Raw genomic sequence first — 57,671 nt, 5'->3', positions numbered from 1 at the left:
TGTGAACTACGTATTAAACCGTGATCAGCTCATCGAACGAATTTGGGGATTAAACACAAATACAGAAGATCGCACAGTCGATTCGCATATTCGTAATTTACGTGATAAATTGCGAAAAGCAAATTTCCCTATTGATCATCATTTAAAAACCGTGTATGGAGTAGGTTATCGATGGGTTGATACTGAACAGTAAGGGGCAAAACGATGAAACGAATTTCAATTCAATTCGGATTTTATTTTTTAATTGTTACACTTTTAATTGAAAGTGTTCTCTTTATTTTGCTCTATTATAGTCTCGTAAACACTAGAGTAAATGAAGAAATGACAGCTTTATTAAAGCGAGGAAATAGTCATCGAGATGTACTTGAAAAATATTACGATGAGCAAACCATCTCTCACGTAGCATTAATGGAATCTGAAGCTGAAACAACTGTCGTTATTACAAATACAAATAAAGAAGTGCTAGCTAAATCTAACGAAATAAACACGACTATAAAAAATCACATTAGTAGCATGCAGACTCGAACAGACCATAACGGAGCGATTATAGAAAATCATTGGAAAACATCTAATTATATATGTACAGTTAGTCCTATCATAGTAGCTGGAAAACATGAAGGGTATGTGTATATGTTTCTTGGAACAAAATCCATTGAAAAGTTGGTAAATGGATTAACGAAACAATTCATTATTGCTGGCGCCATCACGTTTCTACTCACAGTCATCACAATTTTCCTATTATCACGTTTATTAACAAAACCATTGTTACACATGAAACATGCAACTGAAAAAATGAGTAAAGGCGATTTGTCCGTTTCATTAACGACTACTCGAAATGATGAAATTGGTGAACTAGCATCATCTATTCAAACGCTCGCAAATGATTTACATTATATGAGAACAGAGCGAAGTGAATTTCTAGCAAGTGTTGCTCACGAATTACGAACACCATTAACATACGTAAGAGGTTACGCTGACATTGCTTTAAAAGAGACCACATCTCCTGAGCAACGTTTGCGATATTTATCTATTATAAAAGATGAGTCTGATTACATTACAAACTTAGTTCAAGATTTATTTTCACTTGCACAAATGGAACAACATAACTTTTCTATTCAAGTAAAGGAAGTACATTTACACACCTTCCTTACTCGCATAGCCGAAAAAGTTAACGCTATGTATAAAGAAAGGTACATTAAAGTTTCTTTCTCTTGTCCTCCTACACTGGTAGTAAACTTAGATGAACAGCGATTTGAACAAGTTATAATAAACATTTTAAATAACGCTTATAGGCATTCAAAAGAACATTCTCATATAAACATTTCTGTTACAGAAGAACATTCTCATATAAACATTTCTGTTACAGAAGAACATAGACGTATTTTCATTACAATTGAAGATGAAGGCGAAGGTATTCCGCCTGAAGACCTCCCTCACATTTTCGATCGTTTTTATCGAGTTGATAAAGCGAGAACACGAGCTACAGGCGGAACTGGTTTAGGACTATCTATCGTAAAAGAAATTGTAGAACTACACGGCGGAAATATTACTGTAACGAGCGAAGTCGATTATGGGTCTTGCTTTATAATTTCATTACCATCCATAAAGAAACACGACTATCATCAATAGTCGTGTTTTTTATCACTTTACTTTATAATATAAATTTACAAATTGCCCAAAACGTTTCGTATCCGTTAAAGTTAAATTAATTTCCGGGTTCTTGTCTTGAAATAACGGAACTCCAGAACCTAATATGTGAGGTGTAATCGTAACAACATATTCATCAATTAGATTATTCTTAAAGAACTCTCTTAAGAGACTCCCTCCACCGACCATCCATATTTTAGATCCTTCTTGTGCTTTTAACCTTTTTGTAAACTCCACTACATCTTCATTTACAAACTCCACGTGTTCGTTTGAACCTTTTTCTGAGTTAGAAAAAACATAACATTTTTTATCTAAATACGGGAATGGTTCTATATGCTCTACTACATAATCATACGTTCTTTTTCCCATAATTATTGTATCAATAGTTTCGTACATTTCTGTATAACCGTTATCTCCCTCTCCTTCGGTTTCCATTAACCACTGTAAATCATCATCTTCTTTCGCAATATATCCATCTAAGCTCGCCGCAATAAATAAAACTATTTCACGTGACATATTTTTTCCTCCTTATACCTCATCTTGATAACATTATGATGTAAACAATATACTAACAATAAAACACGACAATTTATGTCATGTTTAAAAAGAAAAAAGGTGATACATTTGTCAAAAGCTAAACGCTTATTAGATATTCTTATATTTGCTTCTGCGAAAAAAGCATTTACAGCTCAAGAAATAGCCGATGAATTTAATATTTCTGTTCGTACTGTCCATAGATACATTTTAGATTTAAGTGATATGGGATTACCCATTTACGCTGAACAAGGTCGCAACGGAGGATATAAAGTATTAACGAATAGAGTAATTCCACCTATTTTATTTACCGAAGAAGAAGCAGTCTCTATCTTTTTTGCCTTTCAATCTTTAAGCTACTACAGAGACTTGCCTTTTAACACAGAAATAAATTCCGTTACACATAAACTATATAGCTCCCTACAACATGATGCGAAAGCTAAAGTTGACAAAATACGTTCTTATATCGCCTTTTGGAATCCGAAAAGAACAATTGAGACACCACTTTTAAACGAAGTGTTAACAGCGGCTATTGAAAATAAAAATTTACACTTTCAATACGAATCTAAATCAAGGATCAAAACAAAACACGTTCATCCTATCGGTGTATATGCGCATGATGGTTTATGGTATTTACCTGCTTATGATTTTAATGTAGAAAAAACATTACTGTATCGCGTCGATCGTATTCTTTCTATATTATCAACGGAAGAAAATGAAGATACATTCATGAATTTAGAAGAGTGGTTTGCCTCTAACTCTCACGTAGTACATAATCCTACTCAGTTACATGTTTTACTGTCAACAGAAGGCGTACGCCAATGTAAAAGCGTGCCTTACCTTGAAGAATTCGTTGTAACAAACGAAAACGGGACAGGATATATACATTCAACAATTGATAAAGGAGAAATCAATTTTATTACCCCTTTATTTTATAGACTCGGAAAAGATGCAAAAGTTTTAGAACCGATAGAATTGATAGATGGTTTACGTATGCGTGCGAAAGAAGTTTTACATATGTATGAAGACGAAAAAAGCTGCTAAATATAAGCAGCTTTTTGTGTATTTGTTCCTATCGTTTTGACTGTTGACGAATATCAATCCACCAACGATATGACGCATTCATATTTTCAGTACTTCCATTCCCTCTGTAATGGAAAGCATCCAAAAAGATTGAATCTAGTTTATCTTCATCTACAAAGTAACCTAAGTTAACTTTTACCGTTTCTCCTGGTGTGATACTGCCAATATTGTAGAAGCTTTTCCCATCTCCGTGAGGCTCTAAATAATCAACTTCTCCCGTCATAATACGCGTTGCATCCATTCCCTCTTCTTTAGCGTATTTCCATGCATTCCCTTCAAATTTAAGCTGCTTTATGGATGGATGCATATAGATTTCTTCTGTCTCCTGTTTACCAATATTTCTCACTGTTGTTGTCAAGTAGACAAATTTAACATTAACTAATTGCGAATCTACTAATGTATCAATTGAATCTTTACCATTCCCTAATTTATATACATCCCGTCTGTACGATAGCAGTTTTCCCGTCTGATCTAAAGCCTTCTTCTTGCTTAATATCCCTAGGCCAAGTTCATTAAAGTTCTCTTGTTTAAAATCTTTAATCGAATCAAAAACTTCAACTTTTTCTATCACATATTCAATTTGGCTGTTATCCATAGATATCGTTACTGGAACCTTTTGCCCTATATGAAATAGTCGTTTGCTATCTTTTTTCAAAGGAATCACTTTAGATTTTTTAGGTTCATCTGCTTGGCTAAAATACTTTTTATCATAATTTGATATATGTGATGCCTTTTCTTTTGACGTGGGCTCAAGTGAAATATTCCCTAAGACATCTATCATTTGTTCTTCATTTATATCTGATCCAATAAAACTTTCTAACATAATCCCTTCTTTCTCAAAAAAGAGAAAGACCTTCCTATCAAACATTACATTGTTGTTTCCAGTTTCTTTATGAACAATTACTGCTTTCTTGCCACCTATCTCTTTTTCTTCGTAGCTTTTTGAATATAAAGTTTGAAAGTCCGCATTTTCCCCTACTCTCCAAAGACTAAATGAAAAGCCTCCATTTGCGTCGTTATCTTTAAATGAATATTTCATAGCAGAGTCATCAATTGCTTCCATATTTTCTGGTAATTTATCAATTTTCAGCTTATACCACTTATCAGCCTTTTTCGTGTCCTTATTTGTTACCGACACATTTACTTCATAATTTTGTTTTTGAACAATCATATTATAGACTTTTACTGCACCAAAAACGGTTGTCGGCATACCAATCAATAAGCAGGCAGCAGCGATTAACATACGATGTCTTTTACTCTTTTTCTGTGGTCGCTCGCCCTTCAGCTTTATTTCCTCCATAAACAGTTTCTTTTTGCGCGTATATGTATGTGAAAATTCATGTTGTTCTTCGGATTTATCAAAATCATCTAAAGCAATTTTTTCAGCAAGTTCATATATTTCTTTGGAGTTCTTTGAATTCGTCATGTTGTATACCTCCTATCATATTTTGGACTCGTTTTCGAGCGCGTTCAAACTGCTTGCGGACATTAGCCTCCTTAATCCCCATTACACTTGAAATTTCTTGATACGTTAAGTTATAGAAGACTTTGTACTTAAACACCTGTCTGTTAGATTCATTTAACTCTTTTAGCAATGTATCAATTTGAACCTCAGACATTTTACGTTTTTCCCACTCTTCAATATTTTCATCTACTGCTTCTATTGATTCTCTTTCATATTCTTCTAAAAATGTTTCATGTCGTTTATTTTTCCGGTAACTATCAATCGCCTTGTTTTTCGCGATCCTCAAAATATAGCGTTTAAGCTCTTGAGTAGCCAAGCTATGGAGCTTTTCCAAGTTCTTATAAAGAGTAATAAACGTCTCTTGAACCGCATCTTCAGCCTGTTGAATATTATTTAAAATAGAATAAGCTACATAATAAATTTTTTGTTCATACAACTCATATAGCTCTTCCATCTTTTCATAATCGTTGTTTGTAACTTTCATATAATTCCTCCTCTCACTCTATATAACGAATGAGCACTGTACTTTGTGACACTGCAAAATCTTTTTATAGATAAAATTTAATAATAGAATAAACAAAAGCCCAATTTCTCTATTGTAACTGAGAAATTGGGCTTTTTAATATTAGAATTTTCCTGACTGTATCTCTAAGAAAAATTCTTTTACACCTTTTCAATATGCAGTATTTGCTCTATCGCTTCTTTTAACAAATTCTTTGTCTCTTCCAAGTTATGATTCTGCTTTTCTGCTGGTTGTACCATATAAAACTCAGCAAACGAACGCTCTTTATATCTTGGTACGACATGCATATGATAATGTGTTAACTCGTTAAATACTCCACCATTTTGACAAACTGTAACTCCGTCAGGTTTATATACTATCTTAATCGCTTTTGCAATAAGCTTAGAAGCATCCATAACGGATTTTGCTACAACATCATTTAATTCATCTACTTCTACAACATGTTGCTTTGGCACAATTAAAGTATGTCCTGGGTAGAAAGGCGCATGATCTAAAAAGCAAGTTACATAATCATCTTCATATATTTTATATATAATTTCCTCTCCGCCTGCTAATTTACACCCTAAACATTCCATCATATTTCCCCCTTTATTAAAAACATAAAAACGTGAGAGCCGTATTCTCACGTTTTTATGTTTCATTTTATTAGTTCAATTGTTTCCGTAACCTTTATACTATCTTTTACAGATTGAACAATCGTACAATTTTTCACTGCAAGTTGCAGCGCCTTGTCCAGCTGCTCTTCTGTAATATTTTGCGCTTTAATTTTATAGTGCAAATGAACACTTTCAACTGGCTTCGATAACGCTTCACTTCTACCAATTTCAGTTTCGATTGTAAACGTATCGTATGGAATACGTTTCTTTTTTAAAATCGTTCGAAAGACAATTGCACTACACCCTGCGATAGAAGAAACGAGTAATTGTAACGGTGAATAACCGTTTTCTTTTCCAATCGCTAATTGACCATACGATAAATCTGCTTCTATATCATCGTGTTTGATTGTTAGTTTCATTTGTTTTTTCCATCTCCACTTTCATCGGTTTCTGCCGTTTCTTACTAATATAATAATAATATATATAGCAGAAAATGATAAATGGAATACCACAGTATAACGCCATTCTTTGTTCTGGAATAAACGCTAAACTAATAACAACGATACTATTTGTAATTAAAGCTAAAATTGGAACGATTGGGTATAGTGGTGTTCTATACTTTAAGTCCTCTAACTTTCCTCCGCCTTTTATATACTGACTTCTAAAGCGAAGTTGCGATAAAGCAATAATGATCCAACTTGAAACAGCTGATAAACCAGCTATAGATAATAAGTACATGTATACTGTATCTTCTGCAAGGAAGCTTGTTAATAAAGATAAAGCAGCTACAGCAATTGTTACAACTAACGCTGTAATTGGAATACCACGTTTATTTACTTTTTGGAAAGACTTTGGTGCCATTCCTTCATTTGCAAGTGACCATAGTATACGAGTTGCCGCATATAATCCTGAATTCGCTACAGATAGTAACGCTGTAATAATAACGAAATTCATAATATCAGCTGCATACGGAATACCGATTTTATCAAATACGACTACGAATGGACTTTCAATTACGCCAGCTTCTTTCCAAGAAATTAACCCTACTAAAATCGTCATTGTTAAAATGAAGAATAACATAATGCGCCATACTGTATTACGGATCGCGCGTGGAATTGTTTTTTCTGGATTTTCACTTTCTCCCGCTGCAATCCCGATTAACTCTGTTCCTTGGAACGAGAAGTTAACTGTAATCATCGTAAGTAATACGGCAGCTAGTCCATTCGGGAATAATCCACCATCGCTTACAAAGTTAGAGAAAAGAGGTGCTGCTTCTTTTCCGTCATATGATATAAACCCTAATAATGCACTACCACCAAGAACGACAAAGGCAAGAATGGTAACTACTTTAATACTAGAAAACCAAAATTCTAATTCAGCATAACTTTTTGCCGAAATTGCGTTTGAAGCATATAAAATAACACCGAATACAAGGCACCATACCCAAACATCAACATTTGGAAACCATCTTTTCATCATTAAACCTATTGACGTTAATTCTAGACCCACTGTTACTGCCCAGCCAAGCCAGTATAACCAGCCAATCATAAAGCCCGTTCCTGGTCCAATAAACTTCGTTGCATACTTTTGGAAAGATCCTGAAACCGGCATCGCTACCGTTAACTCTCCAAGACAAAGCATTGTTAAATACATAATAAATCCGCCTACTAAATATGAAAGGATGGCTCCCCCTGGTCCAGCCTGATTAATAGTGTAACCTGAACCTAAGAAAAAACCAGTTCCGATTACACCACCAAGTGCGATCATAAATAAATGTCTACTCTTCATCGTGCGATGTAATTTCTCATTCGTTGGTTGCTGCATCTAAATCCTCCCCCTACCAATACCCCTATATCTTGTTAAAATTTTCTGATAATAAAAATATACACGAAAGCGATTACATTTTCTATATAAAATTAAAACTTTTCTGATAAAATAATATAAAAATCGAATTATTGCAAGATTTAGATTCTATTTAGAGGAAAATAAGGAGAAACAAGGAAAAAACTCTTACATATATTGTAAGAGTCAACGAAGTTCTAATCTTCTCGATAAAATTGATAAACTATAATTTACGATAAAGTACATACAAGCTACTAATATAAATGTTGGAATCATGTAATTCACATTTTGCCCGCTAATAATTTGAGCATTATGCATAAGCTCAGGGAGTGATATAACAACCGCTAGCGACGTATCCTTCAGCAATGAAATAAATTGACTGACAAGCGGCGGAACCATTCTCCTTAATGCTTGTGGCAAAATAATATGCCAAAGCGCTTGCACATAAGTTAATCCCGAAGATCTTGCGGCTTCAACCTGCCCTTTTTCAATAGACAATAAACCACTTCTAACAATTTCAGATATCATTGCTGCCTCAAATATTGTTAAAGCAACAATTGCAGCTGTTATAATTTCTAATTTCAAGCCTGCTTCTGGAAGTGCAAAATACGTGAAAAATATAATTAACAGTAGTGGTAAGTTTCGAATCACTTCAACTATAACTCCTAATATTTGTGAGACGACAGGTATTTTCGTGTAGCGCAATATACCGATTACACTTCCAATAATAAAACTAAGTACAATTGCTATGAGCGCTACCTCTAATGTTATAAGTAATCCTTTTAATAAAAATAGAATATGATCTCCTGTAATTGCTCCCTTGAAATCCATTTACACCGCCTCCTTTGCTAAGCGTTTTTCTAAATAACGCACTAGCATACTGAGCGGAATTGTTAATATTAAATAAAACATCCCGACAAATATATAAACATCAAACGTAACAAACGTCTTCGTTGAAATTAAATCTCCTTGATACATTAAATCAGCACCAGCAATGATTCCAAGTATTGAGGAGTTTTTAACTAAATTGAGAAACTGGTTTCCTAAAGGGGGAATTACAATTTTCACAGCTTGTGGTAAGACAACATAATACATCGCCTGCACATACGTTAGCCCTGAAGAGCGAGCAGCTTCCATCTGCCCTTTCGCAACTGATAAAATACCAGCGCGAATTACTTCTGCAATAAAAGCTGCCGTATATACCGTAAGCGTAACTGTTCCTGCTACAAAACCATTTAAAGTAATTCCTATTACAGGTAAAGCAAAATAGAATATAAATGCAATTAATACGAGTGGAATATTTCTTACAAACTCCACAAAAGCTGATCCTATCCAATTTAAAATACGAATAGGTGCAATACGCATTACTGCCAAAATTACTCCTAAAATAAAACTACCTATCAATGCAATTACACTAGACATAACTGTATATTTAAATCCTTCTAAATACATATCAATGTTATTCGTTAATATAGAAAAATCAGGCACATATTCTCCCCTCTTTCTTTACAAGAAGAGGATGAGTACTCTCATCCTCTCACTTTTACTATCTACTTTTCTGGTTTTTGTCCAATCCATTTCTCATATAATTTGTCATACTCTCCGCTTGCTTTCATGTCTTTAATTAAAGTATTAATCTCTTTCGTTAAATCATCTGCCCCTTTTTGCACTGCAATTCCATACGGTTCATCTGTGAAAATTTTTCCTACTACTTCATAATTAGAATCTTGTTTTGCCATTCCGTAAAGGATCGCATTATCTGTCGTTAACACATCACCTTTACCTGCCTTTAACGCTGTAAATGCCTCACTATAATTTTCAAACTCTAATACAGTCGCTTCTGGTGACTTTTGACGAATGTTATTTGTAGATGTTGACCCTTTTACAGCTAATACTTTAACGCCTTGTTTTATATCATCGACACTCTTAATATTGCTTCCTTTTTTCACAAGTAACGATTGTCCTGCTTTAAAATATACATCTGAAAAATCCACTTCTTTTTTGCGTTCTTCCGTAATTGTCATTGTTGCAATAATTGCATCAATATCACCATTTTTCAGCATTGGAATACGTGTTTTAGACGTTACTTCTTTCAGCTCTAGCTTCTTTTCATCTCCAAGAATCTTTTTCGCAAGTGCCTTCGCGACATCAACATCGAATCCTTCTACCTGCCCTGTTGAAGGATTTTTTAATCCAAATAAATTCGTATCATTCTTCACCCCAACTACTAATTTCCCTCGTTTCTTAATTTGCTCAACAGCCCCGCCTTGCTTCGTATTTGTTTCCTTTGCCTCATCTTTCTTACTTCCGCAACCAGCAACAACAAGCACAAATAAACATGAAAATACGATTAAAGTAAATAATTTTTTCATTTTAAGCATGAAATTCCTCCTCTAATGATTTAGCACCCGACTTAAAAATAAACGAGCTCTTTCTTGGTCAGGGTTTGCAAAAAAGTGCGCCGGTGTTGTATCTTCAATAATTTGACCATCATCCATAAATAAGATCCTATCTGCTACCTCTCTAGCAAATCCCATTTCATGCGTGACAACGACCATTGTCATCCCTTCTTTAGCCAGTGCTTTCATAACATCAAGTACCTCTCCAATCATCTCTGGATCAAGAGCAGACGTAGGCTCATCGAATAGCATAATTTCCGGCTGCATTGCAAGTCCTCTAGCAATTGCCACCCGTTGCTGTTGTCCTCCGGATAATTGATGTGGATATACGTTAGCCTTCTCCGGGATTCCTACTTTCTCTAAATAAAACATTGCTGTTTTCTCTGCTTCTTCTTTGGAAACTTTATTTACTTTAATCGGTGCTAATGTAATATTTTGAAGAACCGTTTTATGTGGATATAAATAAAAATGTTGAAAGACCATCCCAATATTTCGCCGCAATTCATTCATGTCCGTTTTTTTATTGTGTACCTCTGTATTTTGTACAATTAATTCTCCATCTGTAATTGCCTCTAATTGATTTATACATCGAAGCAATGTACTTTTTCCTGATCCTGAAGGCCCGACAACTACTACCACTTCCCCTTTTTTCACTTGCACATTAATATTTTTCAAAACTTGAAAGTTACCATAATATTTATTTACATTACGAAATTCTATCAACATACTCCCCCTTCCCCTAACAATGCATGTACATTCTTTTTATATTCAAAAATAGTCCCAAAAATAACTTTTAGCTTCAATTTGTCCATAAAAAAAAGCAAAGAGTTTCCCCTTTGCTTCTTCATTTCTATTCTGTTAAGATACTTCTTCTTTCTTATCTTTCCCGTATTCATGCTCCCAAAAATCAGCATTTTTAATTCCTAATGGCCCTGGATCGAATACTGGATCTTTTCCTTCTTTTTTCTGTTTTTCATAATCCTTTAATGCGACTAATGCAGGTTTTTGTAATAGTAAAATCGCAATGATATTTACCCATGCCATAATTCCTACCCCAATGTCGCCTAAAGCCCAAGCCGTTGCTGCTGTTTTTATACATCCATAGAATACAGCTCCTAAAAATACAAACTTTAGTACCATAGACATCCAAGGACGGTCTTTATCACGATTTAAGTACGCAATATTCGTTTCTGCAATGTAGTAATACGCCATAATTGTTGTAAACGCGAAGAATAATAACGAGATTGCAACGAAACCGTTTCCAAATCCAGGGAAAACAGATTCTACCGCCGCCTGTGTATATCCTGGTCCTGGCTGAGCACCATTTAGTTTATTAACGATAAAGTTTTTTCCGCTTGCATCAAATACGTTATACATGCCTGTAATAATCATCATAAATGCTGTTGCTGAACAAACAAATAATGTATCAATGTAAACGGAAAATGCTTGCACTAAACCTTGCTTAGCTGGATGTGATACTTCGGCTGCTGCTGCTGCGTGTGGTCCAGTCCCTTGTCCTGCTTCATTGGAATAAATACCACGTTTTACCCCCCAAGAGATTGCTAAACCGATAATACCACCGAAAGCAGCTTCTAATGCAAATGCACTTCTTATAATTAACATAAATGCTTCTGGCAATTTTTCAATATTCATAGCAACAATGACGCAAGCTACTAAAATATAGCCTATTGCCATAAAAGGTACGACAACTTGCGCTACGTTAACAATTCGCTTTACTCCACCGAAAATGATAAGAGCTAATACGACAACTAATATAGCCCCTGATGCGGTAGTATTAATACCAAAAGCCGTTTCTAAACTTACAGCAATACTATTTGCTTGTACGCCTGGTAGTAAAAGTCCTGTTGCAAGAATTGTCGCTGCAACGAATACTAAAGCATACCATTTAACTCCTAGACCTTTTTCGATGTAATAAGCAGGTCCACCACGAAACTGCCCTTGATGTTTCGTCTTATATATTTGCGCGAGTGTTGATTCTACATAAGCTGATCCTGCCCCTAAAAAGGCTACTGCCCACATCCAAAATACAGCTCCTGGTCCACCGAATGCAACCGCTGTTGCTACCCCAGCGATATTCCCTGTCCCAACACGTCCTGATAACGAAAGTGCTAACGCTTGGAATGAAGAAACACCAGCCTCTGATTTTTCTCCTTGAAATGTCAGCTTCACCATTTCTCCTACGTGCCTTACTTGTAAAAACTTCGTTCGAATAGAAAAATATAAACCTACTCCTAAACATAAATAAACAAGTGCTGGACTCCAAACAATATTATTTAACCAATTTACGAAAGTTTCCAACATTCCCCCTCCTTCTTTATAAAGAATATTCAGAATATATATAAAATTATAAGTGCATACCGAATCTAGGACAATATTATTTTAATAAAGTAAACATATTTTTGTATAAAAAAACAAAGTATATATTTGTTTTATATACTTTGTTTTAAACTAAATGTATTATATATTCACAATTGCTTCTCTTTTAATAATTCTTTCGTATAGCTCTTCTGATAATTTCAAGAAGTTATCAGGCATATCTTTCCCTTTAAACTTCTTCTGAAGCGTTCCATATAAACCTATATCACGTAAACGTAAAAATAGTGGCAACGATTCATACCAACTATCCGCCAGCCTGTGCTCATACTCATATCCTTTTCGTAACACTTGTAACTGTTTACGAGCAAAATCTGTCTTCTCTTCTGCTGTCCACGGTGTAAATAGAACAGAGTAATAAAGAACCATCGCTAAATCATGTATAAAGTAATTATAAGCTGCATCATCAAAATCAAAGATTGTTAACTCTTTACCATCATAATGAAAATTACCTGGATGAATATCCCCGTGCATAAGGCCGAACGTTTCTCTTTCAATTGAAAGAGCCTTTATCTCATCCATTAATACCGCAGCGATTTTTTTCACTTGATCATCTTCTAGTTCATTAACAATCCCACTCTCGTCTTCTTCCCACGTATCACGATAGTCTGTTTTAGGATATTCCATTGTAAGGCGATGCAGTTGCCCAATCGCTTTTCCCCATGCTTCAAAGAGAGGCTCGCCCCAATAAGGCGATTCCTCTCCTTTTACTTGCTCACCTTTTGCATATGTAAATAAGGAAGCGAAAAAGAAAGTTTCATCCTCTGCTACGATTTTTTCTACGAGATTTCGAGACGTTGAATAAAGAGGTCCTGCTACCTTTGCCCCATTCTCCGCAACATATCGTAAAAAATCTAGTTCGGCCTCTACCTCTTGTTTAGAACGATGAGAAGAATGTGTTAAACGTAATACGTAATCTTCATCATTATCACCCTTCGCCTTAAAAATATAATTCTCAAAATCTCCAAGTGGCTTTTCTTCCACTGTTACATGAAACAAATTCGCTGCTCTTTTTAAAATCTCTTTCGTAAAAACACGTTCTACAGCTATTTCCATATATATCCCTCCTATATATCTTCTTAATTCGACACAAATGTTAGAAGTACTGCTATGAAATTGAATAATGCACAAAAGACAATGTAACGTAACCTTCAATCCTCTTTTTTTAAAATAATTCAAGCATAAATTTCTCACAAACGACAAAAATTAACAGAAACAATTGCACTTTAAGAGAGGTGGAAATTATGACAGAGCAAAAAGAACAACAAGAGAGTAAAAACCAAAAGCATATGTTTCCATCACTTCCGGAGAACATTAATTACATTGAAAATAAACTTTCTCATTCTGATGATATAAAAAAATTAGATCTCCCTTTTCAAAACGGAAAAGGAGCAATCTTATATATCGAATCTTTAGCAGATCCAAATCTAATTCATCAGTTAGTCCTTGAGCCATTATTAACGCGATCAGATTTATCTTTAGATAAAGCTTTTTCTACGTTAAATATGAAAAAAGAAACGAATTTAAATTATGGGATACAACTTTTATTACAAGGTAAATCCTTATATTTTCATGAACACGTCGACAGTTTTTGTATTTTCGAAACAACCTTATCTTTAAAGAGAGATATAGCAGAGCCTGATAATGAAGGAGTTGTGCGCGGTCCACATACTGGTTTTGTAGAGGATCTAGCAACTAATTTAACCTCTATTCGTAAACTCATTAAGAGTCCAAATTTAGTTGTTAAGTATTTTACACTCGGTGAAGAAATGCACACGAAAGTGGCAATTACTTATATGCAAAATATAGCGAATGACGATTTAGTTATAGAAGTGAAAAGAAGATTGGAAACCATTAAAACGGATGCACTTATGCCACCAGGATACATACAAGAATTTATAGAGGACACGTCTTTCTCCCCATTTCCGCAGCAATTAAATACAGAGCGTCCAGATAGAACTGTTGCTAATCTAATGGAAGGGCGTGTTGCTATTTTATCTGATGGAGATCCAACAGCGCTCATCGTTCCTGTTACATTATTTGCTTTCTATCAATCACCAGATGATTATAATAACCGTTGGATTGTCGGTTCTTTCGTCCGAATGATTCGCTTAGTAAGTTTTTTAATTGCCTTTCTCTTACCAGCTTTATATATTGCAACTGTTGCTTTTCATCCTGATGTGTTACCGCTCGAACTTGTGTATACGATTAAAGCTTCATTAGAGAAAGTACCGCTTCCTCCTATTTTTGAAGCTCTCTTAATGGAGTTAATTTTCGAGTTATTACGAGAAGCTGGTATTCGCTTGCCGAGCCGCGTTGGACAAACAATCGGTATTGTAGGTGGTTTAGTAATTGGGGATGCAATTGTAAAAGCTGGACTCGTTTCTTACACAATGATCATCGTTGTAGCTTTAACTGCAATCTCATCTTTTCTCGTTCCATCAAACGATATGAGTTCAGCAGTTCGGATTCTTCGTTTTCCATTAATGCTCCTTGCTGCCATATTCGGATATGTAGGAATATCATTCGGTCTCATTATAACTTTCGTTCACTTATGTCAGCTTCATTCATTTCATACACCATATCTTTCTCCTGTTGCCCCGATGCGGATTAAAGATATGAAAGATTCTTTCATAAGACTACCAATTTGGTCATTTTGGGAAAGACCACATGATCCAAAACCGAAAAAAATGCAGCGCCAACATGTAACGAGAGAGGATGAGGACGGTGACAAACACGCAAAGTAAAATTTCACTTGTTCAATTTACCTTTTTCGTTATTCAATGCCAAATTGGGGTCGGTATACTATCTCTACCTAACCGGCTTCATCCGATAGCAAAAGGTGGTGGTTGGATTTCTGCGCTCATCGCGGGGCTTGCCATTCAACTTATTATTTTACTTATGTGGCTTTTCTTAAAACGATTTCCTGATGCAGATATGTATAAAAGTGTTTGTATGCTATTTGGTAATAAGTTAGGAAAACTATTGGGCTTTTCTTATGTTTTTTATTTTACCCTTATCGGTATGACGGTTATGTTGAATGCTTGTAACGTCATTAAAGTATGGGTTTTACACGCAACTCCGTGGTCTGCAATTCTCATATTATGTACAGTAGCTTGTTGTTATGTAGCTTATAACACATTTAAAGTCATCGTACGATTTTATGTCATGGCCTCTATTCTCATTATTCCAATGGCTCTTTTAATTGCCCTAGGGCTTTCACGAGCTGATTTCTCTTATATTTTTCCTATTACAGAAGCCGGATGGTGGAATATAATTCAAGCATCCAAGGAAACAATTACAGCCATGTATGGTTTTGAAATTATTCTTATCGCTTTCCCAAAAGTAAATGGGAGTTCTATTGCAAAACTGAAGGCCATTTCTATCGCCAATGGATTTGTAACTCTTTTTTATACTTTTACCGTTTGGATTTGCTTTATCGTATTTAGTCCAAAGCAAATTGAGCTTATTCCAGAGCCAGTTGCTTACTTATTACGCTCCTTGCATATTGGAATTATAGATCGAACGGACCTAATCTTCATCCCAATTTGGATGATAACAGTTGTCGCTTCTATTGCTAGTTATTACTGCGCTGCTTCAATCGGAATTGGACATATATTCAACCTTGCTAATCATAAAAAGGCTGTTCCAATCGTTGGTATTATTGCTTTTAGTGTAGCCTTATTTATAGATACACCTGAAGAATTAAAAGTAATTTCAACTTTCACTGATAAGTTCACCTATATTTTCATCGTTGTTCTCCCTCTTTTATTTCTACTTTATTCAATAATAAGAAAGAAGAAAGGAGAACAGTATGTTCCCAAAAAGAGTTAAATTACTTTTAATATTATGTGCTAGTTCCCTCCTTTCTGGCTGTTGGGATCAAGAACCATTAAGGGAGGCAAGTTTAGCTTATAGCGTTGGAGCTGATATTACGGAAGAGAATAAACTCCAGCAAACAATCGAGCTCGTAAAAAGTTCAAGCGGAGAGCAATCTTCATTTGAGAATGAAATATATTCAGCAACCGGGCATAACATAATGGATACAGGCGATGCCCTAAAAAAAAATGTGACTGGGAATATTCGCTATTTTAAATATGGTGTTCAATTACTCGGAACCAAAATTCTAAAAAAGGGTATACTCCCCTATTTAGATGTCAGCTTTCGAGATCCAACAAACCCAACTGCTTTAGTAAAACTTATTGCAGTAGATGGTGAAACATCGGAGATACTCGAAAAAAAGAAAATAGGAAATTTACTAATTGGAGATTTTCTAAAGAAAAAAGTGAAAAGCTTAGAAGATATGAGTGTATTTCCAAAAGAAACTTTAGAAACAGCTGCTACAAAAATGTTAGATCCCGGTAAAGACTTTACCCTTCCTTCTATAAAAATAAAAGGAAAAGAAGTAGTTACAAACGGGTTAGCTTTATTTAACAATGATAAATTAACTGGGCATTTACCTTTGCAACAATCTGTTTTATTCGTGTTATTAACCGGAAAAATGGGAACAAGTGCCCGTATAACCCAAAAACTGACTAGTGATGAATCTGAGAAGACATCTGATTATTTAACAATGGAAATTAGTAATCGAAAATTAAAACGCGACTTAAAAATAACAACAGATAAAAAAGGAAATGTTTATGCTCACATTAAGCTCCAATTAAAAGTTATAGCACTTGAATCTCCAAGAGATAATATGTATACAATGGACGATAGAGAAAAACTAAATAAAGAACTTTCTAAGCAACTCACGAAAGAAGCGAAAAAAATAACACAAAAACTACAAAAAGCAAATTGTGATGCTTTCGGTATTGGAAGACATCTTATCGCTTATCATCCTAACTTATGGAAGAAAAAAAATTGGAATAAAGATTATGCAAAAGTAAAATTCAAACCTGAAGTAGAAGTAAGCATTTTGTATAGTGGTGTCTTAAAATAAAAAGGTTGTATGCCGCTCGGGCATACAACCTTTTTATTTCGTATATCGATACACAATTGATTCATATGGTCTTAAGTTAAGTTTTGCAATATCCTTGCTGGCATCTTTATAATTCGACAGTAGTACTTCTTGTTTCATTCCATCTAACTGAACGTGCGCTGGTACTGAATACGTTATTTCTTCTCCATAGAAGTTATTTATAACAAGTAGTACTTCACTTTCTGTAGTACGAGTATATGCCCAAATTTTAGGATCATTTTTATCCAAAATAGCATATTCTCCTTCTGTAATTACATCATACGTTTTTCTAAGCTCTATTAACTTTTTATAATGATAAAATACGGACTCTTTATCTTCTAATGCCTTCTCTACGTTTATTTCTTTAAAATTTTCAGCCGCTGAAATCCAAGGTGTACTTGTTGTAAAACCACTGTTCATCTCTTCATTCCACTGCATCGGAGTGCGAGAGTTGTCACGAGATTTTTGCTTTAAAATCCCTATAATCTCTTCTTTTGATAGCCCTTCTTTTAGCTTTATATCGTATATATTTAACGATTCTACATCACGATATTGCTCGATGGACTCAAATTTAGGATTCGTCATACCGATTTCTTCCCCTTGATAAATATAAGGCGTTCCTTGCAGCATGTGCATGGCTGTCGCTAACATTTTTGCAGATTCGTTTCGGTACTTTCCATCATCACCAAAGCGTGACACGATGCGAGGCTGGTCATGATTACACCAAAATAACGCATTCCATCCTCCGCCCTTTTGCATTTCAATTTGCCAGTTAGACATAATCTCTTTTAATTTAATAAAATCAAACTCTGCTTTCGTCCACTTATCACCATTCGGATAATCTACTTTTAAATGATGGAAACTAAACGTCATGCTTAATTCATTACGCTCAGGATTAGAATATTTAATACAATTATCAATTGTCGTAGATGACATTTCTCCAACTGTAATGACATCTTTTCCTGCAAAAACATTTCGGTTCATCTCTTGTAAATATTCATGAACACGCGGACCATCTGTATAATACTTGCGTCCATCACTTGTCGCAGTACTACCTTCATCGTTTAAGAAGCATTGGTCTTTTGAAATTAAGTTAATGACATCTAATCGAAATCCTGTTACCCCTTTATCCAGCCAAAAACGCATCATATCATATACTTCTTCACGAAGTTTTTCATTTTCCCAATTTAAATCAGCTTGTGTTTCATCAAATAAATGTAAATAATATTGCTCCGTCTTCTCATCATATTTCCAAGCAGATCCACCAAACTTAGACTGCCAATTATTTTTTTCATCACGCCAAATATAGTAATTACGATATGGACTATTTTTATCTTCCTTCGCTTCTTTAAACCACTTATGTTCAGTCGAACTATGATTTACAACAATATCCAGCATAATCTCAATGTTACGTACTTTCGCTTCTGCTAAAAGTTCTTCAAACTCTTCCATCGTTCCGTAAGATGGATCAATGCTGTAATAATCACTTACATCATATCCATTATCATTTTGTGGTGATTGGTATATCGGTGTTAACCAAATATAATCCACTCCGAGTTCTTTTAAATAATCTAGTTTCTCTGTAACCCCTTTTATATCACCGGTTTCTCTATTGTAATAACTATTAAAGCTCTTCGGATAAATTTGATAGACTACACTTTTATGCCAATCCTTCATGTTTAACTTCCTCCTACTTCTGTTTCACTCTTTTTGCAAATAACCATGTTAAAGTAAATGGGATTACAACTGCAATAATCATTCCGACAATAAACATTGGAATCGATTTCGGAATGATAGAAATAAATGCTGGCAATCCCCCAATTCCGATAGCAGGTGCTAATACACCATTTAATGTAATGAATATCGCTGCCACAGCAGACCCTATAATCGCTGCATAAAACGGGAACTTATTTCGTAAATTCACACCAAACATCGCTGGTTCTGTAATACCGAAGTATGCTGAAATGGCTGATGTTGATGCCATACTTTTATCATTTTGATTTTTAGAAATCCAGAACATCGCAAGTGCCGCACTACCTTGCGCAATATTAGAAAGAGCAATCATCGGCCAAATAAATGTACCGCCATGTTGTGCAATCAATTGTAAATCAATTGCAATAAACATATGATGCATACCTGTAATTACAAGTGGTGCATATAACGCTCCAAATAATACTGCTCCAACTACTGGTACTGTTTCATATACACCTACTAATCCTACTGTTAATAAATCTCCAATATGACGTGTAACCGGACCAATAATTCCTAATGCTAACACACCTGTCACAACGATTGTTGTAATTGGTACAACTAATAATTGAATTGCATTTGGTACATGTTTCTTTAAGAAAATTTCTACTTTACTTAACACAAATGCAGCTACTAAAACCGGCAAGATTTGACCTTGATACCCTACCTTTTCAATTTGGAACAGTCCTAAAATATCGAAGTACTCAATCTTTTGTCCGTCTAAACCAGTCGCTGCTTTTCCATAGTCCCAAGCGTTTAATAAGGCCGGGTGCACAAGCATTAATCCCATAACAATCCCTAGTATTGGACTACCACCAAAACGCTTCGTTGCTGACCACCCGACAAGTGCTGGTAAGAATACGAATGCTGTATTGGCCATCATATTAATTAAATCCCAAAGCCCGCCTAAGTTCGGATAAACATCTAATAAATTTTTCCCATCAAAAAATAAGTCCTTTGCGCCTAATAGATTGTTAATACCCATTAGTAAACCGGCCGTTACGATCGCTGGTAATATCGGCATAAATACATCTGAAAATATTTTTACAAACTTTTGAGCTGGATTTAACTTCTGATTTCCAGAGTCTTTTACGTCAGCTACAGTCGATTCTTTCATACCCGCAAGCGTTATCAATTCAGCGTAAACACGATCTACATCTCCTGGACCAATTACAACTTGAAATATACCAGCGTTATGAAACGCTCCTTTCACTAATGAAACAGACTGTAATTTATCATTATCTATTTTACTTTCATCTTTTAAAGCGATACGGAGCCTCGTCACACAATGTGCAGCTTGTTCAATATTGTCTTTCCCACCAATATACTGCAACACTTCCTCTGCTGTTTTACGATAGTCTTTCCCCATATTCCCGTCCCTCTTTTCTTTTTTTGATACCGTTTACAATTACATATTAACTCGTATATATAAGTTAGTCAACACTCGTATATACGAGTTTGTGTTTTTTTTATAAAAAAAAGAGATGAAACAATATTTTGTTCCACCTCTTTACTTCCTGCGTGCCACATCCGAAAAGTGAAAAATATCTAAACGGTGGCGTGATTCTGTATATTCAAACTGACTTCCATCATACAAATGTGTAAAGTTTTTCACAACGACAACATAGTCTGTTCCATTTAAATCTAAATACTTTCTGTCATCCTCTGTACATGGCTGTACTTCAATTACCCTCTGCGAATAACTAATATGTAGCCCAAGCTCTTTCTCGATGTATTTATAAATCGATGCAGTTGCAATTTCTTTCGTTAATCCTGGAACAAACTCAGATACAAAATGATTTATATCTAAAATTACTTTTTCTCCATCAATATTTCGTACACGTTTAATATGGTCAATCTCTGTTTTTTCTTTTACATTTAATAATTTTGCAATTTCTTTTGTGGCTTTTTCTTTGTCCATTTCCACAACTTCTGTAATACAATGACGTCCTAAACGTTCATTTTCTTCTTGAAAACTTACAATACCGCCAAAATTAAATTCAATATTTTTTCGCTTTAAAACAAAAACACCTTTTCCATGAATTTTTTGCACATATCCACGCTCTTGCAGTAAATCTACAGCTTTTCTCACCGTGCCTCGGCTTGCCTCATACTGCTTCATTAATTCTGTTTCTGATGGGATTTTGCATCCCTCTTTTAATTGTTTATTATCAATAGATTTACTGATTTCTGTATAAATTTGTTCATACTTACTCATCATCTACAATAGCCCCTTGTCACCTTCTAATTCTATATGTATTATAACATGCTTCACTCTTCTGCCAATCTCTCACTTATTTTCCAGTACAAGAAAAATATAGGTAAATATTTAATCTTTAAAACGTATTTTTATAAAAATTTTTATATTTTTCTTTTCATTCAAAAAAACATGTAGTATACTAACTTCAAAATCAGAGGAGAAAGGGAGCAAAGAACTATGCTTACTTATACAACAACTGTAGTTACATTTGCACAAAAACATCATCATCATACGTAACCCTTGAAACCTAGCGGAAAAATTACGCGTAGGTACAAGGGTTATTCCCGTTGTACCTACGCTTTGGCAAAAGAGCCATGTAGGTATTTTTTTATCTACATGGCTCTTTTTTTATTGTCAAAAAGCTAGTAAAAAATGATGTTTAAGCAAAACTTACTACAAAGGAGTTAACAAAAATGGAAACGAAAAAATGGGGATTATGGGTTTTAACAGCATTTGTTATCGGGAATATGGTTGGCGGTGGCGTATTTATGCTTCCAGCAAATTTAGCACAAGTATCAGGTCCAATGGGTTCTACACTCGCATGGAGTATTACAGGCCTTGGCGTATTTATGATTGCACTTGTATTTGGAAATTTAGCGATTCGTAAACCAGAATTAAAAGCTGGACCACAAAGCTATGCTCAAGCGATGTTTCCTTCAAAAAAAGCTGGTAAAGTTGCAGGATATAGTATGGCATGGGGATATTGGGCTGCTAACTGGGCTGCAACAGCATCTGTTATTATTTCCTTTGCTGGATATTTATCAACATTCTTTCCAGTTTTACAAAGTAAGCAAATTCTTTTTTCAATAAACGGATTTTCACTAGAACTCGGAAAAGGGTTAACTTTCCTTGTATGTAGCCTTATGCTATGGGGAATTCAATATATTCTTTCTCAAAATATTGATCGAGCTGGAAATATGAATCTACTTGCTACTATTGCAAAAATTATCGGATTTACAATGTTTATTGTAATTACATTATTCATTTTCAATGCTTCTAATTTCGGAGACGGTCAAACCTTTATGAATGAAGCAGGACAATCTATCTCGTTAGGTGGCCAAATCAATTCAGCTGCTATTGCAACACTTTGGGCGTTTATCGGTATTGAATCAGCGGTTATGCTTTCTAACCGTGCAAAATCACAGCGCGATGTAAAAAAAGCTACGATTTTCGGATTAATTATCGCTCTTCTTATTTACATGTCAATTACTTTACTTACAATGGGAGCTCTTCCGCAAGATGCTTTAAAGGAGTCTCAAAAACCGTTAGTAGATGCATTAAATTTAGCAATTGGAAATAAAGGTGCATATATAATGGCCTTACTCGCTCTTATATCTTTATTTGGATCTACAGTTGGCTGGATTGTTGTTAGTTCAGAAGTACCTTACCAGGCAGCAAAAAATGGACTTTTCCCTAAGTTTTTCGGGAAAACAAATAAAAAAGGTAGTCCTTCAAAATCACTATTGATTACAAATATAATGACGCAAATTTTCTTATTTTCAACGATTTCTGGTACTGTTTCAGAAGCGTATAGTTTCGCTATCGTCGTAGCAACATTAGCCTATTTAATTCCATACCTTGTTTCTACCTTGTACCAATTAAAATTAGTTATTACAGGAGAAACGTATGATATACTGCCCGGATCTCGAGTAAAAGATGGAATCATTACGACATTAGCGTTGGTATACTCTATTTGGGTTATCAAAACGGGAACTGCTGATTTAAAAACATTCTTCTTAGGAATTGGATTGTTCGTATTAGGTCTTATTCTTTATCCAGTACTAATGAAAGACTCACAAAAAACGGATTAAATAAAGAGAAGCTGCTGGCTTCTCTTTTTTATTAAAAATCTGTAATTAACTTTTCTTTTAGCTCTCCTACAGATAAAGGTTTCGCATAATAAAATCCCTGTACATAATCACAGCTCATTGATTGTAACAAACTCTCTTGCTCTACTGTTTCTACTCCTTCAGCAACTACTGCTAAATTTAAACTATGAGCAATTTCAATAACGGATTTTACAATCGTTCGTTCTGGTTGTGCGTGATCATAATGAAATTCACGAATAAAATTACGATCAATTTTTACAATATCCAGTGGTAGTTGTTTTAAATAATATAAGGAAGAATAGCCAGTTCCGAAATCATCCAAAGCAATTAAAACACCCATATTTCTTAATTCTTGTAATGTAGCAATAATATAATCAAAATGGCGGACTGCTATGCTTTCCGTTATTTCTAATATTAAACGGTTCGGAGGAAAACCAGTTCTCTTTAAAATGCTACGTACAGAGAAAATAAAACGTTTCTGCATTAATTGTTGTATAGATAAATTCACTGATAACTTTAGTCCTTCTTGATAATTGGGCAATGTTTTAAACAATCGGCACGATTTTTCTAATACCCAGTCTCCTAGCTTTATAATAAGTCCAGACTCTTCAGCTACCGGGATAAATTCGTTTGGTGAAATAGGTCCGTCTTCTGTCATACAGCGTACTAGAGCTTCTATACCAGAATATCTCTTCGTTTTCAAATCAATAATAGGCTGCAATACTACATCTAACTCTTCATCACGAATTGCCTTTTGCAAAGCAAACTCAACTTTCATTCTACGATTTATTTTCGCGCGTAGCTCATCTGTAAAGAAACATGCAGCATTTCTCCCCTGTTCTTTTGCACTATACATAGCTAAGTCGGAGTTTTTCAATAATGTTTCCACGTCTTGTCCGTCTTGTGGATAAGAACAAAGTCCTAGACTAGCTGAAATATATACTTCATGGCCTTCAAGAATAAATGGTGCCTGGAAACATGACAACACAGATGTCGCTAACTGCCTCATATCATCTTGTCTATGATTTTTTGTTAACAGCACAAATTCGTCGCCACCTAGCCTAGCCAGAACATCTTTCTCTCCTAGTACATAATGCAACCTTGAAGCGACTTCGCTTAAAAGTAAGTCCCCTATCATATGACCTAACGTATCATTTACTAATTTAAAACGGTCCAAATCAAAGTAAATCATACCAAATTCTTTTTTATCTGCAATCAATTTATTAACGGTCGTTATTAATTGCAAACGGTTCGGCAAACTCGTTAAAGCATCATGATAGGCAAGTTCCCTATAACGACTTTCACTTAGCCGCAACCTCTGTTCCGCTTCTTTTCTACTACTAATATCATTTCGTATTGCGATAAACTGGTAAGGCTCTCCTTTTTCATTTAAAAATGGAACAATTGTTGTTTTGACCCAATAATATGTACCATCTTTTGCTCGATTCCGAATCTCACCTGTCCATACTTTCCCATTCAAAATACGTTTCCATAAGTTTTGAAAAAAGGTTTTCGGATGATGACCTGAATTTAAAATACGGTGATCTTTTCCAATTAATTCTTCTCTTTTGTATTTAGAGATTTCACAAAATTTATCATTTACATATGTAATAAGACCTTTTCGATCTGTAATTGCAACAATTGAAGACTCATCTAATGCTAACTTTAAATCTCGCAACGAAGAGTCATATAATGCATGACCTCTCTGTTCTAGCATGCGCATCTCTCCTTGCTTCTATCTGACTAAAACACAACCTGTTTCTCTTCATAGAAATAGAGATATTTCATTTTCTAATACTAGCCCTTTACATAAATTATCTTTTTAAATAAACCGATTAAAATAACATAATATTATTTGTAATAAAAAGCAATATTATACCGTTTCAATTATAACTGGTAGCTTCCCATATCTCTAATTACTTCGCGCCTTATTATACCGCAATCCTTTTAAGTAGCTCTATGCAAGCCTTGTTTCCAACTAATACCACTCATATCTGATCTCTTTGCTTTTAATAACGAAATAGAAATTAGATCATACTACATAACTATTCACAAATAATAATATGAAAATCTACATTAATGTGCATGTTTTTGAATTACAATAACAAAATATTAACATATTTCCACCTTAACTTTGGAATTATTTTATAAATAAATACTGTATTAAACTAAAAAAGAGGATAGCCTCTTTTTTAGTTTAATACGAATATGGTATTTGCTGATAACCTGGGTATGGCATTGGATACGTTACAGGGTATGGTGATGGATAAGCTACTGGATATGGAGCCGGATAATATCCTCCACTTGTTGCACCTGTTAATGCACCAGCTGTCAGTCCGCCTAACACTCCTCCTGCAAAGCTTCCAGGGAAAAATCCGCCTCCCCATGAACTACCACCACCCCAGCCCCATCCGCCTCCGTGATGATGATGGTGATCATAGTGATTGTGTCCTCCATGGTGATGATGTCCACCATGATTGTGTCCTCCATGATGATGATTTCGATAGTACAATCCATTATTTTCTATATAATTCATGTTTCTCCGCTCCTTTTCGATTTTTTCATTTTCATATGCGTTAAGAGTGGGATAAAAAATGGGATAGTACACTGTATGTAGGACAAATGCGGAAAGTATAGGTGAAATGTCTATATTTTGTAAAAAAAGCAAAACACCTTATAATAAAGATGTCATATTACATCTTCTATTTAAGAAGTCTATATTGAAAAAAGATTAGGGGAATTATATAGAAATGAAGAAGCCTATCGTTCAATTACTATTAATATTTACAATTGTATCTATCGTTCTGTTCCTATTAAATACATCGTATATTTCGTTATATACATTTGTCGGTGCTCTATGGTCCATCACAATTGTCGGAATTTCATTCGTTATTTTTATAGAAAATAGATCTCCACAAAGTACGTTAGCATGGTTTTTAGTATTAGCACTTCTTCCTATTATAGGTGTGCTTTTATACGCTATTTTCGGACGCAGCCGCTGGAGAAGAAAAAAACATCTCCATCGTTCAGAAGAACAAAGAAAATTATTCCGTGAAATATTAGAAGGAAGAAGACTAGAGTTATTACTCACAGTCCCACTAAATGAACGTTCCATACATTTAACAGAAGTCATACAAAAATTTGGAGGTGGTCCTGCCGCAGATAAAACAACTACAAAACTTTTAACAAACGGAGATCAAACATTTTCAGAAATTTTGCGAGCTATAGAGCAGGCAAAGCATCATATACATATTCAATACTACATTTATAAATCTGATGAAATTGGTACAAAAGTTCGAGATGCTTTAATACAAAAAGCAAAAGATGGTGTTATTGTACGCTTCCTTTATGATGGCCTTGGAAGTAATACGTTACGACGACGATTTTTGCAACCTATGAAAGAAGCTGGGATTGAAATTGTAGAATTTGACCCTATTTTTTCAGCTTGGTTACTTGAAACTGTCAATTATCGTAACCATCGAAAAATTGTTATTGTAGATGGAAAAATTGGTTTTACCGGAGGACTCAATGTCGGTGATGAATATCTTGGCCGTTCCAAGAAATTTCCTGTTTGGCGTGATAGTCATTTAAAAATAGAAGGAAAAGCATTATATAAATTACAAGCAATCTTTCTAGAAGACTGGCTCTATGCCTCTAGTGGTTTAAATACTTATTCCTGGGATCAATTCATGAATAGACAATACTTCCCAGGTAAAGAGATTTCAAATGCAGAAGGTGCTGTTCAAATCGTAGCAAGCGGACCAAGCTCCGATGATAAAAGTATTCGTAATACATTATTAGCTGTTATGGGCTCTGCAAAAAAATCCATTTGGATCGCTACACCCTACTTTATTCCAGATCAAGAAACTTTAACATTATTACGCTTAAGTGCAATTGCCGGAATAGATGTACGGATTTTATATCCAGGTAAAAGTGATAGCATCATTAGTGATCAAGCATCTCAATCCTATTTCACTCCACTTTTAAAAGCTGGTGCTTCTATTTACAGTTATAAAGATGGTTTTATGCATGCAAAAATTGTACTCGTTGATGATACAATTGCAACTATTGGAACAGCGAACATGGATGTACGTAGCTTTGAATTGAATTACGAAATTATTAGCGTGCTTTATGAATCAAAAACAGTTCACGACATTAAACGTGATTTTGAAGAAGATTTTAAACATTCAACTGAAATTAAATGGAACTCTTTCCAAAAAAGAAGTATAAAAAAACGCATATTGGAGTCTTTCATGAGGCTCATTTCTCCTTTACTGTAGGCAATCAACTTCATCTTGATTGCTTTTTCTTTTCCCTTTATCCTCCTTCCTTTTCTTTGCATACCATATTAAAACAAGTTATCATAAGATGTATTACTTTATGAAAATAATGTTAGGTGGGAAATACATGTTAGAACAATTTCATATACATGCTGATTTAAAACAACAGCTTTCTACGATTCATGAAAAGAATAAACAAGAAGCTGGTGAAAATGCACATTTAATCGGAACGAAAATATATAAAGCGTCTGATAATAGCATTATTGAAGATGCGATTACAGCACTTCTTCTTGGCAAGAATATTCTATTAAAAGGACCGACTGGTAGTGGTAAAACAGTACTAGCGGAAACTCTTTCTTCTTTATTCCAAAAACCAATGCATAGCATTAACTGCTCTGTCGACTTAGATGTAGAGGGTATTTTAGGATACAACACACTACAAACGAAAGATGGTGCATCTGAAGTTTCATTCGTTAACGGTCCTCTTATGAAAGCAATGAAGAACGGTCACTTCCTATATATTGACGAAATCAATATGGCAAAACCTGAAACGTTACCACTTCTTCACGGCGCATTAGATTACCGTAAAATGATTACAAACCCATTTACACAAGAGGTTGTATACGGTGATGACGAATACCGTGTAATTGCTGCGATTAACGAAGGTTACGTTGGAACAAGTGAACTAAATGAAGCGTTAAAAAACCGTTTCGTTATTATTGAAGTTCCTTACATTCAAGGTGATACATTAAAAGAACTATTATTAGCAGAATCAAAATTAAATGATGTTGCAACAATTGAAAAGTTTGTTGCATTTGCAAGCGACCTTATGCCTTTAGCTCGCGATGGACGTGTAAGTGAAGAAGCAGCAAGTATTCGTGGTATTATCGACGCATGTGATTTAGGTGTATATATTCCTGTTATGCGAGCGATTGAACGAAGCATAATTGCAAAACTTAATGATGAAACAGAACAAATGACTGTCCGTGAATTAGCAGAAAGTTATTTCTTTGAGGGATAATTTATGAGACAAATTTTTAGTGACAAAAAAATTGATGCGTCGCTGTTTCTACAAATGGAAAACTTAATGTATGCCCTTCTAAAAGAAGACGATGCCTATCTTGAATATGGCTATAAAGCATACTACGACGAAATTGAAAAGAAAGTTGTCATTAGTCACTTTTGGGATGATCGAAAAGAAGAAGATACAGTAATCGGATTAAAAAGCGAAGTGTTCTTAAAAGCACTTGGTAATAAACATTACTCGGACATGACTTTAATTCGTTCTTATGCGATTGAATTGCAAGAATCGCCCCTAAAAAAGTTTTTAACACAATTATTTGTTCTATTAGAAGATTTACGCGTTGAGGAAATCGTAAAGAACTTACGTCCTGGCACGAAGCATGTTTTTAAACGTCGAAAAGAAATGTACCGCAATTATTTCGGCTCTCAAAATGAAATAAACCGTGTTCGTAATTATCACGGTGATCGTCTATTTTGCCTATGCTATCTTTCATTAACTAGCGATAAATACGAAATGTTTAATAATGAATATTTTGAGCAAATTGAAGCGATTTTACATGAAACATTCCAAGCACGTAATACAGAAGATATTATGTATATCGTTGAGAAAATTCGCTATCGCTTAGAGGCGCTTCTTGAAAGCGATATGCTTAACAACTATTTCGGACATGCTCCACTTTACTTATCTGTCCTTGCAGACGAAAAGAACTGTCGCGTCGAAGATTTAGCAAATGATGATACGCAGCTTATAGATGACGATGAAAATAAAAACAAAATGGATGAAAGTTTCTCCACATGGCATCGTGAAAATAAAAATAACGAAAACGAGAACTTTTTACGCTTTGAATTAGAAAGCGGAACAAAAACTAATATGATGGGTGATACTGCCCGTGAATCAGAAGATGGCGACCAAGCACTTGGTTCTGTACAAGGTACTTCACAAAAAAGTACACAATCCAACTTTGATGGCGCTGATACAGAAGAAGCAAGGGCTTCACACGCTTCTAGCCAGCACGACGGTGCATACGGTAAGTATAATGTAGGTGCTTCTCATACATTTAAAGAAGCTCGCAAACCAAACTCAGATGAGAAAAAAGATTACCAAGCTATCAAATCAGTCGTCAATAAAGATGTAAAAGAATTAAAGAAAATTATCGAAAAAACAATTGAAAATAAAACGAATGCGAATAGTGATAAATATTACGGAAGACTTCGTAAGAAATTCCTTCGTATTTATACCGAAAAACAACCGCGTATGTTTTATAAAAAAGGACAAGAGTCACAAGAACTCGATGTTGCATTCCAACTATTAGTTGACTGTTCTGGTTCTATGTATAACAAAATGGAAGAAACGAAGAAGAGTGTTGTACTATTCCATGAAGCTTTAAAGTCTTTAAAAATCCCGCACGCTATTAGCGGATTTTGGGAAGATGCCTCTAGCGCTAAACCTGAAGATAAGCCGAACGTTATCCATGAAGTTGTAAATTATAAAAACTCAACGTTGCCAAACGTTGGTCCAGAAATTATGCAACTTCGTGAAGAAGAAGATAACCGCGACGGATATATTATTCGTATCGTTTCTGAAAAACTTGCCAAAAGACCTGAGAAACATAAATTCTTACTAGTCTTCACAGACGGTGAGCCTTCTGCGCTAGACTATCAACAAGACGGAATTTTAGATACGCATGAAGCTGTTAAACTCGCGCGTAAAAGTGGTATGGAAGTAATCGGTATCTTCATCGAAGAAGGCGAAGCGAAAGAAGCAACTTATCAATTGATGAAAAACATTTATAACCATCACTTCTTAGTTGCAAATCATGCTGAAGATTTACGATTGAAGATTAAACCATTGCTGAAAAAACTATTACTGAAGACGATTGAATAGAAAATAGGAGCCTTGTGGCTCCTGTTTTTTCGTTCAATTACTTTGTTTCTGGTTGAAACTTGTATGGAATGGCTACTTCTAATAAAGATTCAAATCCTCCGTCATAGTATGGGAAACGCTCATTCGCAATTGTTCGATCTACCCACTCTATTGCAGAAATTTCACCTTCATCTTCCGCAATAAGTTCCCCTTTTACTACATTCGCTCGGAATGTAAAAAATAGTGCATGATTACCTGATTCTTCAAAGAATTTTTCATTGATCGCAACAAGCCCCCCAGCCAAGGCGGTTAAACCTGTCTCTTCTTTCACTTCTCTTATTAGTGCTTCCTCTAATATTTCACCTTTTTCCACAGCCCCACCTGGCAATGACCAAACGTTTTGTTCTACATTATGTACCATTAATATTTTATCTGTTTCTTCGTCATGTATTAGTGCGTATACGACATCAACTCTTTGCATAAGACTTCTCTCCTCCCAAAAATAATGAAGAGCCGATTCCTAAGAATCGACTCTTCCTATTAATTCATCACTAACTCAGCTGTGAGCTTTTTTTTTAACTTAGCCAGCATGTCAGTTGTCATTTTGTCTAAATCGTATTCTGCTTTAAAGCCCCACTCTTTCATTGCTGCAGTTGCGTCAATAGAGTTTGGCCAGCTATCAGCGATTGTTTGACGAGCTGAATCTACTGCATAATCCATTGTAAACGTCGGAATGTGTTTACGAATTGACGCTGCAATTTGCTCTGGCTCGAAGCTCATTGCTGTAATGTTAAATGCATTTCTATGCACTAGCTTACTTGGATCAGCTTCCATTAATGAAATGATCGCTTGTAAAGCATCAGGCATATACATCATGTCCATGTACGTTCCTTCAGCAATGTATGAGGTGTATGCACCTTTTTTAATCGCCTCATAATAAATTTCAACTGCATAATCAGTCGTTCCGCCTCCTGGAGGAGCTACGTAAGAAATTAAACCTGGGAAACGGACACCGCGCGTATCTACGCCAAATTTTTGATGATAATAATCACATAGTAATTCTCCTGCCACTTTGTTTACCCCATACATCGTAGTAGGACGCTGAATTGTATCTTGCGGTGTATTATCTTTTGGCGTCGATGGACCGAATGCACCGATAGAACTTGGCGTGAAGAACTTACAGTTTAATTCACGAGCTGCTTCTAATGCATTTACAAGTCCGCCCATATTTAAGTTCCATGCGAATAACGGATTTTTTTCTGCTGTTGCTGAAAGTAAAGCTGCTAAATGAATAATTGTATCTACTTCATTACGCTTTGCGATATCATGTAGTTTTTGTCCATCTGTTACATCTAACGTTTCAAATGGACCAGACGTTACTACTTCACTATCTGTTTCACGAATATCTGTTGCAATAACATTTGATGCGCCGTATACATCACGAAGTTTCATTACTAGTTCAGAACCAATTTGCCCTAAAGAACCGGTTACTAGAATTTTTTTCATTTTCCCCACTCCTCATTTGCAAGCTATTCAAAAGATGTCGTTACTTAAATGATGCCCATTTCTTTTCCTACTTTTTCATACTTAAGAATTGCTTCATCTAACATTTCTTTCGTATGAGCTGCTGTAGGCATATTACGAACGCGCCCTGTTCCTTTTGCTACAGTTGGGAACACGATAGATTTTGCGTATACCCCTTCTTCATTTAGACGTTTACTAAATTCTTGTGTTAATACTTCGTCCCCAATGATACAAGGTGTAATTGGCGTTTCACTTTCTCCAATGTTAAAGCCAAGTTCTTTTAATCCTTGTTTCAAGTAGCGGCCATTTTCCCATAAGCGATCGTGTAACTCTGTGCTTTCCATTAAGATTTCAATTGATCTCATGCAAGCTGCTGCATCAGCTGGTGTTAATGCTGTAGAGAATAAGAATGGACGTGAACGAACTTTTAACCAGTCAATTAAGTTTTGTTTCCCTGCTACATATCCACCAATTACCCCAATTGCTTTTGATAATGTACCAATTTGGAAATCAACTTTATCAGAAAGACCGAAGTGCTTTACAGTTCCTGCACCTTTTCCAAGTACACCTGAACCGTGTGCATCATCTACGTATGTCATTAAATCTAACTCTTCTGCAATCTCAACAATTTCTGGTAGTTTTGCAACATCTCCATCCATTGAAAAGACACCGTCTGTAATTACCATTAATTTATTGTAAAGACCTGATTCTTTCGCCGCAATTGCTTTTTGGCGTAAATCTTCCATATCCGAATGTTTATAAACAATAATTTTTGCTTTTGATAGACGACTACCATCAATAATAGAAGCATGGTTTAATTCGTCTGAAAGAATTGCATCATTTTTATCCATAACAGCTGAAATCGCTGCCATATTACAGTTAAATCCTGATTGATAAGCAATTGCTGCTTCTGTATGTTTAAACTTTGCAATTGTTTCTTCTAACTTAATATGCAAATCTAAAGTACCGTTAATTGTACGAACAGCCCCTGCTCCAACACCGTACTTATGAATAGCACCAATTGCTGCTTCTTGCAAACGGCTATCTGTTGCTAATCCAAGATAGTTGTTTGAAGATAAGTTAATATATTCTTTTCCGCCAATTGTAATGATCGGTCCATTTGAACTCTCAAGCGGATCAATTACGTTATAAAGCCCCTTTGATTTTAAATCCTCTAAATTTTCTTCTAAAAATTTCGCAAGTGTTTTACTAGACATCGTGAAGCCTCCCATCGTTCATGTAAGCGGATTATTGTCTTAATAGTTCTAATAATCCCTCTACTAGCTTAACACGTTTTCAGAATTTATTATAGAAAAATAGTTTAAAGTAACCGCTTACAATTTTAGATTATATATGATTCATTACAATAAATCTATTATTTACTTTTCATATTTGATAGAATTAAAAAAATATTTCGGGAGGTTTCAAACATGGCATTTACAGAATCTGATGTATACAATAACACAGCATTTTTCGAACAATATATGAAACGAAGATACCGAGAAAATAGCCCAAATGAATCCATTGAAAAACCAGTATTCTTTCAGCTCATTGGTCATGTACGAGGAAAACAAATTCTCGATTTAGGCTGTGGTGATGCTAAGTTTGGCGCGGAATTATTAGAAAAGGGATGCTACTCTTACACCGGCATTGAAGGCTCCGAACTTATGTATGAAAAAGCTAAAAAACAACTAGAAAATAAAAATGGATCTGTTCATTTTTTAAACCTCAAAGATTATACCTACCCCTCTTCCACTTTTGATTTAGTAACATCTAGACTCGCCTTACATTATATTGAACATCTTGATGCCATTTTTCAAAATGTGTTTCAAACTTTAAAAACAAATGGCACCTTTACCTTTAGCGTTCAACATCCCGTTATTACTTCTTCGTTTGAAAGCTTACAAACAAGTGGTAAAAGAACGAGTTGGCTCGTCGATGATTACTTTAAACTAGGCAAACGGGTTGAACCATGGATTGACCAAGAAGTTATTAAATATCATCGTACAACGGAAGATTATTTCACATTATTACAGCAAGCTGGATTTACCATTACATCATTAAAAGAAGCTACACCAAATCCAACCTATTTTCAAAATGAAGAAGAGTATAAACGTCGCTTACGTATTCCTCTCTTCCTCTTATTTTCTTGTACCAAATAAAAAAACGATGAATCACTCATCGTTTTTTTATCTCATTACCTGAGCAACTTCTTTAACTACACGTCTTCCTCTTCCGTGAGGTATACAAAGCGGTGTTCCAAACAACGGATCCGTACTAATTTGACACTCCATTCGGAATACATCACGTACTAGTTTCTCATCTACCACTTCTTCAGGTTTACCTTGTGCATATATTTGTTTATCTTGAATGGCTACAATGTTATCTGCATAGCGACATGCTAAATTTAAATCGTGTAATACCATGACAATTGTTCTTTGTTCTGTTTCATTTAATTCGAATAATAAATCTAGCACCTCAATTTGGTGAGTCATATCTAAATATGTAGTAGGCTCATCCAGTAAAATAATATCTGTATCTTGTGCAAGCGTCATTGCAATCCAAGCACGTTGTCGTTGTCCACCTGAAAGAGCATGCACATCACGCTCAGCAAATTCTGTCATACCTGTTGCTGCAAGTGCCTTCTGTACCATTTCCTCATCTTTTTCTGACCACTGTTTCAGCCATGTTTGATATGGATAGCGTCCTTGTTTTACAAGTTGCAATACTGTAAGCCCTTCAGGTGCTTGCGGTCCTTGCGGTAAAATTGCCATTTGACGAGCAATTTGCTTAGTTTGCATACTTTGAATAGCTTGATTATCTAACAAAATGTCACCAGTTGTTGGCTTTAATAATCTAGCTAGTGAACGTAATAAAGTTGATTTCCCGCAACCGTTGGAACCGATAAAGATTGTAATTTCACCTTTTGGAATTTCTAAATTCAACTCATCAATAATAATTGTTTCACCATAAGACAACGTCAAACGTTTCGTCTCCAATGCTTTTTGCATATTCATCTCCCTTTATGAATTCCGACTTTTATAAAGTAAATAAATAAAATAAGGTGCACCAATTGCTGATGTAAATACCCCTGCTGGAATTTCAAGTGGTGTGAAAACTGTACGCCCAATTAAATCTGCAGCAAGTACTAGAATTGCACCAACAATAGCTGCAACTGGGAGTAATGCACCGTATAAAGAACCAACTAGCCTTCGTGAAATATGAGGTGCCATTAAACCGACAAATCCAATTCCTCCGGCGAAGGCAACTGCTCCCCCAATTAAAGCCGTACTAAGTAATAACATGAATACGCGTGACTTCGTTAAAGGAACACCAAGTCCTACCGCAATATCATCCCCTAGCTCTTGCGCATTTAAATGTCTAGCAGCTATAAATGATATTACCGTTAAAATGAGAACCCACGGTGCAAGCACCATAACGTTTTGCCATGAAGAACCATAAACAGTACCTGTAATCCATACATTCGCTTGACTCGCTTGATAAATTGGTGCTAACAACATAAACAAAGTCGTTGCCGCTTTCGTTAATGCCCAAAACCCCACACCAATTAAAACAAGACTAATCGGCGATAACCCGTCATTTCTCCATGCAAATAAATATACAAAAAGCGCCACAATCGTTGCCCCAACAAAGGCTGCTAACGGCATATAATGAATGCTTACAGTTAGCGCATTATTTTTATCACTAAATATAGCTAAAAACAATACAACTGCAACACTTGCCCCGCCCGTAATCCCGATGATATCCGGAGAAGCAAGTGGATTTCGAACGAGACCTTGTAAAATACATCCTGCTACAGCAAGCGCAATTCCTACGAGGATGGCAATTAAAATACGCGGCATACGAAACTTATTTACAACCATATTTGACATCGCATCGCCATTTCCAGTGATCGCTTGCCATACATCATAAGGAGCAATTTTCATGTCTCCCATACCTGCGCTCGCAAAGAATAATCCTATTAAAACAACTAGTAAACTTAACAAGACGAGACAAGCTCGTTTATACATTAAAAACGAGAGCTCACCTTTTCCTATACGAAACGGAATATATCTCTTCATTTGCTAAGCCCTCTCTTACGTGCAATATAAATAAAGAATGGAGCTCCAATAAATGCTGTCATAACTCCTACTGGTACTTCTTGTGGCATAATGACATATCTTGCTGCTATATCAGCCAATATTAGTAGTATTGCACCTAACAATCCGCTATAAGGCACTCTCCATCTGTGGTCAACTCCAACAAGAAATCTCGCAAAATGCGGAGTAATAATTCCAATAAATCCAATTGGGCCAGCAACCGCAACCGAACCACCAGACAACAGTACAATAATAAGTAACACGAATGATTTCATTAAAATTGTTCGTTGTCCAAGTCCTTTCGCGACGTCTTCTCCCATCATCAATGTATTTACTTTCCCTGCCATCATAAGAGATGCAATCCATCCTATTAATAAATATGGGAATACAGATTGTAAAATTTCTAACTTTCTCCCTTGCACAGATCCAGCAAGCCAAAATAATACCTCTTCAAGTGCTTTTTCATTTAACACAAGTAATCCTTGTGTTAATGATGAAAATAACGCACTAATTGCGACCCCTGCTAACGTTAACTTAAGAGGAGTAGTTCCTTCTTTTCCTAAAGAACTAGAAGCAAATACAAGTACAGCTGCAACCGCCGCTCCTAAAAAGGCAATCCATGTGAAAGCTGATAATGATGTTACTGAAAAGATTACAATTGCTACAACTATGAAGAACGCAGCACCTGAATTTAATCCAATAAAATCTGGAGAAGCAAGTGGATTCTTAGTTAAAGTTTGCATAAGACAACCAGCAATGGCTAAACTAGCACCAACACTAGCTGCAATTAACGCCCTAGGCAGACGTACATTTTGAATAATAATATGTTCATTGGAACCGTTAAAATGGAAAAAAGCATCCAATGCTAGTTTCCAACTCGTATTTGTATACCCGAAAATAATACTTCCCCAAATACAAATAACGACTGCAATGATTCCAACAAATAATCCAATCCATTTTGCTCGATTTGTTTTTAATAACATGCAGCGTTTCCCCTTCAATGTATAATGATACGTTGTTAGTGTATTTCAACTTAATTCTCATTGTCAACGGAAATGAGAATTATTTTCACCCATATGTATTGACAATCAAAAGATAAAGGCTTAATATCATGCTTGCTATTGAAAAATATTCTCAACATGTAGGGGGTACATAATGAATTTCATGCGGAAGAAATCGTTTACAGTATTTGTATTTTTACTAGCATTTTCAATGCTTTTAAGCGCTTGTGGAAAATCAAATAACAAAGAAGAATCTACAAAAGAAGATAATAAAAAAGAAGTGGTTACTGTAGAACATGCAATGGGTAAAACAGAAGTTCCTGCTAATCCAAAACGTGTAGTTATCTTAACAAATGAAGGAACTGAAGCTTTACTTGAATTAGGTGTGAAACCAGTTGGTGCTGTAAAGTCTTGGACTGGTGACCCATGGTATCCACATATTAAGGATAAAATGAAAGATGTAAAAGTTGTTGGTGATGAAGGACAAGTTAACGTTGAAACAATTGCTTCTTTAAAACCAGACTTAATTATCGGTAATAAAATGCGCCACGAAAAAGTGTACGAACAACTAAAAGCAATTGCACCTACCGTGTTCTCAGAAACATTACGTGGTGAATGGAAAGATAACTTCAAATTTTATGCAAAAGCATTAAATAAAGAAAAAGAAGGTCAAAAAGTTGTAGCTGATTACGAATCACGTATAAAAGATTTAAAAGGCAAACTTGGCGATAAAGTAAACCAAGAAATCTCTATGGTTCGTTTCATGCCTGGTGATGTTCGTATTTATCATGGCGATACATTCTCTGGTGTTATTTTAAAAGAACTTGGATTTAAACGTCCTGGAGATCAAAATAAAGATGATTTTGCAGAGCGTAACGTATCTAAAGAGCGTATTTCTGCTATGGATGGTGACGTATTATTCTACTTCACATTCGATAAAGGAAATGAGAAAAAAGGATCTGAACTAGAAAAAGAGTATATAAACGATCCTCTATTTAAAAATTTAAATGCAGTAAAAAATGGTAAAGCATACAAAGTTGATGACGTTATTTGGAATACAGCTGGTGGCGTAATGGCCGCTAACCTACTATTAGATGACATCGAAAAACGCTTTGTTAAATAATATTTCCTTAACCAGCTCCCTTCTGTGGAGCTGGTTATTTTTCAATTCACTTAAATGTCACATTATTTCGTTTTGTATTTTTATTCCCAATATGTTATATTGAGAAAGTAAATAGAATATATTTTCTTTATATCAGAATAAATGTTTTAATCTAAATTTTCTGATTAATCACTATTTTATTTTCTTTTAGAATTCAATTATTACATTTGAAAACGCTTATCATCTCGTTTTCAGGGCAAAATACAGTAACGGTCGAAGAAAAATAGAACTTTTTCAGAAATTTTCTTTCTATTTCCATATAATTCTATTGACTTCTAAATATTTTGTAAATTAAAATGATTACATAAATATCCGTTATACAGGATTAGGGGGAAACAAAAATGGATGCAGCTTTAAAATTAGACAAAGCTGGAGAGCAACAATCACCAAAAAAACATCCACCAGGGTTATACTTGTTGTTCTTTACAGAGGCGTGGGAAAGATTTAGTTATTACGGAATGCGTGGCTTATTAGTTCTTTATTTAACAACGAGCTTAGTAAGCGGCGGTTTAGGATTTGATAAAGCAGTTGCAGTTCAAATTTACGGTATTTTCACAATGTTAGTATACTTCACACCTATTATTGGTGGTTGGTTAACTGACCATTTCATTACGAAGCGACATGCCATTACTATTGGTGGTATCATCATGGCAATTGGTAACTTTGTATTATTCTCAATGAACACAAAAACTGGACTTTTCTTAGGATTAGGATTATTAGTTATTGGTAACGGATTCTTCAAACCAAATATTTCGACTTTATTAGGTCAATTATATAGCGAAAACGATTCTCGTCGTGATAGTGCCTTCACTATCTTCTACATGGGGATTAACTTAGGAGCTCTTATCGCTCCATTCATTTGCGGTTACTTCGCAGATTATAGATACGGTTTCTTAACAGCTTGTATCGGTATGATTATTGGGCAGCTTGCCTTTAATTTCTTAGCACCTCGTTACTTAGGGTCTATCGGAACAACTGTTGTAGGAAAAAAATCTAAAGAAAAAAATGCAAAAGCAATTGAGAAAAAACCTTTAACAACACAAGAGAAAAAACGTACTGCTGCAATTTTAATTTTAACTTGTTTCGTTGTATTCTTCTGGGCAGGATTTGAGCAAGCTGGTAGTTCTTTAACACTTTACACAGATAAGTTCGTAGATCGTACAATTGGTGGATTTACAATTCCAACACCTTGGTTCCAATCTGTAAACCCACTATTCATTATCTTACTAGCATTACCTGTTTCTGCGTTATGGATTAAGCTTTCAAAAACAAAAAATGGCGATTTGAAAATCCCAACAAAAATGGCATTAGGTATGATTTTACTAGGGATTGGATATTTAGTTCTAACTTTAGCTGTTTTAAAAACTGGTAGCGATGAAGGTAACATTACAATGAAAGCAAACTTACTATTCATTGTATTCACTTACATGTTCCACACAATCGGTGAGTTATTCTTATCACCAATCGGATTATCTATGGTAAGTGCAATCGCTCCTGTTAAATTAGCATCATTATTAATGGGTGTATGGTTAGCTGGTACTGGCTTCGCAAACTTATTAGCAGGACAATTAGCCGCTTTCACTCAATCTTTAGGATATTTAGAAGTATTCGCAAGCATCGGTATTATCGTAATTGTACTGGGATTAGTACTTCTTATGTTCTCTAAGAAAATTGCACATATGATGGAATAACAAAAAGACGCTTCTAAAATTAGAAGCGTCTTTTTTATTACTTCTCCTCTAAAGCTGTCACGTCCACATGAACGCTCTCACCAGGATTAGATACATCATACACTTGAGCACTCCCCTTCTGCTCATCACAGCTCTCAATCCATACTGGTACGCCCTCATATGTAACGTCAATTCTACTTGAAGAAGATAAGATTTGTTTCACACGTTTCACATCCATACTACTATCCCTCCTTTTGCTTACTACACTCCTTTTTATTTTTTCTTTTCCTTTTAGAATATATTCCGTAAGGCAGCATGTTGATTGATAGTCATTTCTTCCTAACATGCTAATATTTACTCTCTCGCTACCTTTCTGACAAATAAAAAAAGACGTATATTCTACACGTCTTTTTCCATAATATTCAAATTTTAAGAAAATAATGTTTTTACTACCGCACTTACTTTATCATTATGGATTTGATAATACACTTCTAATCCTCGTCTTTCAAAGCGTACTACTTTATTTTGCTTTAACTTCGTTAAATGTTGTGAAACAGTTGATTGTGGAATTTCTAATACTTCCTGTAGCTGTGTTACATTACATGTTCCTCTTTGCATAAGTTCCATTACTAGACGTAGACGAAGTGGGTGAGCTAACGCTCTTAACATTTGTACATCTTCTTCTGAAATACGACATTCGAATTGATTTTGGCTCATAAAGTTCCCCTCATTTTCGTTTTTATTTGCGTTTTTATGTTCTTTTTATTTATTTATATATCTGTTCTTATATTTCCTGTTACGACATAACTTTATCAACCTATAAAGCCGAAAAATTTTTCCATCTTCATCAGCAAAAATTCAGGAAAAAATCCTTGCTGATTTTGAATATTATACTATATGATATAACGAAAAAGCAAAATAATGGCCTACGAATACTTTGCTTGCAAACGTTGTTTTATCAGGCTTTTTGTTATATTTTCACCTCATTGAAATGCACAGTAACGGTATTGTAAAATACCGTCTATAATTGATAACCTATCGTAATGTAGTTGAACTATAATTAACCTCTTTGTTACGCTAAAAGGAATTTTCAGTAAAAAGAGATGATGTGATATTAAAAATTTGTTTCTTATTTTTTATTCGTATTGCAAGCGGTTGGATTGTTGTGCAAAACTTCCTATTAAATCCACTCACCGTTCCCCCCACTAGATCAAATAGGACAGATAATTGCATATATCAAACTTTATACTTAATATAAAAGACTTCATCTAATATACGCCTATAAGGAACATGCCATCTGAATAAGCAAAATAATATGCACATAGTTTATACAGCACACTTAAATTCATTTGAGTGTGTTTTTTGTCTACTTTATGAACAAAGCTTTTCTTTTAACACTATTATGGAATAATTATACTTTTTTACGTTGACAATAGTGTTGAAGGAGAATATACTAAGCATGTAAGTTGATTGTGAATAGTTTCACAAATAATGTGAATTTCTTCACATATAATAGATAGGAGTTGTCATTATTATGAGTACTTGGACACAAATTTATGACCCGTTAAACAATATTTGGTTATCTGCACTAATCGCAGCACTTCCAATCTTTTGTTTCATCATTTGTTTAATGGGATTCAAAATGAAAAGTTACATGGCTGGTCTTTATAGTGTGATTGTCGCTATTATCCTTGCAATATTTGTTTATAAAATGCCAGCAACAGTAGCTGTAGCATCTGCCGGATTCGGTGTTTTATCTGGATTTTATCCAATTTGTACTATCGTTATCGCTGCAATTTTCCTTTACAAATTAACTGTTAAAACAGAGCAATTCAATATTATTCGCGATAGTATTTCAAGCATTACAAATGATCAACGTTTACAAGTATTATTAATCGCTTATTCTTTCGGTGCTTTCTTAGAAGGCGCAGCTGGTCTAGGGGTTCCAGTTGCTATTACAGCCGCACTACTTGTAGGTATGGGCTTTAATCCATTAAAAGCAGCAGGTATTTGTTTAGTAGCTAATATTGCTGGTGGTGCTATGGGTGCTATGGGTATTCCAGTTACAGTACCAGCACAATTAACTCAACTTGACGCATTAACTATTGGTCGTCAAACTGTTCTTATTTTACCTTTCATTAGTGTTATCTTACCTTTCTTACTTGTTTCAATGGTCGATGGAATTAAAGGTATTAAAGAAACTTGGCAAGGTATTCTTGTAAGTGGTGTTTCTTTCGCTATTACTCAATTCGCTGTAACTTACTTCTTAGGCGCAGAACTTACTAATATTTTCGCAGCCGTTGTAAGTATGATCTCTCTTGCATTATTCTTACGTGTTTGGCAACCAAAATCTTCTACTAAAGAAGAAAAACAAGAAACTAAAGTATCACATACATTCAATCAAATTTTATATGCTTGGTCTCCATTCGTATTCTTAACTGCATTTGTAACAATCTTTAACTTAAAACCGATTAAAGCTTTATTTGCTCCAGATGGTGCGTTAGCAAACTTAGTATTTAACATTCAGTTCCCTGGTCTTCATAATGCTGTTATGAAAACTACACCAATTACAAAAGCTGATACACCTTTCGCAGCTGTTTTCAAATTTGATGTATTCTCTTCTACAACTACTGCGATTGTACTAGCAATTATCGTTTCACTTATCGTTTACCGCGTAAAAGGTAAAATGGTTAAAGAATTAATGATTGAAACAATGAAAGAATTAAAAGCTCCAGTATATACAATTTGTAGCGTTATCGCATTAGCTTACGTAGAGAACTACTCTGGTATGTCATCTACACTTGGACTTGCATTCTCTTCTACTGGTAATGCATTCCCAATTCTTTCTCCAATCTTAGGATGGATTGGCGTATTCATTACAGGTTCAGTAGTTTCAAGTGGTTCTTTATTCGCACCACTTCAAGCAGTAACAGCAGACCAGTTAAACATCGTTCCTTCTACACTCGTTGCCTTAAACGTAGTAGGTGGTACAATGGCAAAAATGGTTTCACCACAATCTGTAGCAGTTGCTTGTGCCGCAGTTGGACTAGTTGGTAAAGAATCTGCTCTATTTAAAACAGCAATGAAATACAGTTTAATCTTCTTAGCTGTTATTAGCTTACTTCAATTAAACGCTGTATTTAATATCTTTTAAAAATAAAACACCGATCCAAATGGATCGGTGTTTTTCACATTACATTTCTTTATTTTTTAATAAAGAAGCTCCAGCAATTTCAGGGTGAGTCATTTCGAATGGATCTAAAATAATATCCAATTCCTCTTCTGTCAGTACACCATGCTCTAAACATAACTCCCTAACAGATTTTCCTGTTTCAATCGCTTCACGTGCAATACGAGATGCTGCTTCATAACCAATATGAGGATTAACTGCTGTAATAATTCCAACACTTTTCTCAACATATTGCTTCAGCAATTCTTCATTTGCTGTAATTCCTTCAATACAATATTCACGGAATACACGGAATCCATTATTCATAATACTAATAGATTGAATTAAATTAAATACAAGCACAGGCTCCATTACGTTTAACTCTAATTGTCCCGCTTCTGATGCTAGGCAAATTGTATGATCATTTCCAATTACTTGGAATGCGACTTGGTTAATCACTTCTGCCATAACTGGATTTACTTTACCTGGCATAATCGATGAACCTGGCTGACGTGCTGGCAATTGAATTTCAGCCAACCCAACACGTGGCCCAGACGCCATAATACGAAGATCGTTTGCAATTTTAGACATGTTCATCATACATACTTTAAGTGCTGCAGATACTTCTGTGTATGCATCTGTATTTTGCGTTGCATCAACTAAATGCTCTGCACCAACAAGTGGGAACCCACTAAACGTTCTTAAATGTTTTACCACCTGTTCAATATACGTAGGATTTGCATTTAATCCTGTACCAACAGCTGTCGCCCCCATATTCACTTCATATAAATGTTGACGAGACTGTTTAATTCTTTTTATATCGCGCGCAAGCACTCGGCTATACGCTTCAAATTCTTGTCCAAGGCGAATTGGAACTGCATCTTGTAAATGTGTGCGTCCCATTTTAATAACGTGATCAAACTCTTTTGCTTTTTTACGAAAAGCAGAATGAAGTTCTTCCATTGTAATAAGAAGCTTTTCTAACATCATAAGAGTTGCAATATGAATCCCTGTTGGAAACGCATCGTTCGTTGATTGGGCCATGTTCACATGAGTGTTTGGGCTAATTTTCGCATACGCACCTTTTTCATATCCCATACGTTCTAACGCTCTATTCGCAATTACTTCATTTGTATTCATATTAATAGAAGTTCCGGCTCCGCCTTGAATAGGGTCCACGATAAATTGATCATGAAACTTTCCATCAACAATTTCTTGCGCTGCTTCTGCAATTTCATGTCCAATGTCTTTAGCTAAGTAACCAGTATCTATATTCGCAAGTGCCGCCGCTTTTTTCACAATTGCCATTGCTGTAATGAGTGATGGATGAATGCGATATCCTGTAATTGGGAAGTTTTCTACAGCACGTAATGTTTGTACACCATAATAAGCTGCACTTGGTACTTCTTTTTCACCTAAAAAATCTTTTTCTATACGTATATCCTTCGTTGCTATCATTTTTATCACCTATACTTTTTCATTCTAAATCCTTATCCAAAAAATCCGCCCTCTAAAAACACGAGTATCATTCAGAAGAATTTTTCAGTATCCACCTTCACTATATAGTACCTTTTTTGAAAGCGCAAACATTTATTTTTCTGTATATCCTTTTTATTAAAGTTTATAGAAAATCATTCTCCTACTTTCCTTATTTCCACTCGTTTAATTTGATGCATATCCTTTTCAAGGACTTTAAAATAAAAACCGTGTTTCTCAATAATATCTCCTTCAGCAACGATTTGTTTTTGTACCATAATCCAGCCACCAATTGTATCTACATCATCAGCAATTAAATGTATGCCAAGCAAATCATTTACTTCACTAATAAGCACTTTTCCCTCTACGATTTTATAGCCTTCACTTACATGCTCTATAGGTGGATTCTCATCTTCATCGTATTCATCTCGAATTTCTCCAACAATTTCTTCTAAAATATCTTCTAGTGTAACAATCCCTGCTGTACCACCATATTCATCATACAATACAGCTAATGGAATGTGTTTTCTTTGCATTTGTAATAGTAAATCATGAATTGGAATATTTTCTAGCACTTCAATAACTGGCCTTGTATATGGCATAATCGAGCACTCCTCGTCCCGATTACCATCCATATAACGAATAAATAAATCTTTTACATTAACCATCCCAATAATTTCATCTTTATCTTCACCAAATACAGGATATCTCGTGTACTTTTCTTGCGCGATTACTTTAATATGTGTTTCAAATGGTTCGTCCTCATATAAGCCTACAACTTCCGTACGAGGTACCATAATTTCTTTTGCTACTCTATTATCAAATTCAAAAATATTATTTACATATTTAAATTCCCTTTGGTTAATCTCTCCGCTCTCATAGCTCTCAGATAAGATTAACCTTAATTCTTCTTCTGAATGAGCTACTTCATGTTCAGAAGCTGGATGTAATCCGAATAAACCAGTTACAACCCTCGCTGAACCATTCAAAGCCCAAATAAACGGATACATAACTCGGTAAAAATAAATAAGTGGTTTCGATAACAATAAGCTAACTTGTTCTGCTTTTTGTATAGCAAATGTCTTTGGAGCAAGTTCCCCAATGACAACATGTAAAAATGTAATTACTGCAAAGGCAATAATAAATGAAACTGTACTGGAAATTGTAGGTGAGAATTGCAATTTTAAAAACAACGGCTCGAGTAAATGTTTAATGGTTGGTTCCCCTAACCACCCGAGCCCTAAAGCAGTAATTGTAATACCTAGCTGACAGGCCGATAAATATTCATCTAAATTTGTAGTTACCTTTTTAGCGGCCAGTGCACCTCGTCTTTTTTCGCTAACGAGTTGATCAATACGACTGCTACGTACCTTAATAATTGCAAATTCAACAGCCACAAAAAATGCTGTTAACCCAATAAGAATGACTACCATCAATAATTTTAAAATATCCACATATGCTCTTTAGCTTTCTTAGCTAAAGTTACACCTCCTTTTAAAAAGAAGTTTCACTTTAGTTTCTTCAATTATTGGAAAGCAACTCTATATAAAATCCACCAATTTTCAAACCTCATACAATTCTAAAGGTAAACCATCAGGGTCTTGGAAAAAGACGAATTTCTTCCCCGTTATTTCATCAATACGGATCGGTTCGGTCTCAACACCACATTGATTTAAATGCTTCACAGCTTCTTCTATATTTGTAACAGCAAATGCTAAATGTCTAAGACCGGCTGCTTCTGGAAAACTTTTGCGCTCAGGCGGATTTGGAAATGAAAATAATTCGATTTGATACTCTTCTCCTACACATAAATCTAATTTATAAGAATCTCGTTCCTTTCTATATACTTCATTCATTTCTTTAAACCCTAATATTCTAGTATAAAAATCCTTTGACGTCTCATAATTCGAACAAATAATTGCAACGTGATGCACTCTACATATATTCATACTCTCTCTATTCCTTTCTTTACCAAAGATGCATATTCTCCCTTGAAATGAAAAACATATATAGCAGAATATCTCTTTTAGGGGGCTTACCATGAAATTCATTACTTTTTTCGTCGGATTAATTGTTGTTTTCTTGCTCGCTTATATTGCTAGCAATAATAAGAAGCATATTAAATTTAAACCAATTTTTATCATGCTTATTATACAGTTAATTTTAACCTATTTACTATTAAATACAGAAATCGGCCTCATACTTATTAGAATCATTTCCAGTTTGTTTACAAAGCTACTCGAGTATGCTGCTAATGGAATAAATTTCGTATTTGGTGGTCTTGCAAATAAAGGTGAAATGCCATTTTTCCTTACTGTATTATTACCAATCGTCTTTATTTCTGTTTTAATTGGTATATTACAACATTTCAAAATACTACCATTTTTCATTCGTTGGATCGGGTACTTTCTTAGTAAAATAAATGGTCTTGGGAAATTAGAATCTTACAACGCTATCGCTTCTGCCATTGTCGGCCAATCAGAAGTTTTTATTACAGTGAAAAAGCAATTAGCTCAAATTCCAAAACACCGTCTTTATACACTTTGTGCCTCCGCTATGTCAACCGTATCTATGTCTATCGTAGGTGCCTATATGACAATGATTGAACCTAAGTATGTAGTAACTGCACTCGTTCTCAATTTATTTAGCGGTTTTATTATCGTACTCATCATTAACCCTTACGACGTTAAAGATGACGAAGATATTTTAGAAATCAAAGGTGAAAAACAAAGCTTTTTTGAAATGCTTGGAGAATATATTCTTGATGGTTTTCGTGTAGCCATTGTTGTCGGCGCTATGCTCATCGGATTTGTCGCATTAATTAGTTGTATTAATGACTTGTTCCTCATTATATTCGGTATTACGTTCCAACAATTAATTGGCTACGTATTTGCACCTATCGCATTCCTTATCGGTGTACCAAGCTCTGAAATTGTAGCAGCTGGTAGCATTATGGCAACGAAGCTTGTAACGAATGAATTTGTCGCAATGATGGACCTTAGTAAAATTTCTAATAGCCTTTCTCCCCGTACAGTTGGTATTATTTCTGTTTTCCTTGTATCTTTTGCCAATTTTTCTTCCATTGGTATTATTTCAGGTGCGGTAAAAGGACTAAACGAAGAACAAGGAAACGTTGTTGCGAGGTTTGGCCTTAAATTACTATATGGAGCTACTCTCGTTAGTATTTTATCTGCAATTATCGTAAGCATTATGTTGTAATTAGGTAAAATTTTATCATTTTCTTATCCCTATCTTTTGTATACAATAACGAATAGGTGTCTTATAAAGTGAAACTTTAATCAGAGTGGGGCTATCCCCACTCTGATTATTAGCCTTCATCAATCGGGTATTTACGGGCAGTTATCTCCCACCTAACTTCATTGTATTCACTGGACTTTGAGGTGGGCGTTTTACTGCTCGTTAATACGGGATAAATAATCAAGACATCTATTTTTTATACATGTACAATCGCTTTTATTTAGCGTAAAATATTTTTTATGTGTTTGAATACACTTCTAAATGTATACACTTTGATAGTTTTAAAGGAGAAAAAATGATGAAATCCGACACGAACAACGATACGCGAGCCAAAAAAGGACGCTCAAAGAAAAAACGCCTACTTTGGTTCCTTCTTATTCCATTACTAATTGTAGCACTTGGAGCAGGAGGCTACTCCTTCCATATATACAGTAAAGCAAAGTCCGTCTTAAATAATGCTTATGCTGAACTAGGTCGAGGAGAAAAGTCCAGTAAACGTGAAAAAGCTGTTAAACCTATGACCGACAACATTTCCGTACTAATTATGGGTGTTGATGAAAGTGATATTAGGGAAAAAGATTATGGAAAAGCAACTCGAACAGATGCGTTATTACTTGCAACAATTAATAAAAACGATAAATCCGTTAAACTTGTAAGCATTCCACGTGACTCACGCGTCTACATTAAATCACGTGATAAATACGATAAAATCACACATGCGCACGTATTCGGTGGTGTAGACAGCACAATTGATACGGTAGAGAACTTTTTAGATGTTCCAGTTGATTATTATGTAAAATTCAATTTTAAATCCTTTATTAAAATTGTTGATTCTCTTGGTGGCATTACTGTGGACGTTCCAGTTGAATTCACAGAGCAAAATAGTAAAGATGAAGCAGATGCAATTCATCTAAAAAAAGGACGTCAACATTTAAATGGAGAAGAGGCACTGGCACTAGCTAGAACTCGTCACATCGATAGTGATTATATGCGTGGCCAACGACAACAGCTTGTATTAGAGGCCATTGCTGAAAAGGCACTATCTCTTAATTCCATTAATAAAATCGGTGGCCTACTAGACGCTGTCGATAAAGACTTAAAAACCAATTTAACTTTTGATGATATGATGACAATTACAAAAAATTCAATGGATTCAAATTTAAAGATGGAAAAAATGCAAGTAGAAGGTACAGATAAATATATAGGTGGTATTTATTATTACGTGCCAAATGAAAAAAGCGTCGATACTATTTCAACTACCCTTCAAAAACATCTCGGTGTTACGAATAAAAATGAACATAAAAAATTATAATAAAAAGGCTGCTAGATCATTCTAGACAGCCTTTTTATTATATTTTTCAACATATTTTTCATACACATTGTGACAAGAAGTGACAATTATTACAGTTATGTAACATTTTTTATGAAAACATTACACACACAGTGAAAATAATAGTATACTAGTACGTACATAATGTTATTTTCATCATTTTTATACAAAAAATGTAATACATATATTTATACATAAATTTCTGGGGGGAAATAAATGAAGCTAAGTAAAATACTGATTGGTTCTGCAATTGCTGGGGGCATATTACTTTGTGTAGGCGGTGTTGGGGGATATCAATATGTATCCAAATTAAATAATCAATTAGATACTACTGCATTACCAAATACTACATTTGAAGGTATTTCTCTCGATGGAAAAAATAAGAAAGATATTCAAGCAATTATTAATCAAAGGGTAACTGAATTAGATCAAAAATCCCTTACCTACATATTCCAAAACGATAAACAAACTTACACATGGAAAGATTTAGGGGTAAATTATAAAGAGAAAGATATTATTGACAAAATCTTCAAAGAACAAAAAGGAAACGTAATGAATCGTTACAAAATGCGCAAGCAAGCTGAAAACGGTGAATTAAAACGTGACTATAAATTAACACCACAATTAAATGCAACAGCTTATGAAACCTTTATAAAAGATAAATATAATGAAACATTAAAAAATCCTGTTAATGCAGAATTAAGCATTGAAGGCTCAACAGTAAATGTTAGTCAAAGCCAAAACGGAGAAAAAATTGATAAAGGAAAACTAAACAGTTTAACAAACGAAGCTATTACTACTGGTAAATCAGATGTTACATTACCAGTTACATTCATAAAACCAGAACGTTCTACAGAAGATATACAGAAAATGGGTATTAAAGAAGTCATTGCTGAATATTCTACTCCAATGGCTGGCCGTAACGGAAATCAATCATTTAACGTAAATAAGTCAGCTAATACTTTAAGTGGGGTTATTGTGGCACCTGATGAAACATTTAGTTTTAACGGCCGCGTTGGCGTAACTGATGCTGCACATGGTTACAAATCTGCAGCAGTATATTCACAAGGTAAAGTAATACAAAGTGCAGGCGGAGGAGTTTGCCAAGTCAGTAGTACTTTATACAGCGCAGCTTTAAGGGCTGATTTAGGAATTGTTTCTCGAAGCAATCATTCTATGCCAGTAAATTATTTACCACTTGGGCAAGATGCAGCAGTAGCAGATTATGGTCCAGATTTAAAATTTAAAAATAATACAGGCAATCATATTTATATTCAAGCATTTTCAAATGGAGGTAGTATTACTACACGCATTTTCGGTACAAATACTGGTAAAAATGTTGAAGTTTCTTCTCAAGTAATTAGTAGGACTAGTGATAAAATCACAGCGGTTACGTATAAAAAAGTAACACAAAACGGGGAAGTAATATCAAATGGACAAATTTCAAAAAGTGTATATAAAAGCGCCCCAAAAGAATAGATAATATCAACCGAATAACATAAAGAAAAAGGCGTGATTAAATCACGCCTTTTTCTTTTGCAGTAATAGTAAAAAAGTTTCAAGATGGTCTTTCGTTTCTTCTAAAGACCACATACGATTTCCTTGCTTCGCAGCTAATACACACGCCTCTTCCCACGCGTTCTTTTTCTTCATATTTATTAATTCATCACGTAATTTCAAAACAATTTCTTCGTCTTCTTGTTCAATAAACTCTTCCATCACGCTTACTATTTCATCCTCATGAATACTTAACGTACAGTACGATTTAAGAAAGTATTGTAATGTCATATACATAATGTACTCCCCCTTCTTATTTATCAGATGGATAAGAAGTAATAATCTTAAACCCTAATTCCCCTGACTTATCTCTTGCTAAAACAGTAACAGTTTTTACCAACTTGTCTTTTACACTCATATTTTTCTTTATTACCGTTTTTCCAACAGGGAATGAATGAGTTGTATTTACTACGAGACGAGCCTCTTTAGAATTTTTTAACCAATCTTGAATTTCCTTGTCATGTTGCTTCAAGCTATCTTTTACAGCTTTCGTCGCTGTTTCTTTATCATAGTATGTACTTGCGGCTGACACTTTATCTGTCTTCAAGCGATTCTTCAAATCCTCTTCTGACTTGCCTACATGTCTTTCAATCGTATGACCATTTTTAGGTGGTCCTTCCATTTCATCTAAAATATTATCACTAATTTTTTCTACCGATGTAGCTTGATTACCTGTCTGTTTCTCTGTTTTTTGTTCTTTTCCTGCACATCCACTTAAGATCAGCATTAATGCCAATAAGCTACTGAAGAAAAGACTACTTATTCGTTTCATCATATCACCTCTTCCATGATTATTATCGCAACTTCACTAAAAGTCAATTTCACAACGAAAAAATCTATCAGTTTTCATTTTTTTCATCTATTTTTCCATATTTACCCGCGCAATTTCATCAACCCTCTATTTTTCGCCTTTTATAATATATACCCCCTATATTTTATAATTATTTCCCGAATAAAATCACCAATAATATAATTATAAAACCCTTTTATAAAAAGGGTTTTATACTGTTTTTCAAAACGATTTAAAATACCCCTATTTTTATATACCTAATACCTATATAAGGTATCAAGACCCCTTCTTATCAACGTTTTTCTACATTATGTAAATTTTCCCTTGCCTATACAATCGAAATATGGTGTAATGCAAAAAAAGATAAAGGATTTTAAACAATGGCTGAAACGATTCAAAATTTCTTAACAGAATACTATTCAATCGCAATTCCACTTAGTATCTTAATTAACATCATCATTAGTCTTTTAGGTGTTATTCCTAGCATCTTTTTAACCGCCATTAATATACAGCTCTTCGGTGTAACAAATGGCACAATCATTTCGATCACAGGTGAGGCCTTAGGGGCTATTATCTCGTTTTATATTTACCGCCTGGGCCTTCAAAAGTTCACTCACGATAAAGTAAATAAGTACCCAAAGGTAGAGCGTCTTCTTTATGTAGAAGGTAGAGAGGCCTTTCTACTCGTTCTATCGTTTCGATTGATACCTTTCATCCCATCAAGTATCGTGACTTTATTTGCAGCTCTAGGGAAAATGTCATTACTCTCCTTCAGTATTGCCAGTACAATAGGTAAAATACCGGCCTTATTGATTGAAGTATATTCGGCATACCAAGTCATGAACGGAACAAATGAAGCGAAGTGGGTTGTAACAATCGCAGGCGTTATTGGATTGTTTTATTTGTGGAAAAAATGGAGAAAAAAATAAAGAAGGAGCCTATGCTCCTTCTTTATTTTTGAGGTATTTTATTACTAGCTCTTCCTTAAAGCCTTAGTTTACACCAACAGCACTAAATGATTGCTTAACTGCTGCTACTTCAGCAGAATTTGCACCATATAAGTCTGCAGCAGCTTGTACTGCACCAGCACGAGCTTGACTAAATGTAGTAGATTGCGTGAAATACTGTGTATTTGCACGGTAGTAAATCGCACCTAATTTATCTTTACCGATACCAGTTACAGTTACACCATAATGCGTACCACCATTTGCTAATAAATAAGCTTGTTTATTAATAATGCCGCTGTTTGTATGAACACCACCGTTATCACTTGAACCAGTGTAACGCTTAGAATAATGGTCTGGATCACCATACTTCGTAGGATCACTCATAGAGCGAAGTGCGTCTCCTGCTTTACCAGGTGTGTAAATATCTTCACCAATCTCCCAATCCGGGTTACGGTTATCATAGAATTCTACTAAAGTACCAAAGATATCAGAAATCGCTTCATTTAAAGCCCCAGATTCATTTTGATAAATTAGATTTGAACTATTTTCCGTAACAGCATGCGTTAACTCGTGACCAATTACATCAATTCCACCAGATAATGAAGTAAACGTTACACCATCACCATCTCCGTATACCATCTGTGATCCGTTCCAGAATGCATTGTTATAATTACTTCCGTAATGAACTGTCGATTTTAACGGTGCTCCTGCATCATTAATAGAATTTCTATTAAACGTAGCTTTATAGTAATCATATGTTTTACCTGCATAGTAATGAGCATCTACTGCTGCTGCATCATACGCTGCATTGAAAACATTATCTGCATCTGCCCATAATGTTCCTGGTAATGTTGAACGGTTTTTCGCATCATATGTGAAAATCGTTGCCCCGCGTGTATTATCTTGTAAGTAGTAAGATGATCCAGATAACGTTGTATTAAGCGACTTCGTATCTCCTAATACACCTTTACCAGTTCCTACTTTATTCGTTCCTGTTACAGGCTTTACAACAGCTTTCGCATCCTGTTTAGGAGCCTCTTGCTTAACTGGTGACTTATCATCATTCGTCACATGATCAATTGTATTAAACTTATTTAATACTTTACCGCTGTCTGCCTCAATGAAATAGTAGTAGTTTCCTGGGCTTGGATCTAAGAAGTTTAGATTTACAACATATGCATATGTTGTTTCCTCACCGTTTTGATATACATATAAGTCCGCTTTTGGTTCTACTTCATATTTCGGTGTTACCCCTAAATCTTGCTGCGCGATTTCAATTGCTTTTGCGCCTTCAATCTTATTTTTATTTTTCAACTTTTCCTTTTTGTCTAAATCAGGTGCAACTGTTCCAGACAATACTTTTAAAGAACCGTCTTTACTTACGTGAGCTACTTGAGTAGAACCCCATACAGGCACTCCTTCGTAAACTTGTTGCATACGTACTACTGTTGAATCAGTTACAGCATCTTTCTTCACTTGTTTCACTTTGAAAGAATCTTGTGCACTCTTTTCCCCTAGCTTGTAATCACCTTTTGCTGCGTTTAAGTAATCAAACACAACAGATTCTGCTTTCTTGCCAGTTGCTTCAGTTAGATCACCAGAAATAAACTCAGGTGACTGCACCGTCTCATTGTACTTCTTCGTAGAGAGCACATTTTTAGAATCCGCAAATGCAGAGCCTGTCCCTCCAAACGTTGTAACTGCCATTCCTGTCGCTAACACTAACGCTAAACTTTTCTTTTTCATGAACCTTCCCCCTAATAAAAATTTTTTTTGAAAAAGAGTAGTTTCATATTAGCATTATGTTTCCACTATTAATATACTAAAAATTCAAATAATTTTTTTCTCAAGTTTTGTAGAATTTTGAGGAACAAATATTGAAAAACCCCTTTCCTGTTGGAAAGGGGTTTCTGTTAAGAATTTATTAATTCTACTACTTTTTCTCCTTGACCATAAATATCCGATGTCCAAGCATATTGCGGTTCCAATACCACTAATACAGCTACCAAAGCCAAAGCACCAATAATTATTTTTTTCATATTATTTTCCTCCCTTTTCTTCTAATAAATTAATTGCTAATTTATAGTAGTTATTACTTTCCTTAAATTCTAGTAATTCCTCGTGATATCCTGCTAGTTCTAAATACACCATTTTTAATTCCTTTTTATTTTCTTCGCCTCTAAAAAATGGGATTGCCTCAACTTCTAAAAATCTTTTATAAACATCTTTCGTTTCAAAGTATTTATTCTTAAGCATTGAAAGTATATATAGCATACTTTTATACTTTTCATCCCTCTTGGCAACATCTATCCCTTTATTAATCCAATCTTTCGCTTCTTCAAATTCTTTTAATTCAATACACTGCAAAGCGATCTCATACACTGCATCAATATAATTTAAATCCTCTTCCTTTTTGTACTTTAGGCATTGTAAATAATAATCTTTTGCTTTTGCATAATCTTTTAAGTTATAGTACAAGAAGCCTAAATTATTTAAAGCAATAGCTGTTATACTTTCTTTATCAGCAAAAGAATTTGCTTCCCTCAAAATATTATTATAAATAGATAGTGCTTCATTATATTGCTTTTTTTGTATATAACTCAACGCAATAAGTAACTGGCAATTTATCACATAACGGAATTTATATTCATTCTTAAATCCTTCCATTGCTACATTAGCAAAATGTAAAGTCATATGTTCAACTTCTAATTCATTATAAACAAGAGCCAAATTGAAATATATTCCATTCTCATGATAACCTTGTTCCTTTGCCATTACTTCTGTTCGAGTCAAATACTCCAATGCCTTCTTATATCTATGTTGTAAAAAATAATATAACCCTTTGCTATACGTATATAATAATTTTTGGAATGGTGAATACTTTTTGTACATCTTCTTTAAGCTCTCTAACTCTTTTTCGACAGCAGGAAAATCCCTTTTCATAATTAAATAACGTGTATACAGCAGTTTATAATAATTTATAATTTCAAAATCCAACACATGCTTCATTTCACCTTGCAACTCTTCATATATACGTTCTACTTGTTGCTTGTCTAAATGAACTAGTGCATTCAACCATTCATCCAGCTTCCCCTTCACATCTTCTTCTACATCCCTCAAATCCGTCACGGCAATTTCTAATCTTGCGCAGAGCAATTGTAGAATTTCTTCTGATGCTTCAATCTTTCCATTTTCAATCTTACTTAAGTATGAGACAGAACAAATGCCCTGACATAATTCTTCTTGTGTCATTTTTTGCTGTAGCCGTTTATAAAAGACTTGTTTGCCTATTTTTTCTAATGTTTGTTGCATTGTCCTCCTCCATTCTCATTACCCCCATTACTCTAATAATACATAAAATCTGGAGAAATATAAATTGATAAATATAAATTTTCTAAAAAATATGCATAATTTCATTTTTTTCTCTCTTGACTTCACATCAATATCTCTTCTTTGCTACGAATGGTGAAAAATTGGTATACTATAACCAAATTATGGAGGTGTTCTCGCGATGACTCATTATAAAGACGATAGTTATGCCTTACATACAGACCTATATCAAATCAACATGGCTTATACATATTGGAAAGATGGTATTCATAATCGCCGTTCTGTTTTTGATTTATATTTTCGAAAGCTTCCATTTGAGAACGGCTACGCTGTTTTTGCTGGCCTTGAGAAAATTGTAGAGTACATAGAAAATTTCAGTTTTACTGAAAGCGATATCGCTTATTTAGCAGAATTACAATTTGAAGAAGAATTCCTTCATTATTTACAAAATATGAAATTCACTGGGACGATTCGCAGTATGCAAGAAGGCGAAGTTGTATTTAATAACGAACCTTTATTACGTGTTGATGCACCACTTGGTGAAGCACAAATTATTGAGACTGCCCTCTTAAATATTGTGAATTACCAAACATTAATTGCCACAAAAGCAGCACGTATGAAACATGCTGCAAGTAATGATGAGCTTTTAGAGTTCGGCACAAGACGTGCCCATGAGTTCGATGCTGCCCTTTGGGGGACGCGTGCTGCCTTTATTGGTGGTTTCTCCTCTACAAGCAACGTTCGTGCTGGGAAACGCTTTGGGATTCCTGTAGCTGGCACACACGCTCACTCTTTCGTTCAAGCATATCGCGATGAATACGTCGCGTTTAAAAAATACGCTGAAACTCATAAAAAGTGCGTCTTTCTCGTTGATACATATGACACATTGAAATCTGGTGTTCCAAATGCGATTCGTGTTGCAAAAGAATTTGGGGATCGTATTGATTTCTATGGCATACGTCTTGATAGTGGTGATATGGCTTATTTATCGAAAAAGGCACGAAAACTATTAGATGAAGCAGGGTTTACAAATACAAAAATTATCGCTTCTAGCGATTTAGATGAATACACAATTATGCACCTTAAATCTCAAGGAGCAAAAATTGACGTATGGGGCGTTGGGACAAAATTAATTACGTCCTTTGAGCAACCTGCATTGGGGGCTGTTTACAAACTAGTTGCGATTGAAGATACTGACGGAAAATTAAATGATACGATTAAAATTTCATCTAACCCTGAAAAAATTACCACTCCAGGACTGAAACGAATTTATCGTATTATCAATCGGGTAAACGATCATGCAGAAGGCGATTATATTGCATTAGATTCTGAAGAACCTGGAAAAGAAGAGCGCTTAAAAATGTTCCATCCAGTTCACACATATATAAGTAAATTCGTAACAAACTTTGAAGCCCGTGAACTGCATAAAGATATTTTCGTTAACGGTGAAAGAACATATGAACTACCAAGTATATTAGATATTCAAAAATATAATGAACAGAGTCTCTCTCTATTTTGGGAAGAATATATGCGAACTTTAAATCCTGAAGAATACCCTGTCGATTTAAGCCAAGAGTGCTGGGATCATAAAATGAATTACATTCAAACAGTTCGAGAACAAGTCGAAAAAAACATACAAAAGTAAACAGAGAAGTTTCCCCTTCTCTGTTTTTTCAATACTATATGGATATTTGTAAAAAATATATTAAAAGAATAAGACGAATGTATTTTATTTGTAAATTTCAATATAACGCTATTTAAAAGTAAAATAATATTTGGTATTATTTTATTGAGTCAATTTCAACAAAATCACCAATAAAAAAGAGGACGCGGGTTGGTATTATCCCCTATAGGTAGACAGTAAAAAAAGAGTCCATCTGATATGATGGACTCAATACTGTTTTATCTGGAG

General features: G+C 34.8%; 52 protein-coding genes (1 of these 52 running past the window's edge). 19 read left to right on the top strand and 33 right to left on the bottom strand.

Features of this window, described 5'->3' with window-relative positions; translation table 11 throughout:
* Positions 1-193, top strand: the end of a protein-coding gene (locus AB6801_RS25995; RefSeq protein WP_000565484.1) for a response regulator transcription factor. It extends 485 nt beyond the left edge of the window; only the last 193 of its 678 coding nucleotides appear in the window; the start codon falls outside the window, past its left edge; it ends in the stop codon at positions 191-193.
* Between the two features lie 11 nt (positions 194-204).
* The gene (locus AB6801_RS25990; RefSeq protein WP_097999563.1) at positions 205-1,629 is read left to right on the top strand and encodes a sensor histidine kinase; all 1,425 of its coding nucleotides are present in this window, start codon (positions 205-207) and stop codon (positions 1,627-1,629) included.
* Positions 1,630-1,641: 12 nt separating this feature from the next.
* On the opposite strand, the gene AB6801_RS25985 is transcribed toward AB6801_RS25990, so the two are convergent.
* A complete protein-coding gene (locus tag AB6801_RS25985) occupies positions 1,642-2,163 on the bottom strand; it encodes a dihydrofolate reductase family protein (RefSeq protein ID WP_000085764.1) in 522 nt (173 codons plus the stop codon).
* Positions 2,164-2,238: 75 nt separating this feature from the next.
* On the opposite strand from AB6801_RS25985, the gene AB6801_RS25980 reads away from it, so the two are divergent.
* On the top strand, positions 2,239-3,225 hold the full coding sequence (locus AB6801_RS25980) for a helix-turn-helix transcriptional regulator (protein ID WP_119781844.1): 987 nt from the start codon (positions 2,239-2,241) through the stop codon (positions 3,223-3,225).
* A 28-nt stretch (positions 3,226-3,253) separates the two neighbouring features.
* On the opposite strand, the gene AB6801_RS25975 is transcribed toward AB6801_RS25980, so the two are convergent.
* The 11 genes from AB6801_RS25975 to AB6801_RS25925 all read right to left on the bottom strand — a co-directional run bounded on the left by AB6801_RS25975 (position 3,254) and on the right by AB6801_RS25925 (position 13,539).
* Positions 3,254-4,690, bottom strand: a complete 1,437-nt coding sequence (locus AB6801_RS25975; protein WP_097999562.1) for a DUF4367 domain-containing protein — start codon at positions 4,688-4,690, stop codon at positions 3,254-3,256.
* Positions 4,656-5,213 carry an RNA polymerase sigma factor gene (locus tag AB6801_RS25970; RefSeq protein WP_000869267.1) on the bottom strand — a complete coding sequence of 186 codons (558 nt, stop codon included), beginning with the start codon at positions 5,211-5,213 and terminating at the stop codon, positions 4,656-4,658. Before AB6801_RS25970 ends, AB6801_RS25975 begins: the two co-directional genes overlap by 35 nt.
* A gap of 179 nt (positions 5,214-5,392) precedes the next feature.
* Positions 5,393-5,827, bottom strand: a complete 435-nt coding sequence (locus AB6801_RS25965) for an HIT family protein (protein WP_000388959.1) — start codon at positions 5,825-5,827, stop codon at positions 5,393-5,395.
* Positions 5,828-5,889: 62 nt separating this feature from the next.
* A complete protein-coding gene (locus tag AB6801_RS25960) occupies positions 5,890-6,267 on the bottom strand; it encodes an OsmC family protein (RefSeq protein WP_000778842.1) in 378 nt (125 codons plus the stop codon).
* Positions 6,242-7,672: an amino acid permease gene (locus AB6801_RS25955; protein WP_097999561.1), complete on the bottom strand. Its 1,431-nt coding sequence runs from the start codon at positions 7,670-7,672 to the stop codon at positions 6,242-6,244. The genes AB6801_RS25960 and AB6801_RS25955 overlap by 26 nt, the downstream gene beginning before the upstream one ends.
* Before the next feature lie 204 nt (positions 7,673-7,876).
* Positions 7,877-8,521: an amino acid ABC transporter permease gene (locus AB6801_RS25950; protein ID WP_000345955.1), complete on the bottom strand. Its 645-nt coding sequence runs from the start codon at positions 8,519-8,521 to the stop codon at positions 7,877-7,879.
* Positions 8,522-9,178: an amino acid ABC transporter permease gene (locus AB6801_RS25945; RefSeq protein ID WP_001112667.1), complete on the bottom strand. Its 657-nt coding sequence runs from the start codon at positions 9,176-9,178 to the stop codon at positions 8,522-8,524.
* Positions 9,179-9,240: 62 nt separating this feature from the next.
* Positions 9,241-10,071, bottom strand: coding sequence for a glutamine ABC transporter substrate-binding protein GlnH (glnH, locus tag AB6801_RS25940; RefSeq protein WP_000916491.1), 831 nt, complete (start codon positions 10,069-10,071; stop codon positions 9,241-9,243).
* Positions 10,072-10,083: 12 nt separating this feature from the next.
* On the bottom strand, positions 10,084-10,815 hold the full coding sequence (locus tag AB6801_RS25935) for an amino acid ABC transporter ATP-binding protein (RefSeq protein WP_097998500.1): 732 nt from the start codon (positions 10,813-10,815) through the stop codon (positions 10,084-10,086).
* A 132-nt stretch (positions 10,816-10,947) separates the two neighbouring features.
* Entirely contained in the window at positions 10,948-12,408 is a 1,461-nt protein-coding gene (locus AB6801_RS25930; RefSeq protein ID WP_000447396.1) for an alanine/glycine:cation symporter family protein, read from the bottom strand.
* 159 nt (positions 12,409-12,567) lie between these two features.
* Entirely contained in the window at positions 12,568-13,539 is a 972-nt protein-coding gene (locus AB6801_RS25925) for a phosphotransferase enzyme family protein (RefSeq protein ID WP_000401649.1), read from the bottom strand.
* Between the two features lie 188 nt (positions 13,540-13,727).
* Between AB6801_RS25925 and gerKA the strand changes: the two genes are divergently transcribed.
* Genes gerKA through AB6801_RS25910 form a run of 3 tightly spaced genes read left to right on the top strand, consistent with a single transcriptional unit; the run spans position 13,728 to position 17,422 of the window.
* Positions 13,728-15,230 (top strand): spore germination protein GerKA, encoded by a 1,503-nt coding sequence (gerKA, locus tag AB6801_RS25920; protein ID WP_000139248.1) that lies wholly within the window; start codon positions 13,728-13,730, stop codon positions 15,228-15,230.
* Positions 15,211-16,317 carry a GerAB/ArcD/ProY family transporter gene (locus AB6801_RS25915; protein WP_000185796.1) on the top strand — a complete coding sequence of 369 codons (1,107 nt, stop codon included), beginning with the start codon at positions 15,211-15,213 and terminating at the stop codon, positions 16,315-16,317. Before gerKA ends, AB6801_RS25915 begins: the two co-directional genes overlap by 20 nt.
* Positions 16,298-17,422 (top strand): Ger(x)C family spore germination protein, encoded by a 1,125-nt coding sequence (locus AB6801_RS25910; protein WP_000484125.1) that lies wholly within the window; start codon positions 16,298-16,300, stop codon positions 17,420-17,422. The genes AB6801_RS25915 and AB6801_RS25910 overlap by 20 nt, the downstream gene beginning before the upstream one ends.
* Before the next feature lie 33 nt (positions 17,423-17,455).
* On the opposite strand, the gene treC is transcribed toward AB6801_RS25910, so the two are convergent.
* From treC to treR, 3 genes are all read right to left on the bottom strand, one after another.
* Positions 17,456-19,117 (bottom strand): alpha,alpha-phosphotrehalase, encoded by a 1,662-nt coding sequence (gene treC, locus AB6801_RS25905; protein ID WP_000656144.1) that lies wholly within the window; start codon positions 19,115-19,117, stop codon positions 17,456-17,458.
* A 13-nt stretch (positions 19,118-19,130) separates the two neighbouring features.
* Positions 19,131-20,558, bottom strand: a complete 1,428-nt coding sequence (gene treP / locus AB6801_RS25900) for a PTS system trehalose-specific EIIBC component (RefSeq protein ID WP_000513940.1) — start codon at positions 20,556-20,558, stop codon at positions 19,131-19,133.
* Between the two features lie 141 nt (positions 20,559-20,699).
* On the bottom strand, positions 20,700-21,410 hold the full coding sequence (treR, locus tag AB6801_RS25895; RefSeq protein ID WP_000987244.1) for a trehalose operon repressor: 711 nt from the start codon (positions 21,408-21,410) through the stop codon (positions 20,700-20,702).
* A gap of 452 nt (positions 21,411-21,862) precedes the next feature.
* On the opposite strand from treR, the gene AB6801_RS25890 reads away from it, so the two are divergent.
* Positions 21,863-23,260 (top strand): amino acid permease, encoded by a 1,398-nt coding sequence (locus AB6801_RS25890; protein ID WP_000448444.1) that lies wholly within the window; start codon positions 21,863-21,865, stop codon positions 23,258-23,260.
* Positions 23,261-23,291: 31 nt separating this feature from the next.
* On the opposite strand, the gene AB6801_RS25885 is transcribed toward AB6801_RS25890, so the two are convergent.
* Both AB6801_RS25885 and AB6801_RS25880 read right to left on the bottom strand, forming a co-directional pair.
* Positions 23,292-24,995 carry a putative bifunctional diguanylate cyclase/phosphodiesterase gene (locus tag AB6801_RS25885; RefSeq protein ID WP_000893350.1) on the bottom strand — a complete coding sequence of 568 codons (1,704 nt, stop codon included), beginning with the start codon at positions 24,993-24,995 and terminating at the stop codon, positions 23,292-23,294.
* A gap of 480 nt (positions 24,996-25,475) precedes the next feature.
* Positions 25,476-25,814: a hypothetical protein gene (locus AB6801_RS25880; RefSeq protein WP_001106403.1), complete on the bottom strand. Its 339-nt coding sequence runs from the start codon at positions 25,812-25,814 to the stop codon at positions 25,476-25,478.
* A gap of 214 nt (positions 25,815-26,028) precedes the next feature.
* Here AB6801_RS25880 and AB6801_RS25875 point away from each other — a divergent pair, with 214 nt between their 5' ends.
* The 3 genes from AB6801_RS25875 to AB6801_RS25865 all read left to right on the top strand — a co-directional run bounded on the left by AB6801_RS25875 (position 26,029) and on the right by AB6801_RS25865 (position 30,466).
* Entirely contained in the window at positions 26,029-27,558 is a 1,530-nt protein-coding gene (locus tag AB6801_RS25875) for a cardiolipin synthase (RefSeq protein ID WP_000743031.1), read from the top strand.
* Positions 27,559-27,685: 127 nt separating this feature from the next.
* Positions 27,686-28,579 carry an ATP-binding protein gene (locus AB6801_RS25870; protein WP_000892973.1) on the top strand — a complete coding sequence of 298 codons (894 nt, stop codon included), beginning with the start codon at positions 27,686-27,688 and terminating at the stop codon, positions 28,577-28,579.
* A gap of 3 nt (positions 28,580-28,582) precedes the next feature.
* Positions 28,583-30,466, top strand: coding sequence for a vWA domain-containing protein (locus tag AB6801_RS25865; RefSeq protein ID WP_001248851.1), 1,884 nt, complete (start codon positions 28,583-28,585; stop codon positions 30,464-30,466).
* A 37-nt stretch (positions 30,467-30,503) separates the two neighbouring features.
* Here AB6801_RS25865 and AB6801_RS25860 read toward each other — a convergent pair whose 3' ends face one another.
* The 3 genes from AB6801_RS25860 to AB6801_RS25850 are packed head-to-tail and all read right to left on the bottom strand — an operon-like array spanning position 30,504 to position 33,186.
* On the bottom strand, positions 30,504-30,926 hold the full coding sequence (locus tag AB6801_RS25860; protein WP_001189940.1) for an NUDIX hydrolase: 423 nt from the start codon (positions 30,924-30,926) through the stop codon (positions 30,504-30,506).
* Between the two features lie 59 nt (positions 30,927-30,985).
* A complete protein-coding gene (locus tag AB6801_RS25855) occupies positions 30,986-31,951 on the bottom strand; it encodes an L-threonine 3-dehydrogenase (protein ID WP_000723129.1) in 966 nt (321 codons plus the stop codon).
* A 44-nt stretch (positions 31,952-31,995) separates the two neighbouring features.
* Entirely contained in the window at positions 31,996-33,186 is a 1,191-nt protein-coding gene (locus tag AB6801_RS25850; RefSeq protein ID WP_000095905.1) for a glycine C-acetyltransferase, read from the bottom strand.
* A 213-nt stretch (positions 33,187-33,399) separates the two neighbouring features.
* Here AB6801_RS25850 and AB6801_RS25845 point away from each other — a divergent pair, with 213 nt between their 5' ends.
* Positions 33,400-34,131, top strand: coding sequence for a class I SAM-dependent DNA methyltransferase (locus AB6801_RS25845; RefSeq protein WP_061655586.1), 732 nt, complete (start codon positions 33,400-33,402; stop codon positions 34,129-34,131).
* 27 nt (positions 34,132-34,158) lie between these two features.
* Here the strand turns inward: AB6801_RS25845 and AB6801_RS25840 are convergent, their stop codons facing one another.
* From AB6801_RS25840 to AB6801_RS25830, 3 genes are read right to left on the bottom strand one after another with little or no spacing between them, the layout of a single operon-like run.
* Positions 34,159-34,980: an ABC transporter ATP-binding protein gene (locus AB6801_RS25840; protein WP_001167963.1), complete on the bottom strand. Its 822-nt coding sequence runs from the start codon at positions 34,978-34,980 to the stop codon at positions 34,159-34,161.
* Positions 34,981-34,992: 12 nt separating this feature from the next.
* The gene (locus AB6801_RS25835) at positions 34,993-36,051 is read right to left on the bottom strand and encodes a FecCD family ABC transporter permease (RefSeq protein WP_097999479.1); all 1,059 of its coding nucleotides are present in this window, start codon (positions 36,049-36,051) and stop codon (positions 34,993-34,995) included.
* Positions 36,048-37,052: a FecCD family ABC transporter permease gene (locus AB6801_RS25830; protein ID WP_000925232.1), complete on the bottom strand. Its 1,005-nt coding sequence runs from the start codon at positions 37,050-37,052 to the stop codon at positions 36,048-36,050. The genes AB6801_RS25835 and AB6801_RS25830 overlap by 4 nt, the downstream gene beginning before the upstream one ends.
* 172 nt (positions 37,053-37,224) lie before the next feature.
* Between AB6801_RS25830 and AB6801_RS25825 the strand changes: the two genes are divergently transcribed.
* Positions 37,225-38,193 carry an ABC transporter substrate-binding protein gene (locus tag AB6801_RS25825; RefSeq protein WP_001010274.1) on the top strand — a complete coding sequence of 323 codons (969 nt, stop codon included), beginning with the start codon at positions 37,225-37,227 and terminating at the stop codon, positions 38,191-38,193.
* 380 nt (positions 38,194-38,573) lie between these two features.
* Positions 38,574-39,923, top strand: a complete 1,350-nt coding sequence (locus AB6801_RS25820; RefSeq protein WP_000338311.1) for a peptide MFS transporter — start codon at positions 38,574-38,576, stop codon at positions 39,921-39,923.
* A gap of 37 nt (positions 39,924-39,960) precedes the next feature.
* Here the strand turns inward: AB6801_RS25820 and AB6801_RS25815 are convergent, their stop codons facing one another.
* Positions 39,961-40,140, bottom strand: a complete 180-nt coding sequence (locus AB6801_RS25815; protein ID WP_000382679.1) for an acid-soluble spore protein H — start codon at positions 40,138-40,140, stop codon at positions 39,961-39,963.
* A 191-nt stretch (positions 40,141-40,331) separates the two neighbouring features.
* Positions 40,332-40,619, bottom strand: coding sequence for an ArsR/SmtB family transcription factor (locus AB6801_RS25810; protein WP_000081428.1), 288 nt, complete (start codon positions 40,617-40,619; stop codon positions 40,332-40,334).
* An 817-nt stretch (positions 40,620-41,436) separates the two neighbouring features.
* Between AB6801_RS25810 and AB6801_RS25805 the strand changes: the two genes are divergently transcribed.
* Positions 41,437-43,056 (top strand): L-lactate permease, encoded by a 1,620-nt coding sequence (locus AB6801_RS25805; protein ID WP_000109103.1) that lies wholly within the window; start codon positions 41,437-41,439, stop codon positions 43,054-43,056.
* A gap of 39 nt (positions 43,057-43,095) precedes the next feature.
* Here AB6801_RS25805 and aspA read toward each other — a convergent pair whose 3' ends face one another.
* The 3 genes from aspA to gloA2 form a co-directional block, all read right to left on the bottom strand.
* Positions 43,096-44,529, bottom strand: coding sequence for an aspartate ammonia-lyase (aspA, locus tag AB6801_RS25800; RefSeq protein ID WP_000562129.1), 1,434 nt, complete (start codon positions 44,527-44,529; stop codon positions 43,096-43,098).
* Positions 44,530-44,702: 173 nt separating this feature from the next.
* A complete protein-coding gene (locus AB6801_RS25795; protein WP_061655584.1) occupies positions 44,703-46,001 on the bottom strand; it encodes a hemolysin family protein in 1,299 nt (432 codons plus the stop codon).
* A 108-nt stretch (positions 46,002-46,109) separates the two neighbouring features.
* Positions 46,110-46,496: an SMU1112c/YaeR family gloxylase I-like metalloprotein gene (gene gloA2 / locus AB6801_RS25790; protein ID WP_001017679.1), complete on the bottom strand. Its 387-nt coding sequence runs from the start codon at positions 46,494-46,496 to the stop codon at positions 46,110-46,112.
* Positions 46,497-46,587: 91 nt separating this feature from the next.
* On the opposite strand from gloA2, the gene AB6801_RS25785 reads away from it, so the two are divergent.
* The 3 genes from AB6801_RS25785 (at position 46,588) to AB6801_RS25775 (ending at position 50,614) form a co-directional block, all read left to right on the top strand.
* On the top strand, positions 46,588-47,766 hold the full coding sequence (locus AB6801_RS25785; RefSeq protein WP_000668870.1) for a NupC/NupG family nucleoside CNT transporter: 1,179 nt from the start codon (positions 46,588-46,590) through the stop codon (positions 47,764-47,766).
* 334 nt (positions 47,767-48,100) lie between these two features.
* Positions 48,101-49,117, top strand: coding sequence for an LCP family protein (locus tag AB6801_RS25780; RefSeq protein WP_001986019.1), 1,017 nt, complete (start codon positions 48,101-48,103; stop codon positions 49,115-49,117).
* A gap of 234 nt (positions 49,118-49,351) precedes the next feature.
* Positions 49,352-50,614 (top strand): VanW family protein, encoded by a 1,263-nt coding sequence (locus AB6801_RS25775; RefSeq protein ID WP_000777364.1) that lies wholly within the window; start codon positions 49,352-49,354, stop codon positions 50,612-50,614.
* 42 nt (positions 50,615-50,656) lie between these two features.
* Here the strand turns inward: AB6801_RS25775 and AB6801_RS25770 are convergent, their stop codons facing one another.
* Both AB6801_RS25770 and AB6801_RS25765 read right to left on the bottom strand, forming a co-directional pair.
* Complete coding sequence (locus AB6801_RS25770; protein WP_000282019.1) at positions 50,657-50,929, bottom strand: hypothetical protein; 273 nt, start codon at positions 50,927-50,929, stop codon at positions 50,657-50,659.
* 16 nt (positions 50,930-50,945) lie between these two features.
* On the bottom strand, positions 50,946-51,464 hold the full coding sequence (locus tag AB6801_RS25765) for an RNase A-like domain-containing lipoprotein (RefSeq protein WP_000822695.1): 519 nt from the start codon (positions 51,462-51,464) through the stop codon (positions 50,946-50,948).
* Between the two features lie 398 nt (positions 51,465-51,862).
* Between AB6801_RS25765 and AB6801_RS25760 the strand changes: the two genes are divergently transcribed.
* Complete coding sequence (locus tag AB6801_RS25760) at positions 51,863-52,411, top strand: TVP38/TMEM64 family protein (protein WP_044584122.1); 549 nt, start codon at positions 51,863-51,865, stop codon at positions 52,409-52,411.
* Positions 52,412-52,474: 63 nt separating this feature from the next.
* Here the strand turns inward: AB6801_RS25760 and AB6801_RS25755 are convergent, their stop codons facing one another.
* The 3 genes from AB6801_RS25755 to AB6801_RS25745 all read right to left on the bottom strand — a co-directional run bounded on the left by AB6801_RS25755 (position 52,475) and on the right by AB6801_RS25745 (position 55,741).
* On the bottom strand, positions 52,475-54,175 hold the full coding sequence (locus AB6801_RS25755) for a M4 family metallopeptidase (protein WP_000730369.1): 1,701 nt from the start codon (positions 54,173-54,175) through the stop codon (positions 52,475-52,477).
* Positions 54,176-54,342: 167 nt separating this feature from the next.
* The gene (locus tag AB6801_RS25750; RefSeq protein WP_000720172.1) at positions 54,343-54,468 is read right to left on the bottom strand and encodes an NprX family peptide pheromone; all 126 of its coding nucleotides are present in this window, start codon (positions 54,466-54,468) and stop codon (positions 54,343-54,345) included.
* 1 nt (position 54,469) lies between these two features.
* Positions 54,470-55,741, bottom strand: a complete 1,272-nt coding sequence (locus AB6801_RS25745; RefSeq protein WP_001187937.1) for a helix-turn-helix domain-containing protein — start codon at positions 55,739-55,741, stop codon at positions 54,470-54,472.
* A gap of 199 nt (positions 55,742-55,940) precedes the next feature.
* Here AB6801_RS25745 and AB6801_RS25740 point away from each other — a divergent pair, with 199 nt between their 5' ends.
* Positions 55,941-57,404, top strand: a complete 1,464-nt coding sequence (locus tag AB6801_RS25740; protein WP_000150184.1) for a nicotinate phosphoribosyltransferase — start codon at positions 55,941-55,943, stop codon at positions 57,402-57,404.
* Positions 57,405-57,671 lie beyond the last annotated feature (267 nt).

The organism is Bacillus sp. RCC_6_1 (genome assembly GCF_041360755.1).
Lineage (GTDB): Bacteria > Bacillota > Bacilli > Bacillales > Bacillaceae_G > Bacillus_A > Bacillus_A cereus.
This window is presented reverse-complemented; position numbering and strand designations above follow the sequence as displayed.

Coding starts and splice junctions, on each gene's coding strand:
- AB6801_RS25990 (WP_097999563.1), top strand. CDS start 205: ATGAAACGAATTTCAATTCAATTCGGATTTTATTTTTTAATTGTTACA.
- AB6801_RS25985 (WP_000085764.1), bottom strand. CDS start 2,163: ATGTCACGTGAAATAGTTTTATTTATTGCGGCGAGCTTAGATGGATAT.
- AB6801_RS25980 (WP_119781844.1), top strand. CDS start 2,239: ATGTCATGTTTAAAAAGAAAAAAGGTGATACATTTGTCAAAAGCTAAA.
- AB6801_RS25975 (WP_097999562.1), bottom strand. CDS start 4,690: ATGACGAATTCAAAGAACTCCAAAGAAATATATGAACTTGCTGAAAAA.
- AB6801_RS25970 (WP_000869267.1), bottom strand. CDS start 5,213: ATGAAAGTTACAAACAACGATTATGAAAAGATGGAAGAGCTATATGAG.
- AB6801_RS25965 (WP_000388959.1), bottom strand. CDS start 5,827: ATGGAATGTTTAGGGTGTAAATTAGCAGGCGGAGAGGAAATTATATAT.
- AB6801_RS25960 (WP_000778842.1), bottom strand. CDS start 6,267: ATGAAACTAACAATCAAACACGATGATATAGAAGCAGATTTATCGTAT.
- AB6801_RS25955 (WP_097999561.1), bottom strand. CDS start 7,672: ATGCAGCAACCAACGAATGAGAAATTACATCGCACGATGAAGAGTAGA.
- AB6801_RS25950 (WP_000345955.1), bottom strand. CDS start 8,521: ATGGATTTCAAGGGAGCAATTACAGGAGATCATATTCTATTTTTATTA.
- glnH (WP_000916491.1), bottom strand. CDS start 10,071: ATGCTTAAAATGAAAAAATTATTTACTTTAATCGTATTTTCATGTTTA.
- AB6801_RS25935 (WP_097998500.1), bottom strand. CDS start 10,815: ATGTTGATAGAATTTCGTAATGTAAATAAATATTATGGTAACTTTCAA.
- AB6801_RS25925 (WP_000401649.1), bottom strand. CDS start 13,539: ATGGAAATAGCTGTAGAACGTGTTTTTACGAAAGAGATTTTAAAAAGA.
- gerKA (WP_000139248.1), top strand. CDS start 13,728: ATGACAGAGCAAAAAGAACAACAAGAGAGTAAAAACCAAAAGCATATG.
- AB6801_RS25910 (WP_000484125.1), top strand. CDS start 16,298: ATGTTCCCAAAAAGAGTTAAATTACTTTTAATATTATGTGCTAGTTCC.
- treC (WP_000656144.1), bottom strand. CDS start 19,117: ATGAAGGATTGGCATAAAAGTGTAGTCTATCAAATTTATCCGAAGAGC.
- treP (WP_000513940.1), bottom strand. CDS start 20,558: ATGGGGAAAGACTATCGTAAAACAGCAGAGGAAGTGTTGCAGTATATT.
- treR (WP_000987244.1), bottom strand. CDS start 21,410: ATGATGAGTAAGTATGAACAAATTTATACAGAAATCAGTAAATCTATT.
- AB6801_RS25890 (WP_000448444.1), top strand. CDS start 21,863: ATGGAAACGAAAAAATGGGGATTATGGGTTTTAACAGCATTTGTTATC.
- AB6801_RS25885 (WP_000893350.1), bottom strand. CDS start 24,995: ATGCTAGAACAGAGAGGTCATGCATTATATGACTCTTCGTTGCGAGAT.
- AB6801_RS25880 (WP_001106403.1), bottom strand. CDS start 25,814: ATGAATTATATAGAAAATAATGGATTGTACTATCGAAATCATCATCAT.
- AB6801_RS25875 (WP_000743031.1), top strand. CDS start 26,029: ATGAAGAAGCCTATCGTTCAATTACTATTAATATTTACAATTGTATCT.
- AB6801_RS25870 (WP_000892973.1), top strand. CDS start 27,686: ATGTTAGAACAATTTCATATACATGCTGATTTAAAACAACAGCTTTCT.
- AB6801_RS25865 (WP_001248851.1), top strand. CDS start 28,583: ATGAGACAAATTTTTAGTGACAAAAAAATTGATGCGTCGCTGTTTCTA.
- AB6801_RS25860 (WP_001189940.1), bottom strand. CDS start 30,926: ATGCAAAGAGTTGATGTCGTATACGCACTAATACATGACGAAGAAACA.
- AB6801_RS25855 (WP_000723129.1), bottom strand. CDS start 31,951: ATGAAAAAAATTCTAGTAACCGGTTCTTTAGGGCAAATTGGTTCTGAA.
- AB6801_RS25850 (WP_000095905.1), bottom strand. CDS start 33,186: ATGTCTAGTAAAACACTTGCGAAATTTTTAGAAGAAAATTTAGAGGAT.
- AB6801_RS25845 (WP_061655586.1), top strand. CDS start 33,400: ATGGCATTTACAGAATCTGATGTATACAATAACACAGCATTTTTCGAA.
- AB6801_RS25840 (WP_001167963.1), bottom strand. CDS start 34,980: ATGCAAAAAGCATTGGAGACGAAACGTTTGACGTTGTCTTATGGTGAA.
- AB6801_RS25835 (WP_097999479.1), bottom strand. CDS start 36,051: ATGAAGAGATATATTCCGTTTCGTATAGGAAAAGGTGAGCTCTCGTTT.
- AB6801_RS25830 (WP_000925232.1), bottom strand. CDS start 37,052: ATGTTATTAAAAACAAATCGAGCAAAATGGATTGGATTATTTGTTGGA.
- AB6801_RS25825 (WP_001010274.1), top strand. CDS start 37,225: ATGAATTTCATGCGGAAGAAATCGTTTACAGTATTTGTATTTTTACTA.
- AB6801_RS25820 (WP_000338311.1), top strand. CDS start 38,574: ATGGATGCAGCTTTAAAATTAGACAAAGCTGGAGAGCAACAATCACCA.
- AB6801_RS25815 (WP_000382679.1), bottom strand. CDS start 40,140: ATGGATGTGAAACGTGTGAAACAAATCTTATCTTCTTCAAGTAGAATT.
- AB6801_RS25810 (WP_000081428.1), bottom strand. CDS start 40,619: ATGAGCCAAAATCAATTCGAATGTCGTATTTCAGAAGAAGATGTACAA.
- AB6801_RS25805 (WP_000109103.1), top strand. CDS start 41,437: ATGAGTACTTGGACACAAATTTATGACCCGTTAAACAATATTTGGTTA.
- aspA (WP_000562129.1), bottom strand. CDS start 44,529: ATGATAGCAACGAAGGATATACGTATAGAAAAAGATTTTTTAGGTGAA.
- gloA2 (WP_001017679.1), bottom strand. CDS start 46,496: ATGAATATATGTAGAGTGCATCACGTTGCAATTATTTGTTCGAATTAT.
- AB6801_RS25785 (WP_000668870.1), top strand. CDS start 46,588: ATGAAATTCATTACTTTTTTCGTCGGATTAATTGTTGTTTTCTTGCTC.
- AB6801_RS25780 (WP_001986019.1), top strand. CDS start 48,101: ATGATGAAATCCGACACGAACAACGATACGCGAGCCAAAAAAGGACGC.
- AB6801_RS25775 (WP_000777364.1), top strand. CDS start 49,352: ATGAAGCTAAGTAAAATACTGATTGGTTCTGCAATTGCTGGGGGCATA.
- AB6801_RS25770 (WP_000282019.1), bottom strand. CDS start 50,929: ATGTATATGACATTACAATACTTTCTTAAATCGTACTGTACGTTAAGT.
- AB6801_RS25765 (WP_000822695.1), bottom strand. CDS start 51,464: ATGAAACGAATAAGTAGTCTTTTCTTCAGTAGCTTATTGGCATTAATG.
- AB6801_RS25760 (WP_044584122.1), top strand. CDS start 51,863: ATGGCTGAAACGATTCAAAATTTCTTAACAGAATACTATTCAATCGCA.
- AB6801_RS25755 (WP_000730369.1), bottom strand. CDS start 54,175: ATGAAAAAGAAAAGTTTAGCGTTAGTGTTAGCGACAGGAATGGCAGTT.
- AB6801_RS25750 (WP_000720172.1), bottom strand. CDS start 54,468: ATGAAAAAAATAATTATTGGTGCTTTGGCTTTGGTAGCTGTATTAGTG.
- AB6801_RS25745 (WP_001187937.1), bottom strand. CDS start 55,741: ATGCAACAAACATTAGAAAAAATAGGCAAACAAGTCTTTTATAAACGG.
- AB6801_RS25740 (WP_000150184.1), top strand. CDS start 55,941: ATGACTCATTATAAAGACGATAGTTATGCCTTACATACAGACCTATAT.